Source organism: Candidatus Planktophila versatilis (assembly GCF_002288345.1).
Lineage (GTDB): Bacteria > Actinomycetota > Actinomycetes > Nanopelagicales > Nanopelagicaceae > Planktophila > Planktophila versatilis_A.
The window spans coordinates 57672-114681 of sequence record NZ_CP016781.1; the positions used below are offsets into that span (position 1 = coordinate 57672).

The window sequence follows — 57010 nt, forward strand, 5'->3', positions numbered from 1 at the left end:
AGCGCAGCTCAGACAGTAGCTAATGCATTCATTAACTGTACGACAGCAGATGGCGGAACAATCACTCCTTCAGCAACCACTGGTGCTGAGTGCGGTGGCGTAGCCGGAGCTTCAAACTTCGTAACACTGACTGGTTTCCAGACAGCTAAGGATGTAGAACTCACAGTTACAGGTGGCAATTTTGTTGCGCAGACATCTGGCAACACATTTATCACAAACGGCACAAACACAGTTGCTCTTGCAGCAGCTGCTAATGCGAACACAACAATCAAGGTTGCAACTCCAGTTGCAGGTACAATCACTGTATCTGTCAAGACTGCAACTGCTGGTTCAGGTTTATTCACAGCTTCAACCGAAACAGTTGTAATCACAGTTGGTGCAACAGCGCTTGCAGGTACATATTCTGCTGCTAAGTCAGGGTTCTACCTCGTTTCGGGTGAAACATTCACCGCTACAGCTGATGCTACAACTGCTCCAACAAAAGCAAAGACATACACAGCAACAGACTCAGCCACAGCGTCAATCGTTGCTTACTACAAGGATGGTCTTGATGTAGCAATCACAAGTGACACATTGACAGCGACGATCACATCTGGCCCAGGAACTATCCTGACAGCTAGCGTTGCGGCTGGTACATACGATTCTGCTACTGCTTACACCAAGCAGTCACAAGATTCGATCGCTAAGTACACTGCATCAACACGTCCAGATAGCACAGGTCGCGCAGCGTTCTTCTTGTACGCAAATGGTCTAGCTGGTACTTCAGTTGTAACAATCAAGAACACAGCTGGAACAGTTGTTGCCACAAAGTCAGTTGTATTTACTGATACAACAATCGCTTCAATCACAGCGACAGTTCTTAAGCCAACTGTTCAGGGTGATACAGCGGCACACACAGGTGGCGTAATCAAGTTGACTCTTAAAGATTCAGCTGGAAATGCAATCACATCACCATCTGCTTACCCAACAGCAACAGTTTCACCTACAACACTTGCTGGAGCATCAATCTCAGGCGCTAACGACACTGCAACAGCTAACGCTGCCGGTGAAGTTTTCTGGGGTGTCGACTCACTAGCAGCAGAAACATACGGAAAGTTCACAGTAACTTTCAAGGCAGGAACTGTTACAGCTTCAGCTGATGTAACCCTTTCTTCAGCTAAGGCTTCAACATTTACAATCACAGGAGCTTCAACTTCTGCCGGTTTGGATGTTGTTCACACAGTGACCGCTAAGGATGCTAACGGATACGCAGTACCTGAAGGCTCAGCGCTTACAGACTACGTTTCTGCTCGCACAACAACAGGTGGAATCGCTACTGACCTAGACATCACAACAGCCAACAAGTCAGTTGCTGGTGTGTGGACAGTCAAGGGTGTTGCACCATTAGCAACAACTGAGCTCGCAACAACATACACACTGACTGGAACTGCAGGAAAAGCAGATACAAAGTTTGTGGCAACACTTGCGGGAACAAAACCTGTAGTTACAGTTGCAGTTAACAACCCAGCAACAGATGGTGCTATCGATGCAGCAAATGAGGCAACAGATGCAGCAAATGCGGCAACTGATGCAGCACTAGCTGCCGCAGATGCAGCAGATGCAGCAACAGCAGCAGCAGAAGATGCATCAGCTGCAGTTGCAACACTTGCTAAGTCTGTTAACACAGCACTTGCAAACCTCAAGAAGCAGATCACAGCGTTGACTGCCCTTGTTAACAAGCTCCTCAAGAAGTAATCGCCTAATACGCGGAAACTTCTAGAAAAGCTCTAGAACCGAAACCCGGTTCTCCTTCGGGAGAGCCGGGTTTCGGCCTTTCTATCGTTAGGATTAGCCCATGTTTAATAAGGCAGCAGAGAAGACCGCATCTTCCATACTTCTAATCGGAACGCCCTTTACCTGTTTATTCTTGGTCTTGGACTCTGTAACTGATCCAGTAAATGCAACAAAGCTCGCGGCAGCAGGAGGTCTGGGTTTCTCTCTCCTTTTGCTATTCCTGGTTTTTGCTGGCCGCGGAGGTTTTGCGCAATACAAGTACTTTTTGATTGCTTCCCTTCTATTCTTAATGGCCTCTGTGAACTCTGCGGTAAATAGTGCGGCTCCTCTGGCGCAAAATATTTATGGCACCTATGGAAGAAACACGGGTCTGATCGCCTACTTAGTGTTATCGATGGTTGCAATCGGTGCCCTGTTGCTCAGGTCAGAGGGAAATTTCACAAAGGTAATTTGGGGCTTGCAGTTTGCGGGAATTGTCAACGTTGTTTATTGCGCATGGGTGATTGCCTTCGGAGATTTTCTCTCGTGGAGTAACCCGTATGGAAATATTTTAGGACTTTTTGGTAATCCAAATTTCATCTCTGCGTTTCTTGGAATGTTCATCACTACTTTGATGGCCTTTGTTGCCGCAAAGTCAACAAGTTGGAAATATCGTGTAGCGGCAATCTTGGTTGGCCTTGTCGCTTTTTATGAGATTCTCGATTCAAACTCAATTCAAGGCATCGTTGTTACGGCTGGCGGAATTGCGATTATTGGTTTTTTCATGGTGCGGGCGTACATCAAGAAGCCGATTTTCACTTACTTTTATATTGCAGCCGTTTCGATTGTGGGAATATTTGCAATTTTTGGCACTTTGCAAAAGGGACCTCTATCTTTTGTTTACAAGACATCCGTCTCACTTCGCGGCGAGTACTGGCGTGCTGGGTTAAAGATGGGAATGGATCATCCTGTCACAGGTGTTGGCATGGATTCCTATGGAGACTGGTATCGCAGGGCTCGTTCAGAGAGCGCTGCGACAGTGTTACCCGGCCCGCGAACAGTTACCAACGCCTCTCACAATGTCGTCATTGATTTCTTTGCCTTTGGTGGTTGGCCACTTTTGCTTTCGTATCTAGCAATACTCACCCTCGCTGCTATTGCAATAATCAAGGTCTTGCGCAGAACTAAGTCATATAACCCAACATTTGTGGCGATGGTTGCTGCATGGACATGTTATGAAGTGCAATCCCTCATTAGTATTAATCAGATTGGACTTGCTGTGTGGGGCTGGTTGCTGACAGGCGCCCTGATCTCTTATGAAGTAGCGACAAGACCTGGTCAAGTTGTTGAATCAGTACAGGCTGCCGGGAAATCACGAGCTTCCACGAAGGCATCTTCTGCTGTGATTTCACCGCAGTTGGTGGCAGGACTCGGAGTTGTTATTGGATTGCTTATAGCTACTCCGCCTGTAAGTGCGGATACAAAATGGAGAGCCGCAATCAATTCAAGAGATGTCAATAAGGTCTTAGCTACTCTGGAATCTGGTTATCTGAATCCAAAAGATAGTGCGCGATTTGTTCAGGCGGTTTCTCTCTTTTCCAATAGCAATCTTTTGGAACAGGCGCATCAGGTTGCGCTGAAGGGTATTGAGCACAACCCAGATTACTTCGATGCTTGGGCACAGCTTTACTCACTCTCCAATTCGACAGCTGAGGAAAAAGAGCTTGCGATGAAGAATATGAAGAGACTTGACCCAAGAAATCCAGAGCTTGCTAATCAGTAAATGAAAGTTTCAATAATCGGGCAAGGCTATGTGGGCCTTACCATCTCAGCATTTGCGGGTGAGTTCTACGACGTTGTTGGTTTTGATAACAACCAAAAGATTGTTGATCAGTTGAATGCCGGTATTTCTCATATCGAGGGCGTAGAAAGTGCGACCTTAAGTAAGTGGATTAAGCAGGGGCGCTATCGCGCAACTACTAAGGGTGCTGATATTGCAGATTCTGACATTGTGGTGATTGCGGTGCCGACACCGCTAACCAAAAATCGCAAGCCAGACCTCACATTTATTGATGCGGCATGTAAGACGGTGGGTGAGAACCTCAATCGCACCGCGCTAATCATTAACGAATCAACATCTTTTCCTGGCACGCTGCGCGATTATATTAAGCCTGCCATTGATAAGTATTCTGGTGGGAAGTTCGACCATTTGTACGCAATCTCCCCCGAACGAGTAGATCCAGGGCGCACGGATTACAACCAGAAAAACACTCCAAGGCTTTATGCCGGCTTAACACCAGAGGCATCGGCTGCAACCCTTGCCTTCTATTCGAAGTTCTGTGATCAGCTGGTGGAGGTCTCCTCCCCTGAGGTGGCAGAGGCGGCGAAGTTATTTGAGAATACCTTTAGGCAGGTCAATATTGCTTTAGTTAATGAGTTTGCTCAGATTGCTCATGCGCTGGGAATTAGCGTGTATGAGACACTGGATGCGGCCAATACAAAGCCATATGGCTTTATGAAGTTCACACCCAGTGCTGGTGTGGGCGGGCACTGTATTCCGGTCGACCCTACATATTTGGCGGCGGTTGCGGAAGAACGTGGCGTGCCGGCGACATTTATTCGCCGAGCTAATGAAGTGAATCTTGAGATGTCGAAATACATCGTTGATCGGGTGCAGGGCGATAACGGTGGGAGCCTGCAAGGTAAGAGCGTGCTGGTTGTGGGCGTTGCCTATAAGCCCAATGTGGCAGATGTGCGCGAGACTGCAGCAGAGCTTGTCATCGAGCATTTGCGCGGTCGAGGGGCCGTGGTGGGTTGGCACGATGATGTTGTGGGTAGTTGGCATGGGGAAAGCTCGGCGCCGCTTTCAGGGGCAGATATCACGGTGGTGATTACTAAGCACGATGTGGTGGATGCGAGGGCAATTATGGCTAGTGCGCCCTATGTATTTGATACAACCGGAAAGATTGTGGGCGCTAAGGGGCTCTAATTACTTCTTAAAGCTAGCTGCAACACTATCGATGATTGAATCAAGTGAGTGAGTTGGCTCCCAGCCAATGCTCTTTTTAATCTTATTGATATCGGGCACGCGGCGCTGCATATCTTCAAAGCCTGCTGGGTAGGCATCACTATATGGAATGTATGTGATCTGTGATGTTGAACCTGTGCGCTGGATGATCTTTGTGGCAAGTTCTTTAATGGTGGTTTCACCAACTCCACCCACATTGAAGTAATCACCAATGGTGGAATCAGCATCTGCAAGAGTGAGCACAGCTCTGATGGCGTCTTCGATATGGCAAAAGACTCGTGATTGGCTGCCATCGTCATAGATGACTATCTCTTCGTTTTTAAGGGCTGCCTGCACAAAGCGTGGAAGAACCATTCCGTATTGGCCTGTTTGGCGCGGGCCGACGGTGTTAAAGAAACGGATGGTGGTGACTTTAAGTCCATGGGTCTTATGCAGTGTGTGAGCAACAGCCTCCTCAAGTGCTTTGGCATCTGAATAAGTCCAGCGAATCTTTTGTGGGGGGCCCACAACGCGATCTGATTCTTCGTGCAGTGGTTGGTTGGGGTTCTTGCCATAGATTTCTGAAGTGGAGGCGATGATGATGCGCTTGTTATGTGTGGTGGCGGCGTTCAGTACTACCTCAGAGCCAGCAAAGTTGCGGTCGATTGATTCAATGGTGTGATCCATGATGTTCTTAACGCCAAGGGCTGCGGCCACATGAAGCACGAGATCTGATTGCTCAACTAGTTCATTTACTAGCGCTACTTCTCTTATATCACCGGTGTGAACCGTGATTTTCTCTTTCAGGTGAGCGATGTTGGCTTGCGAGCCGGTGCTCATATTGTCCAGGATTGTCACTTCATCCCCACGGGCGATGAGGGCATCGGCTAAGTGAGAGCCGATGAAACCGGCGCCACCGGTGATGAATGCACGCATAGGTGTGAGTCTATCTTTCATTCTTATTCTTTATTGTTAAGGGCTAGCTCAGCTTTACGGCAAGATAGCCCCGTGGCCAAGAGAACGGGTGGGCAGCGATGACTATCTGGGTCTGTGGCGAAGTACTTATTGATCTCATTCCGGGCGCAGATGGTGTGAGGGTGGGACATGTAGGTGGTGGGCCGGCAAATACCGCGAAAGCTCTGGCCCGACTTGGCCAGGATGTGCAGTTCATTGCTGGGATTTCAACTGATGTGGACGGAGTTGCAGCGCGCAAAGAGTTACTTGAAGATGAAGTGAAGTTAGATTTAGCACTCACAAGTGATAAACCAACATGTTTAGCAATCGTTTCACTAGCTAGTAATGGCAGTGCGTCCTATGAATTTAAGATTGCCGGAACGGCCACCTTTGATTTCTCACTTGATTGGTTACCTGATCCTGCTCGTTATAAGCCCAATGTGCTTCACATCGGCACGCTGGCCACAGTTATTGCCCCGGGTGCTGATGTGCTCTATGACTGGGCGCTACGCGTAGCCGAGTTTGCACCCATTGTCTTTGATCCCAATATTCGTCCAGCAGTCTTAGCTGATCGCGATCAATACGAAGCAGCTGTTGAAAAATGGGCCGCAATTTCATCTGTCATCAAAGTCAGCGATGATGATCTGGCTTGGCTCTATCCGGGGCAGAACTATGCCGATGTTACTGCGCGCTGGATTAGCGATGGCGCAGCACTGGTAGTTGTTACTCGTGGCGCACAAGGAATCATTGGGTTTACTTCAGAAGGATCTGTGGAAGTAGAAGGTGCGAAAATTACTGTGGCAGATACTGTGGGCGCAGGAGATACTGTGGGTGCCATCATTGTGGAAGCGATGGCTGAAAAAGGAATTCTGGCACTGACCGGTGATGTGCTTCGCACAACGCTGCACCGGGCAGTAGTTGCTGCTGGCATTACCTGTTCTCGTAAAGGTGCGCAGCCACCGTATAAGCATGAGTTAAAGGGTGTGTAATGCAATTTATTGATGATGCCGAGTTTCAGGTAGCTATCGACCTCGATGGTGGTGGAAAAATCACTTCCATCAAATGGCGCGAGCTGGAATTCACTATTCCTTTCCGTGGCGGCGTGCTTACCTCTGGGTGGTATCCGATGGCGCCGTGGGCAGGGCGTGTTCGAGATGGATTGATTACTTCAGCTTCTGGTGTGGAACATCAGTTGCCAACAAATATCGATCCCCCACATGCAATTCATGGTTTTGGAATTACTTCTTCCTGGCAAGAAATTGGCCCTGGTCGCTCGCTGCTGCATCTACCAAAGCCCTATCAAGGCGCAACGGTGGAGCAGACAATAGAAGTTCTCGATGATGCAATTCGTTGGTCACTTGAATACGATGACAATGGCTGTGATCTTCCGTTCTGGTTAGGTATGCATCCATGGTTTGCGCGCGATCTAGACCGCGGTGGGCAAGCAGAAGTTGAATTTAAAGCAGAGAAGATGCTTAAGCGTGGCTCTGATGGGCTACCAACAAATGAGATGGTGGCGATGGCAGCTGAGCCTTGGGACGATACCTTTACCGAAATTCGTGGAACACCAGCAGTTGTTTGGGAAGGTGTTGCACGTATTGATATTGAATCTGATGCGCCGTGGTGGGTTGTTTATACCGAAGATCCTGATGGTGTCTGCATAGAGCCACAGACTGCGCCCCCTGATGCTGCCAATCTTGGAATAAGTGGTGAGAACTACATTGAAGCACTCTTTGTTTTCTCGGAAGAATAATTAGACTTTGGCAATTATGAGCACCCAGATAGATAGAGCCCACTTAAAGAAGTTGCGAGCCATTGAAGAGCAGCGCTTTCTTGACCTTCATAAAAATTCAGCTGCTGCCTTTGCCGATTCTAAGAAGGTCATGCACGAGGGTGTTCCCATGTCCTGGATGGCCAAGTGGCCAGGTGCGCATCCGCTCTTTGTGAAAGAGGCAAAAGGTGCACGCTTTACCGACCTTGATGGCCACACGTACGTTGATTTTTGTTTAGGTGATACCGGCTCGATGACCGGACATTCACCTGATGCCACAGTTGCTGCAATTCGCGAGCAGGTGGGAAGAGGCATTACCGCGATGTTGCCAACGCAAGATGCGGCAATTGTCTCGCAACTTCTTAAGGAACGCTTTGGTCTGCCGCTCTGGCAATTCACCGTCTCTGCCACCGATGCCAATCGCCATGTGATTCGTTATTCACGCATGATTACTGGGCGTAGCAAGATAGTTGTGATTGATCGCTGTTATCACGGCTCAGTTGATGAAACATTTGCCACCCTCGATGGCGCCGGCCTTACCGTTAAGCGCGAGGGAAACATCGGTGCACCGGTTGATCTTGATGTGACAACTCGTGTCGTTGAATTTAATGATTTAGCTGCCATGGAGGCAGCCCTTGCCCATGGTGATGTTGCTGCAATCTTGATGGAACCGGCGATGACAAATATTGGAATTGTTTTGCCAGTTGAGGGTTACCTGCAGGGCGTGCAGGCTTTAGCCAAGAAATACGGCACCTACTTAATCATTGATGAAACCCACACCATCTCAGTCGGCCCCGGTGGAATGACAAAAGATTTGGGGTTAAAACCAGACTTCCTTACGATCGGTAAGGCACTTGCCGCCGGTATCCCCACTGGAACATTTGGCATGACGCAAGAGATTGCAGATGCCATTACCAAGATGGTCGAGTTAGAGATTATTGATTTAGGTGGGATTGGTGGAACGTTAGCTGGTAACGCACTTTCTTTGGCTGCAACGAAGGCAACACTGACTGATGTGTTAACACCGGCAAACTTTGAAAAGATGATTGCACTGGGAAATCGTTGGTGTGATGGAGTAGATGCTGCAATTGCCGAGTTTGACCTTGATTGGCATTGCAATCGACTCGGTGCACGTGGGGAATACATCTTTAAAGGCAAAGCCCCAATAACAGGTAAGCAGGCTGCTGAATCAGGTGACTTTGAACTCGAGCAGTACATCCACCTGCGCTTACTTAACGATGGCTATTTGATTACGCCTTTTCATAATATGGCGCTGATGTGTCCTGATACCAGCGAGGCTGATGTTGATGGCCATACGGAAGCCTTTAGGGCGATGTGTGCGGAGTTGGTTAAGGCTTAATTAAACCCTAAGGTCTTATAAAGACCTTTACCTGCTTCATTATCTTCATCAACATAGAGCATCCCTTGTGTGATGCCTTTATTCTTTAGGTAGATTAAGCCTTGTGTGCAGAGGGCCTTACCAATTCCTTTTCCTGAATACGCAGGGTCAACACCGATTACGTAGAGTTCACCGATAGGTTCTTTATTGACTATCTCTTGATGGATCTTGGTCCAGCAGAAGCCAACGAGCTTTTCTTCCATGATGCATAAGAAGAAACCGTGTTGATCAAACCAAGGCTCATGCATGCGGTTCTCTAGATCTGCCATCGCCCAATTACCTTGATCTGGGTGGGTGCTAAAGATTCTATTGTTCAGCTCTAACCAGAGCTTGGAGTGTAATTGGGTATCAAAGGTGATGATGTGGAAGTTATGTGCAACCGGGGTAACCGGTTCTTCTAGTGAGCGATGGAGTTTAAGAATACGGCGCATTGCTACACAAGCTCAGATAGAGATGATTCCTTGCCACCACTTTGAACAGTGAAGCGGTATCCAACGTTGCGCACGGTGCCAATGACAGATTCAAACTCTGGACCAAGCTTTGAGCGAAGGCGACGGATGTGAACATCTACCGTGCGCGTGCCACCGAAGTAGTCATAGCCCCAGATTTCTTGCAGAAGTTGGGCGCGTGAAAATACCCGACCAGGATGTTGAGCCAGGTATTTAAGGAGTTCAAACTCTTTAAAGGTTAGATCGAGCGCGATACCTTTAATTTTTGCAGTGTAAGAATGTTCGTCAATGACAACATCGCCTTGGCGAATTTCAGATGAGGTGGGATCACTTGCCTGGGTGTGGGCAGCGTGGGCACCGACTGCGATACGAATACGTGCATCTACTTCGGCCGGGCCTGCGGTGTCGAGAATGACATCGGTAAAGCCCCAATCTGCAGCAAATGCAGAGAGTCCGCCTTCAGTAGTAATTGCAATGATTGGAGCGCCCACTCCTGTTGTGGCAAGTAAACGTGTGAGTGATTTAGCTGCAGGAAAATCACGACGGGCATCGATAAAGACGATATCCATTACTGGTGTATCAATAAGAACAGATGCTTCAAGCGGGGCTACTTTGCAGGTGTGTTGCAAGAGGGCGAGTGCTGGCAGCACGTCAGCACTAGCTGCATGTGAATTTGTCAGTAGCAACACCTTGGCCATTGTGTGAGAATACTCTTGTGAAAACCTATCTTCCACTCGCGATTGTCATAGCCCTCTCAACGGCCTATGGCTTCTGGTGGAAGGCTAACCAGGGAGCGATACGCACCAAGAAGGCGGTTCCTGGCCATCGCTTAAATGCGCAGATCTTGGGTGAGGCACTGGGCGCTCGCGCCACCATGGTGCAGTTCTCGTCAGCTTTCTGCACACCGTGCCGGGCCACACACTCACTTCTCGCGCAAATGGTGGAGAGCATGAGCGATGTAAAACACATTCAAGTTGATGCCGAATCCCACCTAGAACTAGTGCGGGAATTAGATATTCGTTCAACTCCCACAACACTGTTTATCAATAGCCAAGGCATTGAAGTGGGTCGGGCAGCTGGCACACCCAAGCGCGATCAAGTCTTGGCCGCCCTTGCCAATATCGCCTAACCGCGAATTATTCGCAAGTGGTCTTTTGTTAGGTGATTGCCTAACCTTCATCCATGTCTGAAGTATTAGATAACAAAGAAGTTGCAAAGATTTATATCGATGCACGTGGTCCCCGTTTTGGCGCAACGATTACAACAATTGTTCTTGCCATCGCGCTCGTTACCCAGAACAAGTGGGTCATAGTTGCGCAAGGTCTCGTCTTTCTGATTGGCGCAGTAAAAGGCCCGCAGTTCACTCCTTATGGTCTGATCTTTAAGAACGTAATCAAGCCACGTCTAAGTGGTGTGGCACCAACTGAAGATGTGCGCCCACCTAAGTTTGCCCAAGCCGTTGGTTTTGTATTCGCACTAGTTGCCGGTATCGCAGCATTTGCAGGCGCTGATCTGGTCTTTACTATCGCAGTGGGCGCAGCCCTTGCTGCTGCCATTCTTAATGCCGCCTTTAATTACTGCCTTGGCTGCGAGATGTACCTGCTGATAGTCCGCTTCACTTCCAAGTAATAGGAAAAAGAAAGTAGACTTCAGCCATGGCTGATAAGCATGAGCTCCATGAAAAAGGTTTACGACTGACACCACAGCGTGAACTTGTTCTCGCTGCTGTGCGCGCACTTGGCCATGCCACACCGGAAGAAGTGGCGGAAAAAGTACGTCAGACACATCCTGGAATTAATTTATCTACTGTTTATCGCAACCTAGAAACACTAGAAAACGTTGGCTTGGTGCAGCACACCCACCTTGGCCATGGTGGCGCTACCTATCACGCAGCTGAAGAGCTCACCCATTTACACCTCGTCTGCGGCACCTGCGGATCTGTGGGAGATGCACCAATTGATGTGGCAGCTAACTTTGTGCAGAATCTTTCTGATGACTTTGGTTTTAAAACTGATGTCACACACTTTGCCATCTATGGCACATGTGCCACCTGCGTTAAGTAAGAGCAATGACTGCCGTATTTGTTGAAGATGGCCCCGATAAGGGTGCTATCTGGCATTTCGGTGAACCCAATAAGGAACAACGCGCACTTCTAGCGGGCACCGCATGGGCAGACCTCTCGCATTTAGCTGTTGTTGCAGTGACAGGTGAAGATCGCCTGAAGTGGCTCCATGATTTAACAACGCAGCACTTACTTGAGTTTGGTGTTGGAATCTGGACATCAGCGCTGATTTTAGATCCGCAAGGACATGTGGAATATCAGTTCGCACTCGTTGATGATGCAACGACAACATTTATCGTCCTTGATCCACACTTTGCGCAAGGCTTGATTGCATACCTGAACAAGATGCGCTTTATGCTTAAAGTCGAAGTTCAAGGTGCATCAGGTGAGTTTGCAGTATTACGAGCACCGGGTGCCGCAAATGAAGTGGGTGGACCTTTTGCACTTGTGCCAAGAGCAGAACTTGAAGATATGAAAAAAGCATTTGGTGCACATGCAACACAGGTGGGTACCTGGGCACTTGACGCAGAACGCGTTGCAGCCGGGCGTCCTCGTCACGGAATTGATACTGATGCCAAGGCAATTCCTAATGAACTTGGCTTCATCCATGGCGCGGTGCATATGAATAAGGGTTGCTATCGCGGACAAGAAACAGTTGCCAAGGTATATAACTTAGGAAAACCACCACGTCGTTTAGTGATGTTGCATCTTGATGGTCACGCAGTTGTGATGCCGCCTACCGGAACACCGGTCATGAATGGAGAAGTGCAGGTGGGCTTTTTGGGCACCGTTGCTCGTCACTATGAACTCGGGCCTATCGCACTTGCCATCGTGAAGCGAAATACCCCAGTCGATGCCGAGTTAACAGTTGAGGGCGTTGCCGCTTCGCAGCAGATCATCGTTGAGCCGTAGATGAAATTTATTGGACAGCTTTTTATTGTTGCCCTGGCTTGTCTTGCAATCATGTGGGCGGTGCGCAAGCTTTAAGAGTTACTCTTAGCCCATGGAGTCCCTCACAACTGTGGTGCTGGCACTAGTCGCACTTGTTGTTGGCGTAGGACTCGTTGTTTATGGCGTCAAAGGACGCAGGCAATCTCAAGCACGCGATGGACGCACATATAAGAGAGGCAGGCTCTAATGGCCTTCACAATTCCAGAAGGTTTACATCCTGATCTCAATCCACTTGCTTGGATGGTCGGCACTTGGCGCGGTAAAGGTCGCGGTGAATATCCAACGATTCCCACCTTTGAATTTGCCCAAGAAGTCACCTTTAATCACGATGGGCGCCCATTTCTGAATTACTTCTCACGTTCCTGGATCATCGATGCTGAAGGAGAAATCATTCGCCCTGCGGCATCAGAAGTTGGTTTCTGGCGTGTGAAAGAAAAAAACGTTTTGGAAGTTGTCATTTCACATAACACTGGAATTTCTGAAGGTTGGGTCGGACAATTTGATGGCCCAAAGATTCAATTAGTGATGGATCAAGGATATTCAGCGCCTTCGGCAAAGATTGTGACAGCGGGTGTGCGCCTTTATGGTCTTGTTGCGGGCGAACTTTTCTATGCCTATGACATGGCAGCAGAAGGACAAGAGTTGCAAGCACATATCTGGTCCACCCTTGAGCGCCAGGTCGATTAATGTCTGATGCAGTACTGGCGCAGTATGTGCGAGACGGTGTTGTTGAATCAGAACATCGTGGGCATTTATTAGCACTGAACGCTGATGGCTCCGTGAATTTTTCTTTAGGTGATCCCAGCCATCTAGTTTTCCCGCGCTCAACCGTTAAATGTATTCAAGGTGCGGCGATGGTGCGTGCAGGTCTGAAGCTTGAGCCGCGGTTGTTAGCACTGGGTGCATCAAGTCACTCCGGTTCAAGTGCACATATTGCAGCTGTGAAAGAGATCTTGGCGCTAGCAAAGCTTGATGAAAGTGCGTTGCAATGCGCACTTGATAGACCTTTGGGTGAAGCAGAACGCCGCACCTGGGGTGAGGCACCAGCCACACGCATTGCCATGAACTGCAGCGGTAAGCATGCCGCCATGTTATTAACCTGCGTTACCAATAATTGGCCAACTGATACTTACTTAGATGCTGCGCACCCATTGCAGGTTGCCATTAAGAGCGAGCTAGAAACGCTCGCTGGCGAGAAGATCACACTGACATCAACTGATGGTTGCGGGGCGCCATTGTTCTTGCTCTCCGTTGCTGGTTTAGCACGGGCAATGAGAGCAATTACTCTCTCAACAGATAGTGCTCATCAATCTGTGATGGAAGCATCACGCGCGCATCCGCAGATGGTGGCAGGTGTGGGGCGGCTGACAACACAGATGATTGAAGGCGTTCCAGGTTTATATATGAAAGATGGGGCAGAGGCTGTTGAAGTTGCAACGATGACTGATGGCCGCACACTTGTCTTTAAAGTCTCAGATGGTTCACTACGCCCTTTTAGAGTCTTAGTTCATGCGGGCCTTGCGAAGTTAGGTATTGCTAGCCCCTATGAAGTCGAAAACGTGCTGGGTGGCAACACTGTTATCGGCACCATTCGCGCAACCTTTTAATGGCGCGTACCCTTAAGGGGTGAACCGGACCAATCGCCGTGTTGCCACCTTGATGGTGCACACATCCCCGCTTGATCAAGCGGGTACCGGCGATGCCGGCGGAATGAATATTTATGTGGTTGAGGCAGCGCAGAACATGGCTGCCATGGGAGTTGCGGTAGATATCTTTACTCGCAGAACAAATAGCGAGGTTGCAGATATTGTCGAGGTAGCACCGGGTGTGCGAGTAATTCAACTCAACGTTGGCCCTATCTCTGGTGTTACTAAAGAGCAGTTACCTAGTTACATTCCAGAACTCTCGGCCTCATTTAAGCAGGCCTTGCAGTCAGATACTTATGATGTGATTCATTCCCACTATTGGATTAGTGGCAAGGTGGCGATGCCGGTTGCAAAAGAACTTGATATTCCTTTGATTCACACCATGCACACCATGGCGCGAGTGAAGAATCTGAATTTGGCTGAAGGAGAAAGCCCAGAGCCAATGATTCGCGTGCAGGGTGAGACCCAAGTGGTTGCAGCAGCCGATGCCATCGTTGCCAACACCGATGCTGAAGCGGCATCACTTGTTTCACTCTATGAAGCATGTCCTGACAACGTCTCGGTGGTAAGCCCAGGGGTAAACCTAAAAGTCTTTACACCAGGTGCTGGTCGCGCCAGTGCGCGCAAAGAGCTGGGCCTTGATCCTGATGCTCACATCATTACCTTTGTGGGTCGGATTCAGCCACATAAGGGGCCGGAAGTTCTCATTCGCGCGATTGCAGAGATGGTTTCGCACTCTAAGCACCTGCGTCCTAAGTTAATTACCAACATTATTGGCGGCGCATCAGGGGCTAATCAATCAGAGGTTGAACGCCTGACTGAACTTGTTTCCTGGCTTGGAATTTCTGATGTGGTGCGCTTTGCACCGCCTGTTCCACGCACAGATTTACCGCAGTGGTATCGCGCCGCAGATTTAGTCTGCGTTCCAAGTTACTCAGAAAGTTTTGGCCTAGTTGCACTTGAAGCACAAGCATGTGGCACACCTGTGGTTGCCACAGCTGTAGGCGGCCTTCGCACAGCAGTTGCCGACGGTATCTCTGGCGTATTAGTTGATGGTCATAATCCACGCGCCTGGTCATCTGTCTTTGCTCGTTTAATCCAAGAACCACAACGTCGTGTGCTCTTATCGATGGGAGCAATCGAACATGCTTCCCACTTCGGTTGGGATGCCACATCTCGCGGAACACTTGATATCTACGACCGAGTCTTATCTACTCGCCGTGATGCACAGAAGCACATTGGCTAAATGGCGCTGAACCCAGCAGTTGTCATTGAAGATTTCCTGGAATCACATGATTTAGATTTTGAGCGAAGTAATGAAAAAACCTTCATGGTTACCCTGCCGGGAGAGAAGAAGCTACAGACTCATTGCGCACTGATCATTGGTGATCACTCTTTAAGCATTAACGCTTTTGTGATTCGCAAACCCGATACCCACGAAGATGCGGTGCATAAGTGGTGTCTGGCAAAAAATGCCCAGATGTATGGAATCGCATTTGCCATAAACGAATTGGGAGATATCTATCTGGTGGGGCGTTTGCCACTAGCGGCTGTGAGCGCGTTAGAGATTGATCGCATCATTGGTTCAGTGCTGCAGTATTCAGATTCATCATTTAACCCACTGCTTGAACTTGGCTTTGCTGATGCAATCCGGCGCGAGTGGGCTTGGCGGGTTAGCCGCGGTGAATCACTGGCAAATCTTGAGGCATTTACCCATCTCATTTAATTATTTCTTCTCATCATGAGAAGATAGCCACATGTCACACTCCACACTGATCCTCTTGCGCCATGGCGAATCCGAATGGAATGCCTTAAATCTCTTCACCGGTTGGGTCGATGTCAGACTTTCAACCAAGGGTGAAGCAGAAGCTGCGCGCGGTGGAAAGTTGTTGGCAGAGCGCGGACTTTTACCTGATGTGGTTCACACTTCGTTATTGCGCCGGGCAATTCACACATCGCAGTTGGCACTCGATGCCTGTGATCGTCATTGGATTCCAGTTAAACGTTCCTGGCGCCTCAATGAACGCCACTACGGCGCACTGCAAGGTAAAGATAAGACGCAGACTCTGGCTGAATACGGAGAAGCGCAATTCACGCTTTGGCGCCGCTCCTTTGACACGCCACCACCGCTGATTGAAAAAGGTTCGAAGTATTCCCAAGATTCAGATCCGCGCTATGCCGGCCTTGGCTCTGATTTGCCAATGACTGAATGCCTGAAAGATGTCGTGGTGCGCATGGTTCCTTATTGGGAACAATCAATTGTCCCCGATCTAAAGGAGGGCAAGGTAGTTCTTGTTACCGCCCACGGTAATTCACTGCGCGCACTGGTTAAGCACCTTGAAGGCATTAGCGATGAAGATATTGCCGGACTTAATATTCCCACCGGAATTCCACTGCTCTATGAACTAGATGAGCAGATGCGCCCGGTGAAAAAAGGCGGAGAGTACTTAGATCCTGCGGCTGCCGCGGCAGCTATTACAGCTGTTGCGAATCAGGGTAAGAAGTAGGTTAGGGCGTAACGCTTGCGTAATCATCACGCTTATCGCGAATGATGACGTTGGTAGTGACAACACCTGCGCGCGCAAATGCCAGTGAAAGCTTCACATTATTGCCAGCTTTTGCTCCAACGCCGTTAAAGACTGCCTTTGTTGTTGCAACGTCTCCTTCAAAGCGTACTGGCTTATTCTGATCAAGGTTTTGTTCACCTGTGATTGCAGCCGCCACGTTATTAACTGAGATTCCCAGCAGTGCATCGCGCTCTTCTGAGTAGTTAATAATCGTTCCGACAACCACCGCTGAGCCATCTTCAGTTGCCACAAGAAGTAAGTTAGTAACAGAGATGTTGTTACCTTCGTTTTTGATCATAATCTCAGCGCCGTCTGTCACTTTCTTAACCAGACGTGTTGCAGCGTTGGGCCCGGAACCTGAACATGCGGTGAGTGAGAGAGCCAATGCAACAGCTGTGAATGCAAGAGAAATATTCTTGAAATGTGTTCGGCTCATGGCGAAATTATCTCATGTGAAATAAGCCTTATTTCACGGCGCTTTACGCCGATAACCCGGGGTTTTCTATGTCGGTGATGGCTGGTAGAATTGACCCTCTACCGAAGGGCAATACATGACATTCAAGGTCGGCGAAACCGTTGTTTATCCTCATCACGGAGCAGCTCTTATCGAGGCAATTGAAACTCGAGTAATCAAGGGCGAAGAGAAGACCTACCTAGTATTGAAAGTTGCTCAAGGTGACCTCACTGTTCGCGTTCCAGCAGAGAATGTAGACCTGGTCGGCGTGCGCGATGTCGTCGATTCAGCAGGCCTAGATCGGGTATTTAACGTCCTTCGTCAGCCATATACCGAAGAGCCAACAAACTGGTCACGTCGCTATAAGGCAAACCTAGAAAAGCTTGCATCAGGAGATGTCATTAAGGTCGCAGAAGTTGTGCGCGACCTCTACCGCCGCGATCTTGATCGTGGACTCTCTGCTGGTGAAAAGCGCATGCTCGCCAAGGCGAAGCAGATTCTCGTCTCTGAGCTCGCACTTGCCGAGCGCACAGATGAAGAGAAGGCTGCAACTCTCCTTGACGAGGTTCTCGCTTCTTAATTTTCGTTTATTTATCTCTATGATCGCCGCAATTATCGCAGCTGCCGGTAGCGGTGAACGATTCGGTGCCGCAATTCCTAAAGCACTTATTCAATTAGGTGATCGCACACTTCTAGAGCACTCCATCTCAACCCTGTCATCTGTGGCCGATGAAATTGTTGTGAGCGCACCTGCTGGATATGAAGATCAGATCCGAACACTGGTCGGTGATGACATCACTGTTGTCACAGGTGGCGCCACACGTTCCGAAAGTGTTCGCCTAGCGCTAGACACAATTGAAAAAGCAGATTTTGTCTTAGTCCACGATGCCGCGCGCGCACTTGCCAGCCGCGAACTAGCAGCACGTGTTGTTGCTGCGTTAAAAGCTGGTGATGTTGCAGTGATTCCAGCGCTGCCTGAAGTAGATACAGTGAAAGTAATTGATGCTAACGGTTATGTCACATCAACTCCAGATCGCACATCACTGCGCCGCGTGCAGACTCCACAAGGTTTTACATTTTCAGTTCTTAAAAAAGCACATGAAGAATCCGGTGATGCCACAGATGATGCAGCACTTGTTGCAGCTGCTGGCCACAAAGTGCGCGTCATTGAAGGAGAAGAACGAGCCTTGAAAATCACAACACCACATGATCTGGCAAGCGCGCTGCAATTTATGGGTAGCGCGCAATCATTTTCTTCAGGTGTGGGTGTTGATGCCCATGCATTTGGACAGGGGCGCGAACTCTGGCTGGCCGGTTTGCATTGGCCTGATGAAGTTGGAGTTGAGGGGCACTCTGATGGCGATGTTGCAGCACACGCCATATGTGACGCACTCTTTGCCGCAACTGGACTCGGTGATTTAGGAAGTAATTTTGGAACATCGCGCCCAGAGTATGCGGGAGCATCTGGAATCAAGTTATTGAAAGAGACCTACCTTTTGCTTAGCAATGCGGGATATTCAATCTCGCATATCTCAGTGCAAATTATTGGAAATCGTCCAAGAATCGGAGCCCGTCGCGCAGAAGCGATTGCAACGATATCGACCGCCCTTGGGGGCGCCGAGGTAGCAATCCTTGCAACCACCACCGATGGTATGGGCCTTACCGGTGAAGGCAAAGGTATTGCTGCAATTGCATCGGCCCTTGTTATTAAGTCAGCACAGTTAAAGTAGAATTGCCTAATGAGTTCGCTATCTTTATATGACACCTTAACGCGAACCACCTCTGAATTCATTCCGCTCAAAGCTGGCGAAGTAGGCATTTATCTATGTGGTGCCACGGTGCAGGCACCGCCTCATATTGGCCATGTGCGCTCTGGTGTGAACTTTGACATCTTGCGTCGTTGGCTCACACGAAGCGGATACAACGTCACATTTATTCGTAACGTGACAGATATTGATGACAAGATTTTGCATAAGGCTGTGCACGAGCAAGCCCCATGGTGGGCAGTTGCGATGAAATATGAACGCGCATTTACTGATGCTTATGCAGCACTGAATGTCTTGCCACCCACATATGAGCCGCGTGCTACCGGGCATGTCACACAAATGATTGAATTGATGCAGCTACTGATTGAAAAGGGTGCTGCATATGCGCCAGGTAATGGCGATGTGTATTTAGAGGTGCGCAAACTCTCTTCCTATCTCACCCTTTCGCGTCAGAAGCTTGATGATTTACAGCCGGCAGCCGATGCTGATGAAACATTTAAAAAAGACCCGCGTGATTTTGCGTTATGGAAAGCGGCAAAGCCCGGAGATCCATCATGGCCAACTCCATGGGGAGCTGGGCGACCAGGTTGGCACTTGGAATGTTCGGCAATGGCGCATGCATATTTAGGTGAAGCATTTGATATTCACGGCGGCGGACTAGATCTGATTTTTCCTCACCATGAAAATGAAATAGCACAATCAGAAGCTGCCGGATATGCCTTTGCTAAGCGCTGGCTACATAACGCCTGGGTGACTGCCTCCGGTGAGAAGATGTCGAAATCACTGGGTAATTCACTGCAAGTGCATGAGTTGTTAAAGAGTGTGCGCGGAATTGAACTGCGTTGGTATTTAGGATCTGCTCACTACCGCTCCATGCTCGAGTTCTCACATGAAGCACTTGCTGAATCTGCCACAGCTTTCCGCCGCATTGAAGGCTTCCTTAATCGCTCTGTTGAAATCCTTGGAGCAGAGCCAGTACCTACTATCAGTCAGGTCTTTACTGATGCGATGAATGATGATTTAGCTGTGCCAACAGCACTTGCCTCAATTTCAGAGGCGCTGCGCGCTGGAAATAGCGCAATTACTGCAGGTGATACCGCCACTATAGAAAATAGCGCCAATGAGATTCGCGGAGCGTTAGAAATACTTGGCTGTGACCCATTTGATCCCGCCTTTGCATCTAGCACCGCCGTTGAAGATATTGGGGCAGCACTCGATGGCGTTATTCAATTAGCGCTAGCCCAGCGCACCGCGGCTCGTGAGCGAAAAGATTTTGCGGCATCTGATCAGATTCGTGATGGCTTAGCAGTGCTGGGAATTACTATTGAAGATACAGCTCAAGGGCCACGCTGGTCGATTACTGGAAATGGAAGTAACTAACAATGGCCGGTAATGCAAAACCACGTGGAGCTGTGCGCAAGAGTAAGAAAGGACCATCGGCTGGAACTGGTGGCAATAACAAGCGACGCCTTGAAGGTAAGGGACCAACACCGAAAGCTGAAGATCGTCCTTATCACGCAGCAGCTAAGCGAAAGAAGGCGGCTGAAAAAACTGCAGCAAAGAAGCCAGCAGCAGCTGGGCGTAAGTTTTCAAAAGGTGATGCACCCCGTGGTGAGATTGTGGCCGGACGCAACGCAGTATTAGAAGCGCTGCGCGAATCTGTGCCAGCAACTGAGTTACTTGTGGCACGCAGTATCGATGTCGATGATCGCGTTGCGGAATCACTGCAGATTGCACTTAATCATGGACTATCTATTCGCGAGGCACATCGCGCCGAGGTGGAAGGTATTTCACCAAATAGCCAAGGAATTATTCTTTCCATTAAGCCTTTTCAATATTCATCTTTTGAAGAAATTACCCAACGGGCAAAGAACCCGATGTTACTTGTTGCCCTAGATGGTGTGACAGATCCACGTAACCTGGGCGCAATTGTGCGAAGCGCCGCAGCCTTTGGCGCATCTGGTGTTTTGATGACTGAACGTCGCGCTGCCGGCATGACCGCATCTGCTTGGAAATCTTCAGCAGGAGCTGCTGCACGCTTGCCTATTGCACAAGTAACAAACCTTGCTCGCACTATCGATGAAGCAAAGAAACTGGGCTGCTTTGTGGTCGGACTTGATGGCGAATCTGATGTATCTATCGCTGAGATGAAGGTGGCAACCGAGAACCTGATGGTGATTGTGGGCTCAGAAGGTAAGGGGCTGGCACGTTTAACGCGCGAAAAGTGTGACCTAGTTGTCTCTATTCCAATTAGTGCAAGTACTGAATCCTTGAATGCTTCCGTTGCAACATCTATCGCGCTCTATGCCGTCGATGAAGCACGGCGCAAAGGGTAATTACTTAAGGTATTTGCAGTGATATACCAACGTTTCATCGTCTGTGGAGATTCTTACTCTGAAGGCATGAGCGATGAAATCATCGATGGTCAGTATCGCGGATGGGCAGATCGCACTGCAGATGAGATGGCCAAAGCCCACCCTGATTTCACCTATGTGAATTTAGCTGTGCGCGGCAAGTTGCTGGGACAAGTTGTGCAAGATCAGGTTCCGATTGCACTCTCTTTTGTAACCGGCGTTGACACCCTGGTTTCATTTCACGCCGGTGCTAATGATGCGCTGCGCCCGGGTTATCAGGCAGATGTTGCCATCGCGCTCTATCAAGATGCGGTCCGATCACTTGCGCGAAGTGGCGCACAAGTAATGCTCTTTACCGTCCTTGAAAAAACTGGCAACCAGGGGCGCGGTGCTGAGATTTGGGAGCGCCGCTTTTCGGCGTTTAATAAAGGTGTGCGAGCGGTGGGGCTAGAGGTTGGGGCCATTGTGGTTGATGCTAATGAAGAAAATTTCTTAAGTGATAGAAGATTCTTAGCATTTGATCGACTTCACTTAAATCAGGAAGGTCACTATCGCTGCGGGCAAGCGGTATTAGAAAAGATTGGCTTGCCATTTAATCCTGCGTGGAGAACACCGTTGCCACCGGCGAAGAAAGTTCCGTGGATTGTGCAAAAGGGCATCACTGTTGCCTGGTTTATTGTTTTTGCGCTGCCTTGGATTTATCGTCGTTTACGGGGTAAGTCATCAGGTGATGGAAAAAGTGCCAAATACCCATTACCGCTCTCCTGGCCGAGGTAAAGGCCACGATTTTTAGAATTGGGCGCTGGGTGCCATAATTACGCTCGCACTTCGCCTCCCTAGCTCAGTGGTAGAGCAGCTCACTTGTAATGAGCAGGTCATCCGTTCAATCCGGATGGGGGGCTCCAAATCAATTACTCCAACGCATCACGGAAGGAGTCCACATGTCAGATAACTCATTTGCCCATGAATCATTTGATGATCTCATCGCTGCAAACACTGAATATCAGAAAACCTTTAAGTATTCCGAGCTCTCAGGATCTGCGGCTAAAGGCCTTGCGATTGTGACCTGTATGGATTCACGAATTAATCCGCTCTCAGTAGTGGGAATGAATTCAGGGGACGCCAAGATTCTTCGTAATGCAGGAGCTCGCGTGACCGAAGACGTTCTACGTACCCTAGTTCTTGCTACCTACTTACTTAACGTCAATCGCATTTTGGTGATGCCACATACTGATTGCGCCATGGCGCGCGGTGATGAAGCGGCAATTCACAAACTCATTGATGATAAGTATGGTGTTAATACTTCAAGTCTGGAATTTAAAACGACTTCAGATCAATTAGGTGCACTTGCATCGGATATTAATCGCGTGCGTTCATATCCGCTGCTGCGCGAGGGTGTTGTTGTTGCGGGCGCAATTTATGATGTTAAGACTGGAAAAATTACTCCATACGAGGGTTAGTACGGCGAATCGGCATCTTGGTAACTGGATAGCTTAAATCTTCGAGAAATTCCTGAATCAGAAGCTGGGCAAGTGCGGGCTTTTCCTTAATGAATTGATGCGATGTCCCTGGAATAATTGCTAGTTGGCCTAGTGGAATGCTTTCAAAGAGTTCGATGGTGTGAGAATGTGCGATGACATCGTCATCACCGGCCATCACAAGTACTGGACATTGGATTGTGGCCAAATCTTTGGTGGTCAGTGTTGGCTCGGACTTCCATATCTTTATCATTCGCACGATTTTTTCAGCCAAAGTATCGGGTGCATCAGGTGAGGTGCGGTTGTACTCCTCTTGATCCTCTGGCGAAATCACGCCATCGAACTCAGGAAGCGGCAGCGTTCCGCTGTGATGGAAATTTGCTCCCAGTGTCACCACTGATCGCACGAGTTCTGGGCGCTTGATTGCTGCAAGAAGTGCAATAATTCCACCATCGCTATAACCAATTAAGTGCGCTGGCTCTTTCACAACACTTTCTAGGTATGCAATCAACTCTGTTACTTGATAATCAAAGTGCAAACTTCCAGTGCGATCACCGGTGAAGCCATGTGCGGTGCGATCGTAGGCAAAGGGATGAAATTGTTCTTCAATGGCAGGAAGTACCTGGGCATCCCAATGAGAAGTCTGGCTTAAGCCCCCATGAAGTAATACAACGGCTTCGCCATTGTTATCCCATTCATAGCAATAGAGCGAATGTCCTGCTACCTCGAGATATTTTTCTAACATAGAAAAAACTACTACTGAGCATCCATGATGTGGCGATTGCCACGGTCGAATGTGAGGTAGTTCCAAGTCCAGTCAACGATGGTGCCCACTTTGTTGCGCCCACCAACAAGATAGAAAAGGTGCAGGAATAACCAAGCAAACCAGGCAAGTGGTCCTGTTAATTTAAACCCGCGGAATTCAACAACTGCCTTATGGCGGCCGATAGTTGCCATGGCACCTTTATCAAAATACTTAAATGGTGACAGTGCTTTACCTGACTCTTTGCGCAAGATTTGTTTGGCAACCCATTTTGCTTGCTGCAAGGCAACGGGTGCGACCATCGGCAAGAAACGACCATCGGCGCCGTGTGTGCCGTTGATATCACCAATTGCCCAAATATTTGGATAGTTCTTCACTTCTAGATTTTCATCGGTATCAATACGTGTGCCGGCAAGTGGAAGATTGAGAATGCTTGCAGTGGGCTCACCTTTAACACCGGCGGCCCAGATAGTTACTTCAGCTGGAATAGGAGAGCCTTCGGTAAGAATAATCTGTCGTGATTTCACTTCCCGCACAGCTGTATTTGTGCGAACGATGACGCCGAGCTTGTGTAGGTCTGATTCGGCGCGCGCCGAAAGCTTCTCGCTAAACATCGGCAGAATGCGCGGGCCTGCTTCAATCAGATAGACATCGATATGTTCGGCGGCTGCCGCTAAATCGTTTTTCAGTGGTCCACGCTTGAGTTCGGCAAGTGCGCCAGCCATCTCCACACCCGTAGGTCCGCCGCCAACTACTGCAATCGATAGTCGGGTGTTATCTTCAAAACGGGCAAGATCTTCAAAGCGGCGCAGAACCTCGGCGCGAATCAGGAGCGCTTCATGCACGCTCTTCATTCCAAGTGCGTGATCGGCTACGCCAGCAACTCCGAAGTCGGCGGTGACTGAACCGAGGGCCACGATCAGGTGATCGAAATCAAGGGATTCAGATGAATCTAGTTTTACCGATTTGTTCTTATGATCAACTGAGATGGGTGAACCCATTCGAAACTTCACACCAGTATCGCGAAGGGCGCCACGAATTGGATGGACTACGTGATCTGCGGCCAAGCCGGCAGTTGATACTTGATAGAGAAGTGGTAGAAAAGTTTGAAAGTTATGGCGATCAACGAGTGTGACATCTGCCTTTTCGGCCAAGGCGCGAGCTGCTCCAAGGCCGCCGAAACCAGCGCCAAGTATGACTACGCGCGGTCGGGTAGAAGTCTTCATGTGCGCAGTCTACGCTCCGTCCTATGGAATCGCAGAATCAAGACCGGCTCTACCTCGTTACTGGTGCATCTGGATATGTAGGCGGTCGTTTGGTGCGAGTGCTTCTGGAAGATAAGAAGCGAGTGCGTGTTTTTGTTCGAGATGCCCAAAAGATTAAAGGACATGCCTGGGCTGATGGTGTTGAAATTTGCGAAGGTAATGCAACAAGTGGTGAAGATCTAGCGCGCGCTTTGGAAGGTGTACACACCGCCTACTACCTCTTGCACTCCATCAACGTGGCGACAGATTTTGAATCAGTGGAAGCACAGATGGCACACACCTTTGCCGACAAGGCCGAAGCTGCCGGAGTAAAGCAGATTGTTTACTTAGGTGGAATTGCCAACGATGAAAACCGCAGCCGCCACTTGTTATCACGTATGAATACCGGCATTGAATTGGCATCCACATCTGTGCCCGTGCTCGAACTTCGTGCCGGAATCATTATCGGCTCCGGTTCGGCCTCTTTTGAGATGCTGCGCCATCTCACACACCGCCTGCCGATTATGACCACCCCCAAGTGGGTTTCTAATCGCACTCAACCGATTGCTATCCGCGATGTTCTTTACTACTTACGTAGCGTGGCAAATTTAAAGCACCCAGTTAATCGCATCTGCGATATTGGCGGCCCAGAAGTCATGTCATATGCGGCGATGATGCAGGAATTTTCCAAACTCTCTGGACTACGAAAGCGCATCATCATTCAAGTGCCAGTACTTACCCCCAAGCTTTCCAGTTTGTGGATCGGCTTTGTGACACCTGTGCCAACATCACTTGCGCGTCCACTGGTTGAATCACTGATTAGTGAAGTCGTGGCAGATCCGCGCAAGAGCATCAACGATTTGATTGCGCCCCCGGCCGAAGGTCTGCTCACTGTTTCGCAAGCAATTCAGTTAGCTCTTACTCGCACGGAAGAAAACTCAGTCTCCACTCGCTGGTCAGATGCCGCTTTTCCCACAGCGCCCTGGCAGAAAGCACAGAGTGATCCCGATTGGGCAGGGGAACTCACACTGAAAGATCATCGTGAAATTACTACCGATGTTCCCGCTAAATATATTTGGGAGCAGATCGAAGGAATTGGCGGAGAACACGGTTGGTTTGGTTCCGGTTGGCTCTGGTATTTGCGCGGATTAATCGATCGCATGGTGGGTGGTGTTGGACTACGTCGCGGACGGCGCGATCCAAACCATCTTCGTGTTGGTGACAGTTTAGATTTTTGGCGAGTAGAAGGACTTACGCCAGAAAAACACTTGCGACTCTATGCCGAAATGATTCTGCCTGGAAAAGCATGGCTGGAATTTCATTTAGAAGAAATTGATGGCAAGACAGTCCTGACCCAAGATGCCCTCTTTGCACCACGTGGATTAGGTGGCCAGATTTATTGGTATCTCGTTTCACCCTTTCATTTCTTTATCTTCCCAACGATGTGTCGCAATATTGTTAAAGCTGCTCGTAAATCCCACACTTCACGCTAACTCCGTCGTAAGATTAGGTACATGTCTGCGTTAGAAAACTCCGAGACAGCTGGTTCCACGCTGACCGACCTCGAACGACGCATTCTTGAATTCGAACGCGACTGGTGGCGCTTTGCTGGGGCGAAAGAGAGCGCGATTAAAGAGCTCTTTGACCTATCTGCCCCTCGCTATTACCAACTGCTCAATGACCTCATTGATCGAGCCGATGCCCTTGAGGCAGCTCCCATGCTGGTCAAGCGCCTTCGCCGCCTGCGCGAAGCCCGCATGAGCGCTCGCACCGCCCGCTAACCACCTCTCGTTTTGCAGCCTGGAATAAGAACCTCTAGATTTGGCGTTAGCACTCGAGGGTCGAGAGTGATAACTCAGGTTTATCTACCTCAGGCCCACCGATTATGACCAACTATTAGGAGCTAACGACTATGGCAAAGCAGATTGCCTTTAATGAAGAAGCCCGCCGCGGATTAGAGCGCGGAATGAATGTACTTGCTGACGCAGTCAAGGTAACCCTTGGACCCCGCGGTCGCAACGTCGTACTTGAAAAGAAGTGGGGCGCACCAACAATTACCAACGATGGCGTCTCAATCGCAAAAGAGATCGATCTCGATGATCCATGGGAGAAGATTGGTGCAGAACTAGTTAAGGAAGTTGCTAAGAAGACAGATGATGTCGCAGGCGATGGAACAACTACTGCAACAGTTCTTGCTCAAGCACTTGTGCGCGAAGGACTTCGCAACGTGGCAGCTGGATCAAACCCAATGGCACTTAAGCGCGGAATCGAAAAGGCTGTTGATGCCATTGTGAGCGAACTTGGTTCAATGGCAAAAAGTGTTGATTCAAAGGAACAGATTGCAGCTACTGCATCTATCTCAGCTGCCGATGCCACTATCGGTGAAATGATCGCGGAGGCAATGGATAAGGTCGGCAAAGAAGGCGTTATCACGGTTGAAGAATCAAACACATTTGGTCTTGAACTAGAACTTACTGAAGGTATGCGCTTTGACAAGGGTTATGTTTCACCATACTTCGTCACAGATACAGATCGCATGGAAGCAGTTCTAGAAGATGCCTATGTATTAATCGTGAACTCAAAGATTACAAATATTAAGGACCTAGTTCCTGTACTTGAAAAGGTAATGCAATCAGGTAAGCCACTTGCGATCATCGCTGAAGATATTGAAGGCGAAGCACTTGCGACCCTCGTTGTGAACAAGATCAAGGGAACATTTCGTTCGGCTGCGGTTAAGGCGCCAGGCTTTGGAGATCGTCGCAAGGCGATGCTGCAAGATATTGCCATCCTTACCGGAGCTACAGTTATTTCAGAAGAAGTTGGCCTGAAGTTAGAAACTGCTGGCCTAGAACTTCTTGGTCGCGCGCGCAAGGTTGTTATCTCTAAGGAAGAGACCACAATCGTTGAAGGCGGCGGAGATGACGCACAGATCAAGGGACGCGTTGCCCAAATTCGCACCGAGATCGAAAAATCAGATTCAGATTATGACAAAGAGAAGCTGCAGGAGCGTCTTGCCAAGCTTGCGGGCGGCGTTGCTGTCATCAAAGCTGGAGCTGCAACTGAAGTTGAACTTAAAGAGCGTAAGCACCGCATTGAAGATGCTGTGCGCAACGCAAAGGCTGCAGTTGAAGAAGGAATCGTCGCCGGTGGTGGCGTCGCACTCCTTCAGGCAGCAACAGCAGCTTTTAAGAAGTTAAAGCTGGAAGGCGATGAAGCAACAGGTGCCAAGATTGTGGAAGTTTCAATTGAAGCCCCACTGAAGCAAATCGCAATCAATGCTGGTCTTGAAGGCGGAGTTGTAGTTGAGAAGGTTCGCAACTTAGACGCTGGCTTCGGACTTAACGCGGCAACTGGAGAATACGTAGACATGATTAAGGCTGGCATCATCGATCCAGCTAAGGTCACACGTTCTGCTCTTCAAAATGCTGCATCTATTGCCGCACTCTTTATTACAACAGAGGCAGTAATCACCGATAAGCCTGAGCCAAAGGGTGCAAACCCTGCGCCACAAGGCGGCGGGGATATGGACTTCTAAATCCTTAGCGTAAAAAGTTAGGCAAGGCCCTCGAGATTAACCTCTCGGGGGTCTTCTGCTTTACGATTGGCAAATGAAGTCCTTTGACACAGCAGGTGACGCAGAATCCGTTGCACGCGATGCCGCTTTGGCAGATGCCGAATTTGCGACTCAGGTTGGCGATTTCGTCTCTGTTGAATACGATGACGATAATCGCGTAGCGACATATCTTTTCGACGCCGTCATTGCCGGCTATGTCGGATGGCGTTGGTGCATCACTCTTGCCAAAGTAGATAAAGATGCCGAACCAACTATCTGCGATGTCGTTATCTTGCCTGGCCCCGATTCTCTGATTGCACCTGATCACATTCCTTACATGGATCGCATCTTGCCCGAAGATATTGAACCAGGCGTTATCGTTCCAAGTATTTTGGAAGATACTCGACTTGTTCCTGGTGTTAACGCACTTGTGCAAGATGAAGACCTGGATGCAACCCAAGTATTTGATTTAGGTTTAGCGCGTCCTCGTGTTCTTTCCATCGAAGGTCGCGATCAAGCAAGCAAGCGTTGGTATTCAGGTGATCGCGGACCTAATACGCCACTGGCACAAGGTGCTCCTAAGCCATGCGCCTCCTGCGGATTTTTCTTACCTATCGCTGGTTCATTACGTTCGGCATTTGGCGTATGCGCCAATGCGATAGCACCTGATGATGCCCGCGTGGTCTCAGTTGATCATGGGTGTGGGGCTCATTCAGAGGCAACTCTGTAAAACTTTTACGCCTAAAACCCGGTAGCACGCCCCATCGCAAATACGATAAATTAGCCCCCTGTCCGAATCCCCCGGCTACTAAACGAGTACCGTAAGAATTTAAGGAGTAAGTGCAATGCCTACCGGAAAAGTTAAATGGTTTTCCCTTGAAAAAGGCTTTGGATTTATTGCATCCGATGAAGGCGAAGATGTCTATCTAGCCGGATCAGCACTCCCAGAAGGCGTTGCAACTGTTAAGCCTGGAACAAAGCTTGAGTTCAGCGTGATTGATTCTCGTAAGGGACCACAAGCAATGTCCGTGCACATTATTGATGCACCGGTTTCTTTGGCTGAAAATTCACGCGTTAATAGCGATGATCTTGCGGCGATGATTGAAGACACCATCAAGATTCTTGATCGTGTTGGAAATGGGCTACGTCAAGGACGCCATCCATCAGGTGCTGAAGCAGAACGCCTTGGTCGTGTTCTTCGCGGGATTGCTTCCCAACTAGAAGCTTAAATACCGCTACGTCTACTACGACGTATTGTGTAACGAATACCGATAACGCCTAAGACGGCGCCGACAACACATGTCCAAATGACTTTAGATTCGGCGCCAATAACTACTGCGACAGCGCCGGCCGCAATCCAGGCGATGGTCCCCACTGCAATAAGAGTTACTACATTTTTGATATTACTTGCCATGGTTAAAGCCTAACCTTAGTTCCCAAGAAAAATAAGAGCGACTAGTGCAATAAGTGTGAGGACTGTAATAAGTCTGCGACTTTTATAGTTCATGTGCTGGCTCCGCATGCGATGGTATGAATTGAATAACAGCATAGGCAATGATCATCAGCACTGGCACCATCAAATATGCACGAGAGATACCAAGGTGATCACCCAGAATTCCAAGTACGAATGGGGATAAACCAATTGCACTTCCTGCCGCTAGGGAGTTCTTTCCCATTGCTAAATCAGGACGACCGTCACTCAGGCCAATCAGTCGCAAGGATGAGAGTGTGAACTGACTTGATACACCAATGCCAGTAACTAGTAGCGAGAAGAAGCTAATTGTTAGGTTGTGCGAAAACCATAAGCCGGCAAAGCCAAAGAACTGTGTGGCAATAAATATTTTCAGTTGTGCATCAATCTCCCATTGTTTAAGTAGAAGTGGTCCATACCAACGCCCAATTGCCATGCCAGAACCAAATGCCACAACTGCAAGAGTTGCGATGGCAGGTGTGGCATCAGTGCGGTCACGGATAAGTGCTGCCGCCCAGAAAGAGATTGCAAACTCACTAGCAATGCAGGCAAAGAATCCAAACCAAGAGATCCAGAAGTGGCCAGAAAGTTTGCCGCCTTGTGGTCCGTCTTCGTGCGGCACATGCGCCTGCTCATCTCTAATTCTGCGAAAGAAAAATAGATAGAGCACAAATGGCAAGACCGCCAAGATTCCGATGCGCCATTGATCTCGGAAACTATCTGCGACCAGTCCCACAGTCAGCGTGCCGATGACATAACCGATAGAACCAATCGCATTTGCTTGCGTGAGCGCCACCGCTGATTGCTTGCCATAGTGCCCCGTCAGTGAAGTGACAAAGTTATTAATGACAACTGAGACTCCAAAACCGGCAACAAGTGCCGCCAGAATTGTCAGTTCAACTGGGGGAGCTGCAACAAATCCGATCAGACCGATGGAGAAAATGATGAGACCAATCCACCCAGTACTAGAGCGACCAAATCTATGCACAAGGTGTGAATTAGAGAGACCGGCCATAATTGAGGCAACACCCATTGCAGTTCCATGAAGACCAGCGATAGTCAGTGATGTGCCCTGGTCTGCGCGGAGCAACGGTTGTGATGGACCGAATGCTCCGAGGAAGATATTGACAGCCGCACCTTGTAGCGCGATTGTCCAGAAAAAGGAGTCGCGCTTTACCTTATGGGCCATGAACTAAAGGTTGGAGACGACAAAGTCGATTGACGCTGTGAGTGCATCAATATCGGCTGGGTCGACAGCGGGGAACATACCGATGCGAAGTTGATTCTTACCAAGCTTGCGATATGGCTCGGTATCCACAATTCCATTAGCGCGCAGGGCAGCAGCCACGGCTGTGGCATCAATGGCATCATCGAAGTTAATGGTGCCAACAACATTAGAACGCTGGGCTGGGTTAGTAACAAAAGGAGTTGTGTAGCTGGTCTTTTCCGCCCAGCCATAGAGACGTGATGCGGAATCAGCGCTACGACCAGCCGCAAATTTCAGACCACCATTGGCATTCATCCACTTCACTTGCTCATCAAGGAGCATTAAAGTGATAAGAGCTGGCGTGTTATATGTCTGATCAAGTCGTGAGTTTTCAATGGCAATGGTGAGATCAAAGAATGCCGGAATCCAACGACCGCCGGCCTTAATCTTTTCTGCGCGGGCAATTGCAGCCGGGCTCATGAGTGCCAGCCAGAGACCGCCATCTGATGCGAAAGATTTTTGTGGTGCAAAGTAGTAGGTATCAAATTCTTTAGCGTTCACATCAAGGCCGCCAGCAGCAGAAGTTGCATCGACTAGAACCAATGCGCCATCTGTTCCAGCTGGGCGCTTGATTGGCATCGAAACACCAGTTGAAGTTTCATTATGTGTCAAGGCATAGACATCGATACCGGCTTCGGCAACAGCTTCTGGATGTGAGCCGGGCTCAGATTTGATAACGGTCGGTTCACCAAGAAATGGTGCTTCTTTTGAAGCGCTGGCAAACTTTGATGAGAATTCACCGAAAACTAAGTGCTGGGAACGATCTTCGATAAGTCCAAGGGTTGCGATATCCCAAAATGCAGTGGATCCACCGTTACCAAGAATGACTTCATAGCCCTCAGGTAGTGAGAAGAGAGATGAGAGACCTTCGCGCACACTTTTCACAACGTTCTTTACCGGCTTTTGGCGGTGAGATGTTCCAAGAATGTAGTTACTACCTGGCGCAGTTAAGGCAGCAAGTGCTTCTGGTCGAATCTTTGATGGACCACAACCAAAACGTCCATCACGTGGTTTCAGGTTTTCCGGAATAATTATCTCTGCGCTCATGGGCAAAGACTAAGGGTAGTAACGACCTACTTCCCAATCTGAACTGGTGTTAGCCCGCTCATAGCGCAGGCGATCATGTAAGCGGGAGTAGCGTCCTTGCCAGAATTCGATGCTGATTGGCGTAACGCGATAGCCACCCCATTGCGGCGGACATGGAACGGATGTCCCTTCCGGCCATTTCTGCGCAGCACCGGCATAGCGTTGCTCTAACTCTTCGCGGGAAGCTAAGGGTGCAGATTGTGCCGATGCCCAGGCACCAATCTGAGAACCCCACGGACGAGTTGCAAAGTAATCTTCTGATTCTTCGCGCGAAATCTTTGCCGCAAATCCGCTGATTGAAACCTGCCGCTCCATGGCATACCAAGGAAAAAGCAGAGTGACTTGTTCGTGTAATTCAATCGCTTGTGCTTTGCGAGATGAGTAGTTGGTAAAGAAGGTAAAGCCACCATCTGATACATCTTTAAGTAACACTGTGCGGGTGGTGATGGCGTCTTGGCCTCGCGCATCACTACCCAAAGTAGATAAGACCATTGCATTGGCCTCGACGATAAAGTCATTTGCTGCAGCTTCAGTGAGCCAGCTACCAAATGCGGCAAAGGGATCAGCCGGCAAGGACTCGAGTCCGACCTCGCCATAAGAGCGGCGCATGGCTCTGATTGCATCGCGTTCCATCTGGCTCATGGATGTATCGAACCTCACTTTTGGCATGTGTGCACCCCCGCCCGATGTGGTGGTCAGCACCCCCGCGTTAGGTGCAGAATTGGCTCCGAATCAAAGAGTAAAAAGCCGATATTGAGGGAGCTCACCGTGTCAGATGATTTCAAGCCAGGCCTTGAAGGCGTAATTGCATTCGAATCTGAAATTGCAGAGCCAGATAAAGAAGGTAGCGCTCTTCGCTATCGCGGCGTTGATATCGAAGACCTCGTAGGACGCGTTTCATTTGGAAATGTCTGGGGACTACTCGTTGATGATGAATTTAATCCAGGACTACCAAATGCCGAACCATTCCCACTTCCAGTTCACTCTGGTGATGTGCGGGTAGATATTCAATCTGCGATTGCAATGCTGGCACCAGCTTGGGGCTTTAAGCCACTACTTGATATTTCAGATGAAGAAGCACGTAGCAACCTTGCTCGCACATCAGTCATGGTTCTTTCATACCTGGCCCAAGCTGCCCGCGGAGTAATTGCCAAGCCAGTACCTGAAGCAGAAATTGATAAGGCACATACCGTTGTAGAGCGCATGATGATTCGCTGGCGCGGAGAACCAGATCCAGCACACGTGCGTGCAATCGATGCTTACTTTGTATCAGCTGCCGAGCACGGTATGAACGCTTCCACATTTACTGGTCGTGTTATTGCATCAACGGGTGCCGATGTCTGTGCCGCACTTTCTGGTGCTATCGGTGCGATGTCAGGTCCACTTCATGGTGGCGCGCCATCTCGCGTTCTTCACATGATTGAAGAAGTTGAGAAGACTGGAAACGCCGAAGCATATGTAAAGGGATTACTTGATCGCAAAGAGCGCCTGATGGGATTTGGTCACCGTGTGTATCGCGCTGAAGATCCACGCGCTCGCACACTTCGCCGCACTGCAAAAGAACTCAACGCACCACGCTATGCCGTTGCCGAAGCACTTGAAAAGGCTGCGCTAAAAGAACTCCATGAGCGTCAACCAGATCGCGTACTTGAAACAAACGTTGAGTTCTGGGCGGCAATCATTCTTGATTTCGCAGAGATTCCTTCACCGCTCTTTACCTCAATGTTTACCGCAGCCCGCACCGCAGGATGGTCTGCGCATATTCTTGAGCAAAAACGCACTGGTCGCCTTATTCGTCCATCAGCTCGTTACGTCGGTAAGGCTCCTCGTAAGCCTGAAGATGTTAAGGGTTGGGATGCAACTGTCGAGCAGCTTCACAAATAATTTCAGGCACTATGCGAAACATCATCTGGTTTCGCCGAGACCTTCGCATTGGTGATCACCCGGCGCTGCTAGCGGCGATGGAAAACAGTGATGAAATTGTGCCGCTCTTTATTTTAGATAAGGCACAGATTGCTGAAGCCGGCGAAAAACTACTTGCCTATATGGGGCAATCTCTGCGCGCACTTGATCAATCACTGGGCAACACCTTGCACATCATTGAAGGCGATCAAGTTGAAGTGTTGAAGGAGTTGATTGCACGTTATGACGTCAAAGAAGTTCATATTTCGGCTGAGTATGAACGCTACGGCGCAGCGCGAGATGAACGTGTTGAAGCTGCTGGAATTCCGCTAGTTCGTACCGGCTCCCCATATGCAGTTGCGCCAGGTCGGGTTCGTAAACCAAGTGATGACACACCGTACAAGGTCTACACACCTTTCTATCGTGGATGGCGCGCACATGGATGGCGCGCACCTGCGGCAACACCAAAAAACATTAAGGCTCCCACTCCACCTGCTGAATATCGAGCATTTCCAGATTTTGTTATGCCAGCTGATGTTCATGTGATTGAAGCTGGGGAGGCTGCTGCGCTGAAGCGGTTTAAAGAGTTTTCTAAAAAAGGTCTTGATTCCTACGATGAGAACCGCAACTTTGCCGGCATTGATGGCACCTCAAAGATGAGCACCTATTTAAAGTTTGGTGAGATCCACCCGCGCACCTTGCTGGCAGATTTAGGTGAGAGTAAAGCACATGACACATTTCGCAAAGAGATTGCCTGGCGCGAGTTCTATGCCGATGTGCTCTGTAATAACCCAGATACTGATACCGAGTACTACGCACCGAAATTTAAAGAGATGCGTTATGACAAACCCGGTAAGCAATTTCAGGCTTGGTGTGCCGGAAAGACTGGCTACCCATTTGTTGATGCTGCCATGCGCCAATTAGTGCAAGAAGGTTGGATGCATAATCGCACCCGCATGGTGGTGGCATCATTTCTTGTTAAAGATCTGCATCTGGAATGGCAGTTAGGTGAGCGCTTCTTTGCCCAGCACTTAGTTGATTATGACGTGGCATCTAATGCCCACGGTTGGCAATGGACTGCCGGCACCGGCACCGATGCCTCTCCTTATTACCGCGTCTTTAATCCAATAGAACAAGGCCGGCGCTTTGATGAAAACGGTGACTACATCCGTAAATATGTGCCAGAACTTGCACATTTAAGTGCGGCTGAAATTCATGAACCTTGGCTATTTCTTGATGGATATTCACATAACTATCCAGAGCGCATTGTCGATCATGCAGTAGAACGAATTGAGTCACTCGAACGATTGAAAGAGATTAAGGCAGATAAGCCCGAAAAACCGTTGTAGTTTGATTGCACTTGCAAATGATTCGCAATTTTACTTCACAAGCCTCTTTCACTATCTTTTCCCAGTATTCACAACCAGGCAAAGGAGTCACGATGTTATTTACTAAACGTCGCATTATTGACTACTGCCGCATTTCAACAACAAGTTGCTGATTTAACTTTTATTTCGTCCCCCCGTTTTACCTAAACAATTTCTTAGATTTAGAAAAATACAACCAACTAACAGAGGAAAAATATGTCAATTTCAAGAAAAGTATTAGCTGCCGCAGCAGTTGCAGCGCTCTTTACAGCAACTGGTGTTATTCCAGCTGATGCACGTCCGAAGAATCAAGCTCGCGCAGTAGCGCAACCTGATTGGCTAGAACAGAACATCGATAATCCAAATGTTCGTATCATCGAGGTGAGTACTGAGCCTGGTATCTACGAGCGTGGTCACATCAAGAACTCGATTAAGTTTGTCTGGCACACCGATCTCGTTGACACGGTAAATCGCGACATCATTAGCCAAGCTAACTTCACCGCACTTGCACAAAAAGCTGGCATCAGCGATGACACAACTGTTGTCCTATACGGTGATAAGAACAACTGGTTTGCCGCATGGGGAGCGTGGATATTTAACATCTACGGTCAAAAAGATGTTCGCGTGCTAGATGGTGGACGCGTTAAGTGGGAAAAAGATGGTCGTGCTCTCACAACCGCTGTTCCAACATTTAAGGCAGGTAACTTTGTAGCAAATAACGCTGATAAGAACTTGCGTGCAAGCTTGGCCAAAGATGTTCTTCCGGTAGCGAAGAAGACAAAAATTGCAGCGCTGATTGATATCCGCGGCGCAGATGAGTTCAGCGGCAAGCTCTTTGCTGCTCCTGGCTTCCAGGAACTCGCAGTCCGTGCAGGCCATATCCCAGGTGCAATCAACGTCCCATGGGGTTCAAATGTAAATGCTGATGGAACTTTTAAGACAGTTGCAGAACTTAAGAAGCTCTATGCTGATAAAGGCGTAACTGGCACAGATCAGATCATCACATATTGCCGTATCGGTGAGCGCTCATCACTGACCTGGTTCGTACTCAGCGAAATTCTTGGCTTCCAAAAGGTCAAGAATTACGACGGATCATGGACTGAGTACGGAAACTCAGTAGGTGTTCCAATTAATAATCCTTCCGGAACAATTTGGGGAGCTGCGTAATTAGCACCTCACAGCAGTCAGAGAAGAGCCCCGATAGCCTCGGGGCTCTTCTTCCTGTGTGGACTCGCACTGAAAAGATTCGAACAGCAATCTCACTTGGAGTAATCGCTGCGCTATTGGGAACTGCCTTCATTCTCTCTTCATCGGAGAACTCATCCACTGCGCCAATCTCACTTCTGATTGGCGCCAGCCTTGGTCTATTGCTTGAACGTGGTCGATTCTGCTTCTTCTGTATTTTCCGTGATGGAATTGAAGATAAGAACACCACGCCATTTCTATCAATTCTTATTGCAATTGCTACTGGATCTATCGGTTACGCAATCATTTTCGGACAATTTCTGCCTGATACAACTACTGAACGCCTGCCACCGGTTGCCCATATTGGACCTGTGAGTTGGGTGCTCGTACTTTCTGCCTTCGCATTCGGCATTGGTATGGCACTTTCTGGTGCCTGCATTAGTGGCCATCTTTATCGTCTTGGCCAAGGTTATATTCGCGCCATTCCGGCGCTAATCGGAACACTCATAGGTTTTGTACTTGCATTTCTTTCTTGGAATTGGCTTTATCTAAATGCAATCGCAGATGCACCCACTATTTGGCTGCCGCATTACTTTGGATATTCAGGTTCGCTCATCATTACCTTCATAGCTCTGATTGCACTCGCTCACTTTGTCATCAGAAAAGGCAAGAATTCAGATCCACTGCGCGTGGTCTATGCCGGACAGATTTCTATCGCGGCATCGCTAAAACGTGCCATTACTGATCGCTGGAGCCCAATCACCACTGGGCTGCTCGTGGGAGTTGTTGGAACTATCGCATACCTTCGTGTTGAACCGCTAGGTGTCACACGTCAAATAAGCACGCAGGCAAGAACATTTATGACTGAGAATAAATTTGGCGATGAAACTTTGGTTGGCCTTGATCGGATGGCTGGATGTATTGCTGTCGTTTCTGAAACCATCACAAATAATGGTTGGCTCATCCTCGGCATCGTGGCATCATCTTTTGCAGCGGCTTTTGCTGGCAATCGCTTTAAGCCAGCACTTCCTACCGTGCGAAATGGCGCAACAGCATTACTCGGTGGAATTCTCTTAGGTTGGGGCTCAATGATTTCACTTGGGTGCACCATTGGTGTTCTACTTTCTGGCACACAAGCATTTGCCCTCTCTGGTTGGGTCTTCTTCGCCTTTGTATTTCTTGGCAGTTGGGTCGGAATTAAGTGCAAGCTTCACACGCTCTAATTACCGAGCCTGGATAACTCCGGCACCGGTTCGCTTAGCTTCATACATTGCAGCATCAGCGCGTTCAAGAAGGCTGTTTTCGCCATCATTGTGAGCGTGGCCAATACTGACGCCAATAGTGATGCTGTGGCCACGAATAATAAATGGATAACTCAAAGTGGCTTGCAGGGCAAATGCTGCCTCTAAAGTTCTTTCGTAGCTGCCATTAATCAAGACACCAAATTCATCACCACCTAGTCTGGCAAGGACTGCACCTGTTGGCAGTGAGCGACTAAAGCGTTGCGCCACTTGTTGCAAAATCAGATCTCCCACCTCGTGGCCGTATTGATCATTGACTGGTTTAAATGCATTGAGGTCAAGGAGTAAGAGCGCACCTTCTGTCTCTGAATAGGTAGCAAGTTCTGCCACTAAGCGACGACGATTAGGAAGTCCCGTTAGCTCATCGGTGCGTGCTAGCACCTTCTCTTCGCCAAGATTTCGTGCTTGTCTAATCACTATTGTCATTCGGATAAAGGCAAGAAAGAGGGTGGCGATAGTTGGAATGAGAATATAGATAGAGAAGATTCCGGGACGTAGCGCCATCAACGCAAGCAGGGTGGGGCTAATGAAGATTGAGAGTGCAATAAAGACCGGGTGGATTGTCACCTCAGATGTAGTTGCGCTCTGTGCATACCAAAAGGAGCTAGCAATGATGACAATTCCTATCAGCCAGCCATCATCGGAAAGCTGACCAAAGGTGTAATTGTTATTAACGGAGAGCCACAGGTAGAACAGATCTGATGCGCTAAAGATAAGAATTCCAAGAAAGAGCAGCAGTGTGCGCTTTTGTAGGCGATGCGTAATCACTGCTATTGCGGCCAGTGTAAGGAGTAATAAATCCGAGACCGGAAATAACAGTGAGAAGAATTGATCTTGCACGTCAGAGATAGATTCTGGAAATACTTTCGAGAGAAAGAGCGCAGTGGCAATAGCTGAGATACCGAGCCCGAAGATCACTGAATCGAGCACTTCGATGGGATTCAAACGGCGCCCGCGCGAGAGAGTGCGAGGGATGGCAACGAGTAAGAGTGGATAAAAAAAGAGGTAACTGAGCTGAGCTAAAAATTGTGAAGTGTTGGAAAGCGGGTAGAAATCGGCGTAGCTATTAAGGAGTGAACCAACACCCCAGAAACCAATGGCAAGTGATGTCGTGGCAACTGCGACCGGGTCATTGCTTAAGGGTGCTTGGGTAATTGCCGCAATCGCAAAGATCCAGATTGCGTTATAGGCAATGAGATCGAGGGCTAGTGAGTTGCTGTGAATAAAGAGTTTAAGCAAGAGATGAAGCAGTAGGAGTGCCACCGGAAGAAACCTGATGGCGCGATACACCTAAGAATTAAACAGGGGTGCTACCCCCTTATGAATAGGGGAATCGTTACAGCAGGTGAGCTATTGGCTTAGTAACCCTTTTTGCAGAGCAAGCCGGCAGATGATTGTGCATCAGAGACGCTATCTTTAAATGCGGCTGGCGCACTGAGTAAGAGCGCTTTCTTTGACTCAAGATCTTTCACCTGTGCCGAAAGCTTTGACTTAGAGCTACTCAGAACAAGCACAGCATTTGCAAGTTTTGATAGCGCGCCAGAAAGTGCCAGTTTTTCAGATGCATTAGTGGAGGCGTTCATAGATGCCTGTGATTTTGTCACCTGGGCACGTGCATTTTCATATGCTGTAGTCACATTTGCCAGAGCTGCGACCGCTTTCTCAAGTTCAGCATCAAGTTCAGCAGTTTGGGCAGAAATATCACCTACGCTTTTTTGAGCCTTCACAGCGGCCTGGAATTGAGTAATTGCGGTTACGCACTCAACGGATAACCAGGTGAGCTTTGAATTCTTGACCATCGCATTTTTAGCACACTTGTACTTATAACCTGAGACAGAAGTTGTCGCATTGAGCTTTGAGCAAGCAGTGCCGTTGCTGATCTTGGCAGCAGATGCGGGCGCTGCAAAAAGTCCACCAGCGATAACTACAGTTGAAAGTAATGTGGCTGCCAATTTGCGGGACATTGTGTTCCTCCGTCGGGTATGCGGCAATGGTAGCGAGACTGAGTTAAATTCCCGGGTAAAGGCGCTCATTCCAGCATAGAAAATCGTGTGAATTTTGAATCTCAAATTGCGTGTATGATTAACCCATCGACGCACCCTGCATCGATGTACTTCCCCCAAAGTGCGCCAGATGGCCACTTACTTGCGAGTCTTATCAAGACCCTGATGGCCCTAGTTCAGCTAGCTGGCCGATCTAACCGAGACGCGCTTGTCGTCTCGATTGGTATCTATTTTCATGTCTCTACAAACACGTACCCCTGCCCCCGGCAAAGCTCGTCGCGCCGCAAAAGGTAAACCCCGCCACACAGCTGCTCAGAAGGCTGCGCGTAAGACTGTCGCTGCTAAGCCTGCTGCTCGCGGAACTGCAAAACGCAGCGCCGAGTCAAAGCCAATAGTTGCCAAGTCAACTATTGCCAAGAAGGCAACTACTGAGCGTTATTCAGATCGCGAAGTTGTCACTAAGAAGGACGTTCGTTTAGCTGATCGGTCAAAGCTACGCGCACAACGTTTTCAGGAGCGCACCGCATCTAAGTCAAAAAATATTGAAGGTGCACCAAAAGGTAATCCAAAGCAGAGCCGCGAAGAGCGCACGTTCGGAAAGCCAGCAAAGGCATTTAAGGGATCTGCTCCAAAGCGCGCTGAATCTACATCGCGTTCTACAAAGCCAGTCTCACGTGCGGCAAAGTTTGTCGAAGATCGCGCAGAGCGTGCATCACGACCATTTCGCCCAGATCGCCCAGAGCGTCCAGCGCAATCAGATACCCGTCCAACAACTCGTCGCGATGCAGTGAAGGCAAAGATTGCACGTTCTGATGATGGCCGTCCAAACTTTATCCCGCAAAAGCGCGAAAAATTTAATCCAAGTGCACCACGTGGTGCAGCAACCCGCAGTGCTTCATCACGAAGTGCAGCACCAACTCGCGATACCGAAACTTCACAGCGTCCAGCTCGTGATCGCCGCAATGATTCACCAGCTTATGCTCGCGATGATCGTCGTGCGTCAAAGACTCATTCAAATGTAGCAACTGATTTTGGCGCAGATGATAATTACATTTCAGTGAATTTAGCTGATGCCAACTTAGTTGAGGCAACACCACTTTCTGAAGTAACAACTACTTTCCGTGACCTTGGAATCGCGCCAGCGCTCTCAAACGCCCTTAGCGCCCAAGGAATCATGCATCCTTTCCCTATCCAGATTGCAACACTTCCAGATGCGCTCGCTGGCCATGACATCTTGGGCCGCGGACAAACTGGTTCTGGAAAAACTCTAGCTTTTAGCCTTGCACTGCTGACAAATATCAGCGACAAGGTTGCTCGCCCACATAAGCCACTGGCATTGATCTTGACCCCTACTCGCGAACTCGCGCAGCAAATTGATGAAGTACTTCGTCCGCTTGCACGCGCTGTTGGCCACGAATCAGTAGTTATCGCTGGCGGAATGCCATATGCAAAGCAGATCACTGCCATGCGTAAAGCAACCGCAATCTTGGTGGCAACACCAGGTCGCCTGATTGACTTGCTCAATAAGAATGAAGTTCAGCTCGATCAACTTCAGATCACAGTTCTCGATGAAGCAGATCAGATGGCAGATATGGGATTTCTTCCAGTTGTGAAGGAAATTCTTGATCAAGCACATCTTGGTGGGCAGCGTCTGCTCTTCTCAGCAACACTAGATCGCGGTGTGGATTCACTTGTTAAGCAGTACCTGAAGAATCCAAAGACACACTCATTACAGAATGACCGTGCTTCGGTTTCAACTATGGAACACCACGTTCTACAGATGCACCCTGGTGATAAAGATGACATCACATCCCAGATTGCGGCGCGTAATGGAAAGACAATTCTCTTCGTAAAGACACAACGCGGCGCAGATCGTTTAGCGGACAAGCTTGCTAACGCGGGTGTTCCAGTTGGCGCATTGCACGGTGGAAAGTCACAGGCAGTGCGTACTCGCACCCTTGCCCTCTTTAAGGAGCAGGAGAATTCAGCTCTCGTTGCAACAGATGTTGCAGCACGCGGTATTCACGTTGATGGAATCTCACTTGTTGTTCACGTAGATCTTCCACAAGATCACAAGGATTACTTGCACCGTTCTGGTCGCACAGCTCGCGCTGGTGAATCAGGAACTGTCGTAACCCTTTCATCATCAAAGAATTCACGAGCAGTATCAGGACTTCTGACACGCGCAGGTGTGACACCGAAGTTCCACGATGTTCGCCCACTTGATGAAAAGCTCATGGTCCTTACGGGAGCGCAAGAGCCAACAGGTGTTCCTTATATTCCACCTATCGTTGAACGTAAGAGCCCACAAAGTGGATCACGTTCTGGCGGCGGCAATCGTCGTGGTGGTAGCAGTGGTGGATATCGCGGTGGCAATAGCCGTCGCAGTCGCTAACTAGCGCTGTTTCTTCCGCACATTCATCCCGATTTGGCGTACAAAACTTCTTGGCGCAATTGAAATAATTGCGACAAGTAACTTGTATTGCCATCCAGGAACACTGACGGGTTGATGTGCTCGCGCATCTTTCCAAGACTGCGCCACTAATTTATCGGCGTTAAGCCACATGAAACTTGGCAACCCCTTCATCTTCATTCGTCCACGCTGATGAAATTCGGTGCGAGTAAAGCCTGGGCAGAGGGCAGAGACAATAACGCCAGTGCCTTTGAGCTCTGTGTTCAATGATTCAGAGAGCACCGTTAGATATGACTTAGCAGCGCTATATGTCCCACCTGCAATAAAGCCGGCAACGGATGAGACATTGATAATCGTGCCAGACTTACGTTCTTTCATGCCGGGCAAGATCACATGCATCAAACGCATGGGAGTGCGCACCAACACATTGAGTAAATCTTGTTCATCGCCCAAACTACTTGCCGTAAAGGCTTTATTGATGCCAAAGCCCGCGTTATTGATTAACACTTCTATCTCATAGCTTTGGATGTACTTCTCAACTAACTTCACTCCGCCTTTTGTGGCTAGATCTGCGGGCAGCACAAATGTCTGAATTCCATACTTCTCACGTAATCCAGCAGCACGTTCGTGTAGCCGGACTTCATCGCGAGCAACGAGTGCGATGTTGTAACCCTTGGATGCAAGTAAGCGAGTGAAACTTTCACCTATTCCGGCAGTAGCACCTGTGACAAGCGCCCATTGCGTCATTTAGGCCACGATTCCTCTCGTATCTTCTTCGCGGATATGCCAGGAAGATCCGTACTCCACAATTAAATCAAGGAAAGGTTGTGCAGCAAACCATTCTGGACCAGAGATTCCTTCCGGCTTCCAGGTGCCATTTGCAATGAGCTCCATTGCAATCAGTGGATTAATAGCAGTCTGCCAGACAACGGCTTGGTTACCGTAATTGGCCATCGACCATTTGTTATCAACCACGTTATAGATGTAGACAGCTCTTGGCGAGCCATCTTTAGCAAGACCTTTAACGAGTGTTCCGGCACAAGTCTTTCCATGCATGAGATCACCGATTGTTGCTGGGTCCGGCAAGATTGAAGCAAGTAAGTCACGTGGAGAAATCTCAACGTTTCCAACCTTAACCTTCTCTTTCTTATCCATACCGAGTGTGTGAATCGTTTTCAAGGTTTCAATAAATTGTGCACCAAGTCCATATTTAAATCGAACTTCCTTCGCCTTTACCCTCTGAGGAATCAGCACAACTTCCTCATGCTCGACATTCACGCATTCAACTGGTCCGATACCTTCAGGGAAATCAAAAGTTTCGAGCTCGCTAAATGGTTCAGTTGTATACCAACCGCGACCTTCTTCATAAATCAGCGGTGGATTAAGGCACTCTTCAATTGTGGTCCAGATAGAAAACGATGGCGCGAAGTCATATCCATCGACAGTCAGATTTGATCCATCCATTACCGCTAAGTAATCGATACGGGAGAAGAGTTCATCCTGCGCATAACGAGCAAAGACATCACTCATGCCAGGTTCAATTCCCATGCCAACTACTGCATAGATTCCTGCATCGCTCCAATTCTTCTGACGAGCAAATTGCTCGTCACCTAACTTCACGCCAGGTTTATTCATTGGATCTTCCGGGTGTGGCTTTGAAAGACTCATAGCCATATCCATGTAATTAACTTTCTCTTCTTCACATGCAAGAAAGATTGGCATAACAAATCGTGGGTCTACCGCGTTAACCACAATATCGGGAGCCACTTTGCGAATGAGGGCACGAATGTTAAGCACATCAGAGGCATCGACTTCTTGCGCCGAAAACCTGGAATCGTTGACCTTTGTTACAGCTGCCTCAGCTCGCGCGAGTGCGTAATCTGCCATGACCATAGAGGTAATAAAGGGTCTACGTGCTGCGATATTTGCGATTGCACTGCCAACTCCGCCTGCGCCGATAACGAGCGCTTTCATGGGTGGCCTCTCATATTTCTTAAAACACACTTCCTATAAGTGTGTTCGGGGAAGGTTATCTCTACCGATAACCTTTGCCAAGCATCTTCCATACGTGATGATGCCCACGTCCCCGTAGCTCAGTGGATAGAGCAACCGCCTCCTAAGCGGTAGGTCGCAGGTTCAACTCCCGCCGGGGACACTAGAGATCAGGTATTAAGAGAAGATAACTGTGCGCTGACCGACGATAAAGATTCGATCTTCGGCAAATAACTTCACTGCTCTTGCTAGTACACGGCGTTCAATATCGCGGCCACGAGCAATCATCTCTTCCGGAGTTGCCGCATGGTTTACGTGCGCAACATCTTGTTCAATGATTGGACCCTCATCTAAATCAGAGGTCACAAAGTGCGCTGTGGCGCCAATGATTTTCACACCGCGCTCATGAGCCTGGTGATAAGGCTTGGCACCTTTAAATCCTGGTAAGAATGAGTGGTGGATATTAATAATCCTTCCTGGCATTGCTGCACAGAATTCCTTGGAGAGTATCTGCATATATCTGGCTAGGACCACAAAATCGATTTTGAGCTCTGCAATCTTTGCCAGCATCACCTTTTCTTGTTCTGCCTTTGAGGCTGCGGTGACCGGCAGATATAAGAATGGAATTCCGTGTGATTCAACCAAGGACTGCAAATCTTCCCGATTAGAGATCACCAGTGGGATTTCAATTGGAAGTTCACCTAGTTCAAGCAGATACATCAAATCTCTAAGGCAGTGGCTCTCTTTAGTAACAAGTATAAGAGCGCGAGGCTTCTTATCGGTAGGCCGGATATGAAGTGAAGGAGAGAACTTTCCTAGTCCGTCGCTCAAGCTCTTCTTTGCCGCATTTAGGTCTTGTGAGGTTTCAAAGCGGGTGCGCATAACAAAAGTATTTGTAGTGGTATCTGTGAACTGTTGGTTCTCAATGATATTTCCACCGCAGCTAAGCACAGCAGAAGTCATCGCATGCACGATTCCTGGCTGGTCTGCACATTGCAGGGAAGCTATGAGATCCATAGCCCAAGGGTAAAGGTAACTAGTGCGTAATCGTAAATCGCTGCATCCACTTTGGCGCCCACCAGTTGCGTTCGCCAAATAGGCGCATCAGCGCAGGTACCAAAAGGGCGCGAACGATGGTGGCATCAAGAATTACCGCCAGTGCCACACCAAACCCCATTGATTTAATCGATGTGACGCCACTTGTGATGAAGGCGGCGAAGACCACGGCAAGTAGTACCGCGGCGGCGGTAATAATGCGAGCAGATCTTTGAAGTCCAGTTGCAACAGCTTCGATATTTGATTTACCAGCCAGATGTTCTTCTCGGATGCGAGAGAGCAAGAAGAGCTCATAATCCATCGAAAGACCAAAGACTACGACGGCAATTAAAATGACAATAGAGGTATCAAGTGTTCCGGTGAGAGTAAAGGAGCCGACTAACCATTGCAGGTGACCATCGATGAAGACCCAGGTGAGAACGCCCATGGTTGCGGCTAGTGAAAGCACATTAAGTAGCACGGCCTTAATGGGAAGAATGATGGAGCCGGTAAAAACAAAGATTAATACGAAAACACTGAGTGCAATCCAACCCAGTGCCCATGGCAATGTTTTGGAAATACCGTCCTGTGAATCTGTGTAGTCAGCTGCAACTCCACCGACGAGCGTTCCTGCTGGTGATTTGAGATCACGGATATCGTGAATCAACTTCTGCGCATCAGGAGTACGTGGCAACATTGAGTGAAATGCCACCAGGCGCACATCTTGGCCAATTACTTGCGGAGGTTGGACTGCCACAATCCCAGAGACGGTGGCAATTTCTTTCACGTATTGGTCAACTTCCAGAGTTTTATCCGCGCCAGCAAAGACAATAATTTCCACTGGATTATTTGTCTGCCCCGCAAAACGATCAGCTTGTAGCGCAGTTGCGATCGCTGCCGGATTTGATGCCGGCAACATTCTTGAATCACCTTGTGCAAATTTAATGTTTTGAACAGGTGCGGTGAGAATTCCTAGAATCACAAGCGAAAGAATGACTACCGCCGTTGGGCGTTTCATCACAAATCTGGCGGTCTGAGCCCAACGACCGTCTTCCTTGGGAGTAATTGAAGACTTACGGATTACTCCTTTATCAATTCTTGTACCTAAGAGAGCCAAGATTGGTGGAAGTCCAAAGAGTGCACCAACGACTGCGAGTGCAACGACCGAAACTCCGGCGTAACCAAAAGATTTCAAGAAAGGAAGCGGGAAGAAGGTAAGTGAAACCATAGTGACCAGAACGGTGAGTCCTGAGTAAAAAACAGTTTTACCTGCCGTTGCCATGGTGGTGACAATCGAATCTTGTACGTTCTTACCGTGGTGAATTTCTTCACGGAAGCGGTTGACCATTAAAAGCGCATAATCAATACCAAGGCCAAGGCCCATACCGGTGGTGAGATTAAGAGCGTAGACGCTGACATTTGTGAAGAGTGAGATCAGGTAAAGAATAAAAAAGGCCCCAATAATTGCAGCTACACCAACAATAAGTGGCATGGCAGATGCGGCAAGGGCGCCAAAGACGAAGGCAAGAAGAATAAATGTCAGCGGGATAGATACGATCTCGGCAATCTTCAAATCTGAAGCAATTTTTTCAGAGATGGCATTTCCTACGACAGAAACTCCACCTGGATATAAAGTGAAGCTTCCATATTTGCCTTCGTACTTATCCTGGAAAACCGCTCCGAGTTCTTGGCTTTCGGGTGAAAATGCATCTGCTTCACCATAAATTAAAATGTAGGCAGCTCGCCCGTCTTTAGATATCAGCGTTGCTTCCCCGCCTGAGCTCCAATAGGAAAGAGTCTTAGTAACACCTACTTCGCTAGCTATCTTGGCCTCTAGCGATTTTGCTTCTTGTACAACATCTGGACTAGTTACATCTCTGGTGCCGGCATCAACTACAACAACTACAGAGGGATCGCTAATTTTCAAGTCATCTCGGAGGTATTCATAGACTTTGTAAGAATCACTCTTTGGATCTGAATATCCACCAGCATCAAGGCGGCTAAAGATGAGTGAGCCAAAGACACCAGAAAGAATTATTCCGATGAGAAAGAGTGCTAATCCCTCTTTTTTCCTGCGTACAAGCAGGTGCCCGAGCCTCTCAAACATAGACATAAGTATGTAGGATTCGATTATGAAATTCGAATTTTGTCACAGGTGTTCTCGCTCATGAGCGATGTGTTTCCCGTAACAAATGAGGATGAACGCGATCCACGCGAAGACCAGAAGGAAGATAGTAAGCGCGAGGAAGAAATTAGAGGGGATAAACCCCCACATCACGACGAGTAGTTATTCACTCGCTGCTGCAGGTTTTGGTTCTGCCGCCGCCGCAGGTTTTGCAACAGAGTCTGTCTTATAGAAACCAGATCCTTTAAAAACTACGCCAACAGATGAATACACCTTGCGAACTTCACCCTTGCATTCAGGGCACTCGGTCAGGGGCTCTTCCGAAAAACTCTGAAACGCCTCGAAGGCATGGTCGCAGGCGTTGCATAAGTATTGATAGGTAGGCAATGTGTGACCTTTCTCAAGAGGGGTATCTATGCCTAAGTCTAAAGAAGTGAGACGATAGGCGCGAATCCACGGGATTCACGAGCGCGAAGGAGATTCAAGCAGTGAAGCGAATGACAGCAATTGCACTTATTGCAGGGGTACTTTTACTGAACCCGCAAATGGTATTCGCTAATACGCTGGTTGCAACAACTCCGGTTGCAGGTGCCTCACTAGATAGCGCACCGAGCGCCGTAACAGTCACAACCGAAATCGCTCTCATGGATGCTGGCAATGAAGTCACAGTCACTGATCCATCAGGTGCTCGAGTTGATGATGGCGCACTCACAATTGATGGAGTCAACGCAGTTGTTGGCCTTAAGCAACTCGTTAAGACTGGAATCTACACAGTCAACTATTCGCTGTTGGCAGAAAATGATGTTCCATTAGTTGGAAAATTCACCTTTAATTTTGCAGAACCAACTGTGATTGAACCAGTTGCACCACAACCAACACCAACTCAGGCAACAACGCCTTCGGGAAATAATGTGGGTACAACGACATTTGTCCTCGGCCTCTTACTTGCAGCACTCGTCGTAACCTTGGCTCTTGCACGATATGCTCGAAAGATTTATAGGGAGCGATGAATTCTCTGTCAGGAGATCTGACTCAGGCAAGTTCTTTCATTAGTGCTGTTGGGACAGTCAATAAGTCTTTACTCATACTTTCGGCTTGTGTTTTGGTCGGCGTGCTTCTTTCCTTTGGTTTTTTGCTGATTGAACATGGCGGTAAATTACAGAGCTCAGCAAGCAAATTACGAAAGTTCGGTGAAATCGCTGCCGGTATCTGGCTTGTGACAAGTTTTTTAGAAATAACAATTACCTTGGCAAATATTCTCGACTCTTCCCTCGGCGCAGCACTTGAACCCACAACCTTTCGCTCATTTATCACCCAGGTAGATCTGGGAAGATTCCTCTTTGCCCAAACTATTGCCGCTGCGGTAGTCCTTGTTGGGCTTCGTTTTATCACCACCGCACTGCAATCAATTGTCTTTCTCGCCATTACTCTGATTGGTCTAGTTGCACCTGTATTCCAAAGTCATTCCGCGGCTGCAGGTTCTCATGCCCTGGCAATTGGTTCACTTGTGGTGCATGTAATCGCACTTTCACTCTGGGTGGGCGGCCTCTGTGCAATTGCACTGATTGCAGATGCTGATCGAAGAATTGCGCTGCCTCGCTTTAGCCAACTCGCGCTATGGGCAGCAATTGCAGTCGTTATTAGCGGAGTGACAAATGCTTGGTCACGTTTAGATTTTGCACAGGCGTGGTCAACTTCCTATGCCCGCATTGTGATTGCAAAAGCAGTGCTCACCCTAGTTTTAGTCTTCATTGGTTATCGCAATCGGCGCAAGCTCGCACAAGGAGTTCATACTGGTTGGTCACTACTTACTCGAGTGATTGTTTATGAAGTTCTACTTATGGGCACGATAGTCATTCTCGGCAGTTGGCTCTCTAAGACAGAGCCGCCTGTAGGTGCACAAGCTGCATATAGCCCGGCAATTGCAATCGTAGGTTTCCCGGCACCGGCTGAACCAAACTTCATGCGCATACTCACCGTTTATGATCCAGATGCGCTGATGATTGCCATTCTTATTGCTTTGGTTGCACTCTATGTAAAAGGTGTATCAATCTTGAAAAAACGTGGAGATGCTTGGCCAGTTGGTAGAACAATTTCTTTCGCCCTCGGTATTGCGGCAATAGATTTTGCAACGAGTGGCGGCTTGGGCGTTTATGCACTCTTCTCTTTTCAGTATCACATGATTGCGCACATGATTCTAGGAATGCTCGCCCCCATCGGTTTGGTACTTGGCGCACCACTTACGCTTGCACTGCGCACACTTCCACAGGGTCGCACGCCCGAGGAACGCGGTGTGCGCGGATCACTGCTGGCAGCGCTGCATTCAAGGTATTCGGTCATCATTACAAACCCAGTCGTCGCACTTGCCTTGTTTGACGGTTCCCTGTTCGTTCTCTACTTCACCAAACTCTTTGGTGATCTCATGCAGAACCACGCTGGTCACTTCTTTATGAATGTGCACTTCTTGCTCGCTGGCTATCTCTTCTTCAGTGTAATTATTGGAATTGACCCAAATCCGCGCAAGGTTCCACACGTGGTTCGCATCGTTATTTTATTTGCCGCAATGAGCATTCACGCCTTCTTTGCCATCTCATTACTAGCAACATCTACCTTGATTGATGGTGGTTACTACAAATCAATTGCGACCCCATGGGTGACAGACTTATTAGCTGACCAACATGCAGCTGGCTCAGTGGCATGGGCAATGGGTGAAATACCAGTACTTCTTGCAATCACCGCAACCTTTATCCAATGGATGCGCGATGATACGCGCGAGACTAAGCGAATAGATCGTAATGAAGCTCGGATGGCAGCCATGGGTGAACCAGATGACTTGGCGCAATACAATAATTATCTAAGTAAATTACAGCGCCGTAGCGAGAGAGAGGGTCAGTAGTTGAGTCTAGAAAACGTCTACACACTTCCTGCTGAATACAACGACCTTCGCGATAGCGTGAGAGCGCTGGCTGAAAAAGAGATTGCACCTTTTGCGCACGCTGTTGATGAAGAGCATCGATATCCGCAAGAAGCACATAACGCACTCGTGAAATCTTCACTCTTTGCGGCCCATGTGCCAACTGAGAATGGTGGCGATGGCGCAGACGCTCTTGCCACCTGCATCATCATTGAAGAGGTGGCGCGAGCATGTGGTTCGGCATCTCTGATTCCGGCAGTAAACAAATTGGGATCACTTCCTCTTATTCTTGGTGGAAATAAAGAACAGAAAGAGCGTTGGTTACGCCCGCTGACTCAAGGAAAAGGTTTCTCCTACTGTCTTTCCGAGTCTGAAGCAGGCTCTGATGCATCAGCGCTGAAAACAACGGCGGTGCGCAAAGGCGATGGTTGGGTTATTAATGGAAGCAAGAAGTGGATTTCTAATGCAGGTGAATCTGCGTTCTACACAGTTATCGCACAAAGTGATTCATCACTTGGCTCAAAAGGAATCACCGCATTTGTCATTGAGAAATCTGATCCCGGAGTCTCATTTGGCGCACCTGAGAAGAAGATGGGCTTTCGTGGTTCACCAACGCGCGAGGTGTATTTCGATAATGTGGAAGTTGGCGATGATCGTCGCATTGGTGAGGTGGGCAAAGGTTTTGCACTGGCCATGGACACTTTAGATCACACTCGAATTACCATTGCCGCCCAAGCTCTCGGTTTAGCTCAGGGCGCTTTTGATGTGGCAAAGAAGTATTCCCATGAAAGAAAACAATTTGGAAAAGAGATTTTCGACTTTCAAGGCGTGCAATTCATGTTGGCAGATATGGCTATCGGCATCGAATCTGCCAGACAACTCACCTACGCCGCCGCTGCTAAAAGTGAACGCGGCGATAAAGATTTACGTTTCTTCTCTGCCTCAAGTAAGACCTATGCAACCGATGTTGCAATGAAGGTAACGACAGATGCAGTGCAAGTTCTTGGCGGTTATGGCTATGTCTCTGATTACCCAGTTGAGCGCATGATGCGCGACGCCAAACTCACTCAGATTTACGAAGGCACCAACCAGATTCAAAGAATAGTAATTGCTCGAAATCTTCCTTAACTATCGCTGAAAGCGGATAACTAAATCTGGAGTTGCCGCCGCATGAAGTGGGATATCCCATGGCTCGCGCGGTAGATCTTCACTAGAGATTTCATCAGGATGAATAAGGCCAATTGAAAATGCAGAAAATTGTGGAAGTGCTCTGTCGTAATACCCGCCACCTTGTCCCAGGCGATATCCGCTGCGATCAATTCTGAGAGCGGGAACAACAATTACTTCAACATCGCCAAGTTCGGTAACGGCCGTGCCTTTCGGTTCTGCAATTTTCTTTGCCTTTGAAATCTGACTTTGCTCGCCATCCCAGCGCACCCACTCAAGATCCTTACCTACTATTCGAGGCAGAAGCAGAATCTTTCCTCTTTTAATCAGTGCCAGATTCAAGGCTGTTGTGTCAGGTTCATCTGCATATGAGATGTAGCTCGCAATGATGTTCGCCTTCGTAAACTCGGCTGTGTCTGCAAGATGTTCAAAAGAGTGTTCTAGATAACGTTCAGTTCTTTCGTGACGGTAACGAGTACGAAGGCTGGCCTTTTCTTCGCTGATACCCATGGAAATCCCCTAGAAATTAGTGCCGTGCAAGTAAGGTTAGTGATTATGTCAGAAGCTGCGCGCGTAGATGAAGTTCTCGCTTCCCTCTTAGAACTTTGTCGCCCCCTCGAGCCATTTGATATGCCTTTACTTGATGCCCACGATGCCACCCTTGCTGAAGATATCTTTGCCGGTGAGCGCTTAGTGATGAAGGCCGGCAGTCGTATCCGCTCCACCCAAATCGGATTAGCCGCATCGATCGGCCTTGATCACCTGCCCACACGACCACACCCGCGAGTTGTTGTTATCTCGGCCGGCCCCGATCTAGTTGAACCAGGAGTTCCACTTAAGGCAGATGAAGAGTATGAGACAAATTCCTGGTTGCTCACCACTGCGGTACGCGAGGTTGGCGCAGTTGCCTACCGCGTTCATTCAATCCCAGATGATGAATCCCAACTACAAGATGTGATTGAAGACCAACTAGTTCGCGCTGACCTCATTATTATCAGTGGTGAACGCCACGATGATTCCTTTGATCTCATTACAAGAACACTCGAAAAAATTGGTGAGATCAAGACTGTTGAACTCTCCATCGAATCAAGTGGCCGACACAACTTTGGCACTATTGGTCCTGATAAGACTCCGGTAGTGACGCTGCCTGGAGATCCCATCGCTGCCTACATCTCATTTGAACTTTTGGTGCGCCCAATGATTCGCACCATGCTCGGGACGGCAACAATTCACCGGCCATCGCTAAAGGCAAAACTTGATAAGGCAATTACTTCCAAAAGTGGAGTTCGCTCCTACGTTCGAGCCGTACTCAGTGAAGACGGAAAATCTGTCACGCCACTGAGTTCGCAAGATGAACAAGCAACCTTGTCAGATGCCAACTCACTCATTGCAATCAGTGAGAGTGATACCAAACTTTCTGCCGGAGATTCTGTCACCGTGGTTGTGCTTGAACGCCGATACATTTAAGAGCATATAATGCATCCAACTAAGCTTTCTGGAAGTGAAGTGATGTTGCGCCCGATGCGATATCGGGATAAATCGCAGTGGACCCAAGTCCGAGCAGAAAATCGCGAGTGGCTAGATCCATGGGAAGCAACTTTGCCAAATATTCCTGCTGGTAGCCCAGCTTATGAAGACTCCAGTGTGCGCCCCACCTTTTTCCAAATGGTGAGTCTGTTTAGACGCGAAGCACGCGCTGGCCGTTCTTACTCATTTCTCATCTGGCATAACGAGAATCTGGTGGGTCAGATAACAATGGGGGGCATCGCCTACGGCGCCATGCGTGGGGCTCACATTGGTTATTGGATTGATAAGAACTTTGCCAACCGAGGATTTACCACCCAAGCGGTAGAACTCATCTCTGAATTTGGTTTCACCCAACTTGGTTTACATCGCATCGAAATCAATGTGCGACCTGAAAATGATGCCTCATGCAGAGTTGCAGAGAAAGCAGGCTTTGAATTCGAAGGATTTAAGAAGGCTTTTCTGCACATCGATGGAGCTTGGCGCGATCATAAATGCTTTGTTAAAACTAACGAATTAATCCGTTAAACCCCCCTCGAAATCCACAGAGTTAAGGGGGTGCACCTCTAACCTTTATCCACCATGGCTTCAGGAATCATCTATTTGGCAATCATCGGGATGTGGGTTGCCTATTTTCTGCCCCGGTGGGTCCACAATAAAAATGAATTTTCTGGAAAAAGCGTCGAACGTTACAAGAGCGCGCTACGAGTCGTAGCTAGCACTACACCAGGTGCCCAAATTGGAACTGGGGCCATTTACACAGATGTTGATCGTGCCGGACGAGTTGCGCAGCAACTTATGCGTCGCAGAATTGTTTTCTTCATTATTTCGACAACACTCATACTCACGACGGTAGGTGCAATCATGCAAACATTCACATATGTAGCAATCGCTGTTCCAGCAACAGCCCTAGTTCTATACATCGCACATGTGCGACGTCAAACATATAGAGAACAGATTCAACGACGCCGCGTTGATCAACTACATAAGCGAACCGAAGGCGTCTCACACACAAATCTTGCCGAGGTACTAACTAATAGGACAACAGAAGTTCATGTATCAAAAGAACACTGGATTCCATTTGCTGAACGTGAGTTAACGGGCGTTACCGTGCTACCTAAAGGAACGGCGCAATCACGTTCTGAGTGGCAACCCAATGAGGTTCCTGTTCCAACATATGTGAACGCGCCAAAGGCCATTACACCCAAGCGCATTATTGATCTCACAGAACCTGGCAAGTGGACAGATGAGCAAGAACGTCTAGAACGCGAAGCTTTAGCAGCAGCTGCTCCTTCACGAGATGAGATATTTGATCAGCAATTGGCCGATGAAGCGGTGCAGCGACTTCGCGAGATCCGCGCTGCAAACGAATAACTGAATTAAATCCAGCTAGGAAACCACATCCTGGCCTGCCAAGCATCGTAGGTAATGACTTCACCTAGATAAATTGGCAAAAAGTAGACGAAGTTAAGGAAAATCAGAATAAATAAGGCTGCCACCATCACTTCACCTCTTACCTTAAAGGTGGCAAGGATTGAGCGAACGGCAAATACCAGTGCCAAAATTACAAATGGTTCGAAGATAATTGCATAAAAGGTAAAGACTGTTCGCTCTTGAAAGAAGAACCAAGGCAAATAACCGGCTGCTAATCCGGTGATAATTACTGTTATTGCTGGGTCAAAATGGCGGGTGAAAAATGAACGCACCCAGAGACCGATAATGAATGAGATGGCAGCAATACCTAGCCACCATAAGAGTGGTGTGCCGAGTGCAATTATTTCTTGCGAACATGATTTCGCACCACATCCTTTGGGTGACTCATAGAAAAACGATGTGGGTCTGCCCATGAATAACCAACTCCATGGATTAGCTTCGTAGACATGTTTTTCTGTAAGCCCAGTATGAAAGCCCAACATCTGTTGGTGGTAGTAAATAAATGAATTAAGAATATTTGTTGAGTGATCTCTGGCCCAGCCACGGTTACTGACAAACCAACCTGACCATGAAGTGAGATAAACACCAATAGGTATTGCCCCGAATTGGACAATACGTTGTGCGGTTGGCTTGACCAAACTTTTTCCGGTGTGATGCGAGAAAGCTCGATAGAAAGCGATAAGCCCAAAGGCGATAATGAAATAGAGCGCACTCCATTTTGTAGCGAGGGCTAAACCAAGTATCAGACCCGTCCACCAATATTGTTTAGTAATAAAGAAATATGTGGCAAGGAGAATAAAAAAGGTGAGGAAATTATCGAGCAGTGATGTGCGGGAATGAACTAGTGCCAATCCATCAAGTGCCATCAACGCACTAGCAAGGCCAGTAAGGAGTGGATCTCTAAATAACTTATGTGCAACGAGAGCAATAACGAGAATAAGTAGCGAGCCAACTACTGCGGTGGCAATTCTCCAGCCAAAAGGATTATCACCAAAGACTTTAATTCCGCCGGCAATCATCCATTTACCCAGTGGGGGATGCACGATAAATTCTGGCTTAGCGCCGGAAACTTCTACCCCGTATTTCAGTAGATCACGAGCACCATCGACGTAGTAGACCTCATCGAAGATGAAGCTCTTTATCGAACCAAGATTCATCACTCGAAGCACGAGTGAGATAAGCGCAATTACTATGGGAGCAATCGCTGCAATCATAAGCAGAGAATATGGGAGTATTCGCATATGGCACTAGTTCTTGCTGCAACTCCACTGGGAAACCCCCTTGATGCAAGCGCACGCCTGAAAATGGCAATTGAATCAGCCGAGATTATTGCCGCCGAAGACTCACGCCGTTTTCATCGATTGGCATCAGATCTCGGAGTCACCTTTACGGCGCGGATCATCTCTTTCTTTGAAGGAAATGAAAGTGATCGCACCCAAGAAATTCTCACGCTATTACGTGAAGGTAAAGAAGTATTGGTAGTTACCGATGCTGGAATGCCAACAATTAGCGACCCAGGATTTCGTCTTATGCGAGATGCCATTGCCGAAAAGTTACCGACCATTGTTATTCCGGGACCAAGTGCTCCCACCATGGCTATTGCACTCTCTGGGCTACCAACAGATCGCTTCACCTTTGAGGGCTTCGCACCTCGCGCACACGGTGCACGTACTTCATTCTATGAATCCCTTCGTTTTGAAGAACGCACGATGGTGATCTTTGAAGCACCGCATCGCTTACATGAATCACTAGTAGATGCTTCCTCGATATTGGGTGCTGATAGAGCTGCCGCAATATGTCGGGAAATGACAAAGACATACGAAGAAACAATTAGAGGACCGCTTTCAGAACTTATTGCGTGGGCCGCAGGCCGCGAAGTTCTGGGCGAAATTACACTTGTGATTGCTGGAGTTGCCGCAGGTTCAGAAGTGCGCACAGCAGATGATGCCGTTGCCCGAGTTCGTGAATATGAAGTGGCCGGGATGGACCGCAAGGGAGCAATTGCCACCGTTGCCGAAGAATTCTCGATTCCGAAGAAGATCGTTTATGCAGCGGTAGTCGATGCGAATAAGATGAGCAGATGAAGTCTTTCTACCTGACAACGCCTATTTACTATGTAAATGATGCGCCACATATTGGCCATGCATATACAACGGTTGCCGGCGATGTCCTTACTCGTTGGCATCGTCAACGTGGTGAGTCAGTCTGGTTCTTAACCGGAACAGATGAGCACGGCCAGAAAGTCATGCGCACTGCCGAACAAAACAACGTTGCCCCGCAAGCCTGGGTAGATAAATTAGTCGCCGATGCGTGGAAGCCCAATTGGCAAGCGCTTAATATCGCAAACGATGACTTTATTCGCACAACTGAGACACGACATACAGAACGCGTGCAGAAGTTCCTGCAATCCTTAAAAGATTCCGGACATATCTATGCTGGAAAATATGAAGGCCCATACTGCGTTGGCTGTGAAGAATTTAAACTACCAGGTGATCTCATCGATAGCGACGGTGAAAAACTCTGCCCGATTCATAGCAAGCCAATTGAGCTAGTCAATGAAAATAACTGGTTCTTCAAACTCTCTGATTTTACCCAGCCACTGCTGGATCACTACAAGAAAAACCCAGAAGCTTGCCAGCCAGAAAGTGCTCGCA

Annotated in this window: 59 protein-coding genes and 2 tRNA genes (2 of these 61 only partly in view); 42 read left to right on the forward strand and 19 right to left on the reverse strand. The window is 48.6% G+C overall.

Annotated elements, in window-relative coordinates; translation table 11 throughout:
* The 3 genes from A1sIIB142_RS00265 to A1sIIB142_RS00275 all read left to right on the forward strand — a co-directional run.
* On the forward strand, positions 1-1734 hold the 3' portion of the coding sequence (locus A1sIIB142_RS00265; RefSeq protein WP_095693204.1) for a beta strand repeat-containing protein. It extends 84 nt beyond the left edge of the window; 1734 of the gene's 1818 nt are visible here — the last part of the coding sequence; the start codon falls outside the window, past its left edge; its stop codon occupies positions 1732-1734.
* A 100-nt stretch (positions 1735-1834) separates the two neighbouring features.
* Positions 1835-3535, forward strand: a complete 1701-nt coding sequence (locus A1sIIB142_RS00270; RefSeq protein ID WP_095693205.1) for an O-antigen ligase family protein — start codon at positions 1835-1837, stop codon at positions 3533-3535.
* Positions 3536-4741 carry a nucleotide sugar dehydrogenase gene (locus A1sIIB142_RS00275; RefSeq protein ID WP_095693206.1) on the forward strand — a complete coding sequence of 402 codons (1206 nt, stop codon included), beginning with the start codon at positions 3536-3538 and terminating at the stop codon, positions 4739-4741.
* Here the strand turns inward: A1sIIB142_RS00275 and A1sIIB142_RS00280 are convergent, their stop codons facing one another.
* Complete coding sequence (locus A1sIIB142_RS00280; protein WP_095694107.1) at positions 4742-5695, reverse strand: NAD-dependent epimerase/dehydratase family protein; 954 nt, start codon at positions 5693-5695, stop codon at positions 4742-4744. It lies immediately after the preceding gene.
* A gap of 98 nt (positions 5696-5793) precedes the next feature.
* Here A1sIIB142_RS00280 and A1sIIB142_RS00285 point away from each other — a divergent pair, with 98 nt between their 5' ends.
* From A1sIIB142_RS00285 to A1sIIB142_RS00295, 3 genes are read left to right on the forward strand one after another with little or no spacing between them, the layout of a single operon-like run.
* The gene (locus A1sIIB142_RS00285; RefSeq protein ID WP_095693207.1) at positions 5794-6702 is read left to right on the forward strand and encodes a carbohydrate kinase family protein; all 909 of its coding nucleotides are present in this window, start codon (positions 5794-5796) and stop codon (positions 6700-6702) included.
* Positions 6702-7466, forward strand: a complete 765-nt coding sequence (locus A1sIIB142_RS00290; protein ID WP_095693208.1) for an aldose epimerase family protein — start codon at positions 6702-6704, stop codon at positions 7464-7466. The genes A1sIIB142_RS00285 and A1sIIB142_RS00290 overlap by 1 nt, the downstream gene beginning before the upstream one ends.
* A 16-nt stretch (positions 7467-7482) precedes the next feature.
* Complete coding sequence (locus A1sIIB142_RS00295; protein ID WP_095693209.1) at positions 7483-8844, forward strand: transaminase; 1362 nt, start codon at positions 7483-7485, stop codon at positions 8842-8844.
* Here A1sIIB142_RS00295 and A1sIIB142_RS00300 read toward each other — a convergent pair.
* Positions 8841-9314 carry a GNAT family N-acetyltransferase gene (locus tag A1sIIB142_RS00300; RefSeq protein ID WP_095693210.1) on the reverse strand — a complete coding sequence of 158 codons (474 nt, stop codon included), beginning with the start codon at positions 9312-9314 and terminating at the stop codon, positions 8841-8843. The genes A1sIIB142_RS00295 and A1sIIB142_RS00300 overlap by 4 nt on opposite strands.
* A gap of 2 nt (positions 9315-9316) precedes the next feature.
* On the reverse strand, positions 9317-10030 hold the full coding sequence (locus A1sIIB142_RS00305) for a winged helix-turn-helix transcriptional regulator (RefSeq protein ID WP_095693211.1): 714 nt from the start codon (positions 10028-10030) through the stop codon (positions 9317-9319).
* 17 nt (positions 10031-10047) lie between these two features.
* On the opposite strand from A1sIIB142_RS00305, the gene A1sIIB142_RS00310 reads away from it, so the two are divergent.
* The 10 genes from A1sIIB142_RS00310 to A1sIIB142_RS00350 all read left to right on the forward strand — a co-directional run bounded on the left by A1sIIB142_RS00310 (position 10048) and on the right by A1sIIB142_RS00350 (position 16498).
* Complete coding sequence (locus tag A1sIIB142_RS00310) at positions 10048-10461, forward strand: TlpA family protein disulfide reductase (RefSeq protein ID WP_095674268.1); 414 nt, start codon at positions 10048-10050, stop codon at positions 10459-10461.
* A gap of 53 nt (positions 10462-10514) precedes the next feature.
* Entirely contained in the window at positions 10515-10961 is a 447-nt protein-coding gene (locus A1sIIB142_RS00315) for a DUF4395 domain-containing protein (protein ID WP_223299196.1), read from the forward strand.
* Between the two features lie 26 nt (positions 10962-10987).
* Positions 10988-11395: a Fur family transcriptional regulator gene (locus A1sIIB142_RS00320; protein ID WP_095684270.1), complete on the forward strand. Its 408-nt coding sequence runs from the start codon at positions 10988-10990 to the stop codon at positions 11393-11395.
* A gap of 5 nt (positions 11396-11400) precedes the next feature.
* Positions 11401-12306, forward strand: coding sequence for a CAF17-like 4Fe-4S cluster assembly/insertion protein YgfZ (gene ygfZ / locus A1sIIB142_RS00325; protein WP_095693212.1), 906 nt, complete (start codon positions 11401-11403; stop codon positions 12304-12306).
* Positions 12307-12397: 91 nt separating this feature from the next.
* Positions 12398-12532: a hypothetical protein gene (locus A1sIIB142_RS06630; RefSeq protein WP_257789701.1), complete on the forward strand. Its 135-nt coding sequence runs from the start codon at positions 12398-12400 to the stop codon at positions 12530-12532.
* Positions 12532-13032, forward strand: coding sequence for a heme-binding beta-barrel domain-containing protein (locus A1sIIB142_RS00330; protein WP_095693213.1), 501 nt, complete (start codon positions 12532-12534; stop codon positions 13030-13032). Before A1sIIB142_RS06630 ends, A1sIIB142_RS00330 begins: the two co-directional genes overlap by 1 nt.
* Complete coding sequence (locus tag A1sIIB142_RS00335; RefSeq protein WP_095693214.1) at positions 13032-13952, forward strand: asparaginase; 921 nt, start codon at positions 13032-13034, stop codon at positions 13950-13952. Before A1sIIB142_RS00330 ends, A1sIIB142_RS00335 begins: the two co-directional genes overlap by 1 nt.
* A gap of 19 nt (positions 13953-13971) precedes the next feature.
* Positions 13972-15237, forward strand: coding sequence for a D-inositol-3-phosphate glycosyltransferase (gene mshA, locus A1sIIB142_RS00340; protein WP_223299197.1), 1266 nt, complete (start codon positions 13972-13974; stop codon positions 15235-15237).
* The gene (locus A1sIIB142_RS00345; protein WP_095693216.1) at positions 15238-15717 is read left to right on the forward strand and encodes a type III secretion system chaperone family protein; all 480 of its coding nucleotides are present in this window, start codon (positions 15238-15240) and stop codon (positions 15715-15717) included.
* Between the two features lie 31 nt (positions 15718-15748).
* Positions 15749-16498, forward strand: a complete 750-nt coding sequence (locus A1sIIB142_RS00350; RefSeq protein ID WP_095693217.1) for a phosphoglyceromutase — start codon at positions 15749-15751, stop codon at positions 16496-16498.
* A 1-nt stretch (position 16499) separates the two neighbouring features.
* Here A1sIIB142_RS00350 and A1sIIB142_RS00355 read toward each other — a convergent pair whose 3' ends face one another.
* Entirely contained in the window at positions 16500-16994 is a 495-nt protein-coding gene (locus tag A1sIIB142_RS00355; RefSeq protein WP_095693218.1) for a hypothetical protein, read from the reverse strand.
* A gap of 115 nt (positions 16995-17109) precedes the next feature.
* On the opposite strand from A1sIIB142_RS00355, the gene A1sIIB142_RS00360 reads away from it, so the two are divergent.
* From A1sIIB142_RS00360 to A1sIIB142_RS00390, 7 genes are all read left to right on the forward strand, one after another.
* On the forward strand, positions 17110-17592 hold the full coding sequence (locus tag A1sIIB142_RS00360) for a CarD family transcriptional regulator (protein WP_020046318.1): 483 nt from the start codon (positions 17110-17112) through the stop codon (positions 17590-17592).
* Positions 17593-17611: 19 nt separating this feature from the next.
* Positions 17612-18742 carry a 2-C-methyl-D-erythritol 4-phosphate cytidylyltransferase gene (gene ispD, locus A1sIIB142_RS00365; RefSeq protein WP_095693219.1) on the forward strand — a complete coding sequence of 377 codons (1131 nt, stop codon included), beginning with the start codon at positions 17612-17614 and terminating at the stop codon, positions 18740-18742.
* Between the two features lie 9 nt (positions 18743-18751).
* Positions 18752-20158, forward strand: a complete 1407-nt coding sequence (cysS, locus tag A1sIIB142_RS00370; protein ID WP_095693220.1) for a cysteine--tRNA ligase — start codon at positions 18752-18754, stop codon at positions 20156-20158.
* Positions 20159-20160: 2 nt separating this feature from the next.
* Entirely contained in the window at positions 20161-21114 is a 954-nt protein-coding gene (rlmB, locus tag A1sIIB142_RS00375; protein ID WP_095674279.1) for a 23S rRNA (guanosine(2251)-2'-O)-methyltransferase RlmB, read from the forward strand.
* An 18-nt stretch (positions 21115-21132) separates the two neighbouring features.
* Complete coding sequence (locus A1sIIB142_RS00380) at positions 21133-21909, forward strand: SGNH/GDSL hydrolase family protein (RefSeq protein ID WP_095693221.1); 777 nt, start codon at positions 21133-21135, stop codon at positions 21907-21909.
* A 53-nt stretch (positions 21910-21962) separates the two neighbouring features.
* A tRNA-Thr gene (locus A1sIIB142_RS00385) sits at positions 21963-22037 on the forward strand.
* Positions 22038-22073: 36 nt separating this feature from the next.
* Positions 22074-22592 carry a beta-class carbonic anhydrase gene (locus tag A1sIIB142_RS00390; protein WP_095693222.1) on the forward strand — a complete coding sequence of 173 codons (519 nt, stop codon included), beginning with the start codon at positions 22074-22076 and terminating at the stop codon, positions 22590-22592.
* Here the strand turns inward: A1sIIB142_RS00390 and A1sIIB142_RS00395 are convergent.
* Together A1sIIB142_RS00395 and A1sIIB142_RS00400 are read right to left on the reverse strand one after the other, a co-directional pair.
* Positions 22573-23355 (reverse strand): alpha/beta fold hydrolase, encoded by a 783-nt coding sequence (locus A1sIIB142_RS00395; protein ID WP_095693223.1) that lies wholly within the window; start codon positions 23353-23355, stop codon positions 22573-22575. The two genes, A1sIIB142_RS00390 and A1sIIB142_RS00395, sit on opposite strands and share 20 nt — an antisense overlap.
* An 11-nt stretch (positions 23356-23366) precedes the next feature.
* The gene (locus tag A1sIIB142_RS00400; protein WP_095693224.1) at positions 23367-24599 is read right to left on the reverse strand and encodes an NAD(P)/FAD-dependent oxidoreductase; all 1233 of its coding nucleotides are present in this window, start codon (positions 24597-24599) and stop codon (positions 23367-23369) included.
* Between the two features lie 23 nt (positions 24600-24622).
* Between A1sIIB142_RS00400 and A1sIIB142_RS00405 the strand changes: the two genes are divergently transcribed.
* The 5 genes from A1sIIB142_RS00405 (at position 24623) to A1sIIB142_RS00425 (ending at position 29399) form a co-directional block, all read left to right on the forward strand.
* Complete coding sequence (locus A1sIIB142_RS00405; RefSeq protein WP_095693225.1) at positions 24623-26110, forward strand: SDR family oxidoreductase; 1488 nt, start codon at positions 24623-24625, stop codon at positions 26108-26110.
* Between the two features lie 21 nt (positions 26111-26131).
* Positions 26132-26398 carry a DUF3263 domain-containing protein gene (locus A1sIIB142_RS00410; RefSeq protein ID WP_095674285.1) on the forward strand — a complete coding sequence of 89 codons (267 nt, stop codon included), beginning with the start codon at positions 26132-26134 and terminating at the stop codon, positions 26396-26398.
* Positions 26399-26529: 131 nt separating this feature from the next.
* Positions 26530-28152 (forward strand): chaperonin GroEL, encoded by a 1623-nt coding sequence (gene groL, locus A1sIIB142_RS00415; protein ID WP_095693226.1) that lies wholly within the window; start codon positions 26530-26532, stop codon positions 28150-28152.
* Between the two features lie 73 nt (positions 28153-28225).
* Positions 28226-28900 (forward strand): DUF3027 domain-containing protein, encoded by a 675-nt coding sequence (locus A1sIIB142_RS00420; RefSeq protein ID WP_095684283.1) that lies wholly within the window; start codon positions 28226-28228, stop codon positions 28898-28900.
* A 115-nt stretch (positions 28901-29015) separates the two neighbouring features.
* Positions 29016-29399 (forward strand): cold-shock protein, encoded by a 384-nt coding sequence (locus tag A1sIIB142_RS00425; RefSeq protein WP_095674287.1) that lies wholly within the window; start codon positions 29016-29018, stop codon positions 29397-29399.
* On the opposite strand, the gene A1sIIB142_RS00430 is transcribed toward A1sIIB142_RS00425, so the two are convergent.
* The 4 genes from A1sIIB142_RS00430 to pdxH form a co-directional block, all read right to left on the reverse strand.
* Positions 29396-29584, reverse strand: coding sequence for a DUF2530 domain-containing protein (locus A1sIIB142_RS00430; RefSeq protein WP_095693227.1), 189 nt, complete (start codon positions 29582-29584; stop codon positions 29396-29398). The genes A1sIIB142_RS00425 and A1sIIB142_RS00430 overlap by 4 nt on opposite strands.
* Before the next feature lie 82 nt (positions 29585-29666).
* Entirely contained in the window at positions 29667-30830 is a 1164-nt protein-coding gene (locus A1sIIB142_RS00435) for an MFS transporter (protein WP_095693228.1), read from the reverse strand.
* A 3-nt stretch (positions 30831-30833) separates the two neighbouring features.
* The gene (gene serC / locus A1sIIB142_RS00440; RefSeq protein WP_095693229.1) at positions 30834-31955 is read right to left on the reverse strand and encodes a phosphoserine transaminase; all 1122 of its coding nucleotides are present in this window, start codon (positions 31953-31955) and stop codon (positions 30834-30836) included.
* A gap of 9 nt (positions 31956-31964) precedes the next feature.
* Entirely contained in the window at positions 31965-32636 is a 672-nt protein-coding gene (gene pdxH / locus A1sIIB142_RS00445) for a pyridoxamine 5'-phosphate oxidase (RefSeq protein WP_223298160.1), read from the reverse strand.
* Between the two features lie 126 nt (positions 32637-32762).
* Between pdxH and A1sIIB142_RS00450 the strand changes: the two genes are divergently transcribed.
* The 4 genes from A1sIIB142_RS00450 (at position 32763) to A1sIIB142_RS00465 (ending at position 37671) form a co-directional block, all read left to right on the forward strand.
* Positions 32763-33878, forward strand: coding sequence for a citrate synthase 2 (locus A1sIIB142_RS00450; protein WP_095674291.1), 1116 nt, complete (start codon positions 32763-32765; stop codon positions 33876-33878).
* Positions 33879-33889: 11 nt separating this feature from the next.
* Positions 33890-35245, forward strand: coding sequence for a cryptochrome/photolyase family protein (locus A1sIIB142_RS00455; protein WP_095693230.1), 1356 nt, complete (start codon positions 33890-33892; stop codon positions 35243-35245).
* A gap of 234 nt (positions 35246-35479) precedes the next feature.
* Entirely contained in the window at positions 35480-36430 is a 951-nt protein-coding gene (locus tag A1sIIB142_RS00460) for a sulfurtransferase (protein ID WP_095693231.1), read from the forward strand.
* 56 nt (positions 36431-36486) lie between these two features.
* Positions 36487-37671 carry a YeeE/YedE family protein gene (locus tag A1sIIB142_RS00465; RefSeq protein WP_223299198.1) on the forward strand — a complete coding sequence of 395 codons (1185 nt, stop codon included), beginning with the start codon at positions 36487-36489 and terminating at the stop codon, positions 37669-37671.
* Here the strand turns inward: A1sIIB142_RS00465 and A1sIIB142_RS00470 are convergent, their stop codons facing one another.
* Entirely contained in the window at positions 37672-39012 is a 1341-nt protein-coding gene (locus A1sIIB142_RS00470) for a GGDEF domain-containing protein (RefSeq protein WP_095693233.1), read from the reverse strand. It abuts the gene before it with no gap.
* Between the two features lie 95 nt (positions 39013-39107).
* Positions 39108-39713, reverse strand: a complete 606-nt coding sequence (locus tag A1sIIB142_RS00475; protein WP_095693234.1) for a hypothetical protein — start codon at positions 39711-39713, stop codon at positions 39108-39110.
* A 274-nt stretch (positions 39714-39987) separates the two neighbouring features.
* Here A1sIIB142_RS00475 and A1sIIB142_RS06555 point away from each other — a divergent pair, with 274 nt between their 5' ends.
* Complete coding sequence (locus A1sIIB142_RS06555) at positions 39988-42147, forward strand: DEAD/DEAH box helicase (protein ID WP_190283266.1); 2160 nt, start codon at positions 39988-39990, stop codon at positions 42145-42147.
* Here the strand turns inward: A1sIIB142_RS06555 and A1sIIB142_RS00485 are convergent, their stop codons facing one another.
* Positions 42148-42912 carry an SDR family NAD(P)-dependent oxidoreductase gene (locus A1sIIB142_RS00485; RefSeq protein WP_095693235.1) on the reverse strand — a complete coding sequence of 255 codons (765 nt, stop codon included), beginning with the start codon at positions 42910-42912 and terminating at the stop codon, positions 42148-42150.
* Positions 42913-44139 carry a saccharopine dehydrogenase family protein gene (locus A1sIIB142_RS00490; RefSeq protein WP_095693236.1) on the reverse strand — a complete coding sequence of 409 codons (1227 nt, stop codon included), beginning with the start codon at positions 44137-44139 and terminating at the stop codon, positions 42913-42915. It abuts the gene before it with no gap.
* Between the two features lie 108 nt (positions 44140-44247).
* On the opposite strand from A1sIIB142_RS00490, the gene A1sIIB142_RS00495 reads away from it, so the two are divergent.
* Positions 44248-44320, forward strand: a tRNA-Arg gene (locus A1sIIB142_RS00495).
* Between the two features lie 14 nt (positions 44321-44334).
* On the opposite strand, the gene purU is transcribed toward A1sIIB142_RS00495, so the two are convergent.
* The 3 genes from purU to A1sIIB142_RS06635 all read right to left on the reverse strand — a co-directional run bounded on the left by purU (position 44335) and on the right by A1sIIB142_RS06635 (position 47704).
* On the reverse strand, positions 44335-45174 hold the full coding sequence (purU, locus tag A1sIIB142_RS00500) for a formyltetrahydrofolate deformylase (protein ID WP_095693237.1): 840 nt from the start codon (positions 45172-45174) through the stop codon (positions 44335-44337).
* A 19-nt stretch (positions 45175-45193) separates the two neighbouring features.
* Positions 45194-47299, reverse strand: a complete 2106-nt coding sequence (locus A1sIIB142_RS00505) for an MMPL family transporter (RefSeq protein ID WP_095693238.1) — start codon at positions 47297-47299, stop codon at positions 45194-45196.
* A gap of 180 nt (positions 47300-47479) precedes the next feature.
* On the reverse strand, positions 47480-47704 hold the full coding sequence (locus A1sIIB142_RS06635; protein WP_095684297.1) for an FmdB family zinc ribbon protein: 225 nt from the start codon (positions 47702-47704) through the stop codon (positions 47480-47482).
* 110 nt (positions 47705-47814) lie between these two features.
* Here A1sIIB142_RS06635 and A1sIIB142_RS00515 point away from each other — a divergent pair, with 110 nt between their 5' ends.
* The 3 genes from A1sIIB142_RS00515 to A1sIIB142_RS00525 are packed head-to-tail and all read left to right on the forward strand — an operon-like array spanning position 47815 to position 51359.
* Positions 47815-48327: a copper resistance CopC family protein gene (locus A1sIIB142_RS00515; RefSeq protein WP_223299233.1), complete on the forward strand. Its 513-nt coding sequence runs from the start codon at positions 47815-47817 to the stop codon at positions 48325-48327.
* Complete coding sequence (locus A1sIIB142_RS00520; RefSeq protein ID WP_095693240.1) at positions 48324-50213, forward strand: bifunctional copper resistance protein CopD/cytochrome c oxidase assembly protein; 1890 nt, start codon at positions 48324-48326, stop codon at positions 50211-50213. The genes A1sIIB142_RS00515 and A1sIIB142_RS00520 overlap by 4 nt, the downstream gene beginning before the upstream one ends.
* A complete protein-coding gene (locus A1sIIB142_RS00525; RefSeq protein WP_095693241.1) occupies positions 50214-51359 on the forward strand; it encodes an acyl-CoA dehydrogenase family protein in 1146 nt (381 codons plus the stop codon). It abuts the gene before it with no gap.
* On the opposite strand, the gene A1sIIB142_RS00530 is transcribed toward A1sIIB142_RS00525, so the two are convergent.
* Positions 51360-51908 (reverse strand): 5-formyltetrahydrofolate cyclo-ligase, encoded by a 549-nt coding sequence (locus A1sIIB142_RS00530; protein WP_095693242.1) that lies wholly within the window; start codon positions 51906-51908, stop codon positions 51360-51362.
* Between the two features lie 45 nt (positions 51909-51953).
* On the opposite strand from A1sIIB142_RS00530, the gene A1sIIB142_RS00535 reads away from it, so the two are divergent.
* The 3 genes from A1sIIB142_RS00535 to A1sIIB142_RS00545 are packed head-to-tail and all read left to right on the forward strand — an operon-like array spanning position 51954 to position 54296.
* Positions 51954-52865 (forward strand): molybdopterin-binding protein, encoded by a 912-nt coding sequence (locus tag A1sIIB142_RS00535; protein ID WP_095674306.1) that lies wholly within the window; start codon positions 51954-51956, stop codon positions 52863-52865.
* A gap of 9 nt (positions 52866-52874) precedes the next feature.
* Positions 52875-53450, forward strand: a complete 576-nt coding sequence (locus A1sIIB142_RS00540) for a GNAT family N-acetyltransferase (protein ID WP_095693243.1) — start codon at positions 52875-52877, stop codon at positions 53448-53450.
* Between the two features lie 54 nt (positions 53451-53504).
* Positions 53505-54296, forward strand: coding sequence for a 6TM ABC transporter family protein (locus A1sIIB142_RS00545; RefSeq protein WP_095693244.1), 792 nt, complete (start codon positions 53505-53507; stop codon positions 54294-54296).
* A gap of 5 nt (positions 54297-54301) precedes the next feature.
* Here the strand turns inward: A1sIIB142_RS00545 and A1sIIB142_RS00550 are convergent, their stop codons facing one another.
* Entirely contained in the window at positions 54302-55570 is a 1269-nt protein-coding gene (locus tag A1sIIB142_RS00550; RefSeq protein WP_095694110.1) for a dolichyl-phosphate-mannose--protein mannosyltransferase, read from the reverse strand.
* 27 nt (positions 55571-55597) lie between these two features.
* Here A1sIIB142_RS00550 and rsmI point away from each other — a divergent pair, with 27 nt between their 5' ends.
* Together rsmI and metG are read left to right on the forward strand one after the other, a co-directional pair.
* On the forward strand, positions 55598-56440 hold the full coding sequence (gene rsmI, locus A1sIIB142_RS00555; protein ID WP_095693245.1) for a 16S rRNA (cytidine(1402)-2'-O)-methyltransferase: 843 nt from the start codon (positions 55598-55600) through the stop codon (positions 56438-56440).
* On the forward strand, positions 56437-57010 hold the 5' end (the start) of the coding sequence (metG, locus tag A1sIIB142_RS00560; protein WP_095693246.1) for a methionine--tRNA ligase. The gene runs 989 nt beyond the window's last position; 574 of the gene's 1563 nt are visible here — the first part of the coding sequence; its start codon is at positions 56437-56439; its stop codon lies off the right edge, out of view. The genes rsmI and metG overlap by 4 nt, the downstream gene beginning before the upstream one ends.

Bases quoted from the DNA above. Each gene is read 5' to 3' on its own strand.
- A1sIIB142_RS00270 (WP_095693205.1), top strand. From the start codon at position 1,835: ATGTTTAATAAGGCAGCAGAGAAGACCGCATCTTCCATACTTCTAATC.
- A1sIIB142_RS00275 (WP_095693206.1), top strand. From the start codon at position 3,536: ATGAAAGTTTCAATAATCGGGCAAGGCTATGTGGGCCTTACCATCTCA.
- A1sIIB142_RS00280 (WP_095694107.1), bottom strand. From the start codon at position 5,695: ATGCGTGCATTCATCACCGGTGGCGCCGGTTTCATCGGCTCTCACTTA.
- A1sIIB142_RS00285 (WP_095693207.1), top strand. From the start codon at position 5,794: ATGACTATCTGGGTCTGTGGCGAAGTACTTATTGATCTCATTCCGGGC.
- A1sIIB142_RS00290 (WP_095693208.1), top strand. From the start codon at position 6,702: ATGCAATTTATTGATGATGCCGAGTTTCAGGTAGCTATCGACCTCGAT.
- A1sIIB142_RS00295 (WP_095693209.1), top strand. From the start codon at position 7,483: ATGAGCACCCAGATAGATAGAGCCCACTTAAAGAAGTTGCGAGCCATT.
- A1sIIB142_RS00300 (WP_095693210.1), bottom strand. From the start codon at position 9,314: ATGCGCCGTATTCTTAAACTCCATCGCTCACTAGAAGAACCGGTTACC.
- A1sIIB142_RS00305 (WP_095693211.1), bottom strand. From the start codon at position 10,030: ATGGCCAAGGTGTTGCTACTGACAAATTCACATGCAGCTAGTGCTGAC.
- A1sIIB142_RS00315 (WP_223299196.1), top strand. From the start codon at position 10,515: ATGTCTGAAGTATTAGATAACAAAGAAGTTGCAAAGATTTATATCGAT.
- A1sIIB142_RS00320 (WP_095684270.1), top strand. From the start codon at position 10,988: ATGGCTGATAAGCATGAGCTCCATGAAAAAGGTTTACGACTGACACCA.
- ygfZ (WP_095693212.1), top strand. From the start codon at position 11,401: ATGACTGCCGTATTTGTTGAAGATGGCCCCGATAAGGGTGCTATCTGG.
- A1sIIB142_RS06630 (WP_257789701.1), top strand. From the start codon at position 12,398: ATGGAGTCCCTCACAACTGTGGTGCTGGCACTAGTCGCACTTGTTGTT.
- A1sIIB142_RS00330 (WP_095693213.1), top strand. From the start codon at position 12,532: ATGGCCTTCACAATTCCAGAAGGTTTACATCCTGATCTCAATCCACTT.
- A1sIIB142_RS00335 (WP_095693214.1), top strand. From the start codon at position 13,032: ATGTCTGATGCAGTACTGGCGCAGTATGTGCGAGACGGTGTTGTTGAA.
- A1sIIB142_RS00345 (WP_095693216.1), top strand. From the start codon at position 15,238: ATGGCGCTGAACCCAGCAGTTGTCATTGAAGATTTCCTGGAATCACAT.
- A1sIIB142_RS00350 (WP_095693217.1), top strand. From the start codon at position 15,749: ATGTCACACTCCACACTGATCCTCTTGCGCCATGGCGAATCCGAATGG.
- A1sIIB142_RS00355 (WP_095693218.1), bottom strand. From the start codon at position 16,994: ATGAGCCGAACACATTTCAAGAATATTTCTCTTGCATTCACAGCTGTT.
- A1sIIB142_RS00360 (WP_020046318.1), top strand. From the start codon at position 17,110: ATGACATTCAAGGTCGGCGAAACCGTTGTTTATCCTCATCACGGAGCA.
- ispD (WP_095693219.1), top strand. From the start codon at position 17,612: ATGATCGCCGCAATTATCGCAGCTGCCGGTAGCGGTGAACGATTCGGT.
- cysS (WP_095693220.1), top strand. From the start codon at position 18,752: ATGAGTTCGCTATCTTTATATGACACCTTAACGCGAACCACCTCTGAA.
- rlmB (WP_095674279.1), top strand. From the start codon at position 20,161: ATGGCCGGTAATGCAAAACCACGTGGAGCTGTGCGCAAGAGTAAGAAA.
- A1sIIB142_RS00390 (WP_095693222.1), top strand. From the start codon at position 22,074: ATGTCAGATAACTCATTTGCCCATGAATCATTTGATGATCTCATCGCT.
- A1sIIB142_RS00395 (WP_095693223.1), bottom strand. From the start codon at position 23,355: ATGTTAGAAAAATATCTCGAGGTAGCAGGACATTCGCTCTATTGCTAT.
- A1sIIB142_RS00400 (WP_095693224.1), bottom strand. From the start codon at position 24,599: ATGAAGACTTCTACCCGACCGCGCGTAGTCATACTTGGCGCTGGTTTC.
- A1sIIB142_RS00405 (WP_095693225.1), top strand. From the start codon at position 24,623: ATGGAATCGCAGAATCAAGACCGGCTCTACCTCGTTACTGGTGCATCT.
- A1sIIB142_RS00410 (WP_095674285.1), top strand. From the start codon at position 26,132: ATGTCTGCGTTAGAAAACTCCGAGACAGCTGGTTCCACGCTGACCGAC.
- groL (WP_095693226.1), top strand. From the start codon at position 26,530: ATGGCAAAGCAGATTGCCTTTAATGAAGAAGCCCGCCGCGGATTAGAG.
- A1sIIB142_RS00420 (WP_095684283.1), top strand. From the start codon at position 28,226: ATGAAGTCCTTTGACACAGCAGGTGACGCAGAATCCGTTGCACGCGAT.
- A1sIIB142_RS00425 (WP_095674287.1), top strand. From the start codon at position 29,016: ATGCCTACCGGAAAAGTTAAATGGTTTTCCCTTGAAAAAGGCTTTGGA.
- A1sIIB142_RS00430 (WP_095693227.1), bottom strand. From the start codon at position 29,584: ATGGCAAGTAATATCAAAAATGTAGTAACTCTTATTGCAGTGGGGACC.
- A1sIIB142_RS00435 (WP_095693228.1), bottom strand. From the start codon at position 30,830: ATGGCCCATAAGGTAAAGCGCGACTCCTTTTTCTGGACAATCGCGCTA.
- serC (WP_095693229.1), bottom strand. From the start codon at position 31,955: ATGAGCGCAGAGATAATTATTCCGGAAAACCTGAAACCACGTGATGGA.
- pdxH (WP_223298160.1), bottom strand. From the start codon at position 32,636: ATGAGCCAGATGGAACGCGATGCAATCAGAGCCATGCGCCGCTCTTAT.
- A1sIIB142_RS00455 (WP_095693230.1), top strand. From the start codon at position 33,890: ATGCGAAACATCATCTGGTTTCGCCGAGACCTTCGCATTGGTGATCAC.
- A1sIIB142_RS00460 (WP_095693231.1), top strand. From the start codon at position 35,480: ATGTCAATTTCAAGAAAAGTATTAGCTGCCGCAGCAGTTGCAGCGCTC.
- A1sIIB142_RS00475 (WP_095693234.1), bottom strand. From the start codon at position 39,713: ATGTCCCGCAAATTGGCAGCCACATTACTTTCAACTGTAGTTATCGCT.
- A1sIIB142_RS06555 (WP_190283266.1), top strand. From the start codon at position 39,988: ATGTCTCTACAAACACGTACCCCTGCCCCCGGCAAAGCTCGTCGCGCC.
- A1sIIB142_RS00485 (WP_095693235.1), bottom strand. From the start codon at position 42,912: ATGACGCAATGGGCGCTTGTCACAGGTGCTACTGCCGGAATAGGTGAA.
- A1sIIB142_RS00490 (WP_095693236.1), bottom strand. From the start codon at position 44,139: ATGAAAGCGCTCGTTATCGGCGCAGGCGGAGTTGGCAGTGCAATCGCA.
- purU (WP_095693237.1), bottom strand. From the start codon at position 45,174: ATGGATCTCATAGCTTCCCTGCAATGTGCAGACCAGCCAGGAATCGTG.
- A1sIIB142_RS00505 (WP_095693238.1), bottom strand. From the start codon at position 47,299: ATGTTTGAGAGGCTCGGGCACCTGCTTGTACGCAGGAAAAAAGAGGGA.
- A1sIIB142_RS00515 (WP_223299233.1), top strand. From the start codon at position 47,815: ATGACAGCAATTGCACTTATTGCAGGGGTACTTTTACTGAACCCGCAA.
- A1sIIB142_RS00520 (WP_095693240.1), top strand. From the start codon at position 48,324: ATGAATTCTCTGTCAGGAGATCTGACTCAGGCAAGTTCTTTCATTAGT.
- A1sIIB142_RS00530 (WP_095693242.1), bottom strand. From the start codon at position 51,908: ATGGGTATCAGCGAAGAAAAGGCCAGCCTTCGTACTCGTTACCGTCAC.
- A1sIIB142_RS00535 (WP_095674306.1), top strand. From the start codon at position 51,954: ATGTCAGAAGCTGCGCGCGTAGATGAAGTTCTCGCTTCCCTCTTAGAA.
- A1sIIB142_RS00540 (WP_095693243.1), top strand. From the start codon at position 52,875: ATGCATCCAACTAAGCTTTCTGGAAGTGAAGTGATGTTGCGCCCGATG.
- A1sIIB142_RS00545 (WP_095693244.1), top strand. From the start codon at position 53,505: ATGGCTTCAGGAATCATCTATTTGGCAATCATCGGGATGTGGGTTGCC.
- A1sIIB142_RS00550 (WP_095694110.1), bottom strand. From the start codon at position 55,570: ATGATTGCAGCGATTGCTCCCATAGTAATTGCGCTTATCTCACTCGTG.
- rsmI (WP_095693245.1), top strand. From the start codon at position 55,598: ATGGCACTAGTTCTTGCTGCAACTCCACTGGGAAACCCCCTTGATGCA.